The sequence below is a fragment of the Rhodococcus sp. APC 3903 genome, from assembly GCF_030407755.1.
GTDB classification, from domain to species: domain Bacteria; phylum Actinomycetota; class Actinomycetes; order Mycobacteriales; family Mycobacteriaceae; genus Rhodococcus_F; species Rhodococcus_F erythropolis.
In genome coordinates this window covers 1-57,671 of sequence record NZ_JASDCV010000023.1, presented here as the reverse complement: position 1 = coordinate 57,671, position 57,671 = coordinate 1, and the positions used below count along the sequence as shown (strand labels likewise).

Annotated in this window: 44 protein-coding genes (1 of these 44 running past the window's edge); 16 read left to right on the top strand and 28 right to left on the bottom strand. The window is 63.0% G+C overall.

All coding sequences use genetic code 11. The features are described 5' to 3' along the window. Together QMA15_RS26450 and QMA15_RS26445 are read right to left on the bottom strand one after the other, a co-directional pair. Window positions 1-11,048, bottom strand: partial view of a non-ribosomal peptide synthetase gene (locus QMA15_RS26450; protein WP_290287150.1) — the 5' portion only. 5,647 nt of this gene lie to the left of the window's left edge; only the first 11,048 of its 16,695 coding nucleotides appear in the window; its start codon is at window positions 11,046-11,048; its stop codon lies beyond the left edge, outside the window. A 101-nt stretch (window positions 11,049-11,149) separates the two neighbouring features. Beyond that, entirely contained in the window at window positions 11,150-11,734 is a 585-nt protein-coding gene (locus QMA15_RS26445) for a class I SAM-dependent methyltransferase (RefSeq protein ID WP_290287149.1), read from the bottom strand. A 161-nt stretch (window positions 11,735-11,895) separates the two neighbouring features. Here QMA15_RS26445 and QMA15_RS26440 point away from each other — a divergent pair, with 161 nt between their 5' ends. The 3 genes from QMA15_RS26440 to QMA15_RS26430 all read left to right on the top strand — a co-directional run bounded on the left by QMA15_RS26440 (window position 11,896) and on the right by QMA15_RS26430 (window position 14,946). Next, window positions 11,896-14,043 carry an MMPL family transporter gene (locus QMA15_RS26440; RefSeq protein WP_290287148.1) on the top strand — a complete coding sequence of 716 codons (2,148 nt, stop codon included), beginning with the start codon at window positions 11,896-11,898 and terminating at the stop codon, window positions 14,041-14,043. A 132-nt stretch (window positions 14,044-14,175) separates the two neighbouring features. Further along, window positions 14,176-14,586, top strand: coding sequence for a DUF302 domain-containing protein (locus tag QMA15_RS26435; protein ID WP_020968512.1), 411 nt, complete (start codon window positions 14,176-14,178; stop codon window positions 14,584-14,586). Window positions 14,587-14,676: 90 nt separating this feature from the next. Further along, complete coding sequence (locus QMA15_RS26430) at window positions 14,677-14,946, top strand: metal-sensitive transcriptional regulator (RefSeq protein WP_007734349.1); 270 nt, start codon at window positions 14,677-14,679, stop codon at window positions 14,944-14,946. A 59-nt stretch (window positions 14,947-15,005) separates the two neighbouring features. Here QMA15_RS26430 and QMA15_RS26425 read toward each other — a convergent pair whose 3' ends face one another. Then, entirely contained in the window at window positions 15,006-15,809 is an 804-nt protein-coding gene (locus QMA15_RS26425; protein WP_020906324.1) for an alpha/beta hydrolase, read from the bottom strand. A 110-nt stretch (window positions 15,810-15,919) separates the two neighbouring features. Between QMA15_RS26425 and QMA15_RS26420 the strand changes: the two genes are divergently transcribed. Then, window positions 15,920-16,855, top strand: a complete 936-nt coding sequence (locus QMA15_RS26420) for a methionyl-tRNA formyltransferase (protein ID WP_020906323.1) — start codon at window positions 15,920-15,922, stop codon at window positions 16,853-16,855. Window positions 16,856-16,899: 44 nt separating this feature from the next. Here the strand turns inward: QMA15_RS26420 and QMA15_RS26415 are convergent, their stop codons facing one another. Together QMA15_RS26415 and QMA15_RS26410 are read right to left on the bottom strand one after the other, a co-directional pair. Beyond that, window positions 16,900-18,675, bottom strand: coding sequence for an ABC transporter ATP-binding protein (locus QMA15_RS26415; RefSeq protein WP_283567220.1), 1,776 nt, complete (start codon window positions 18,673-18,675; stop codon window positions 16,900-16,902). 23 nt (window positions 18,676-18,698) lie between these two features. Next, on the bottom strand, window positions 18,699-20,453 hold the full coding sequence (locus tag QMA15_RS26410; protein WP_020968509.1) for an ABC transporter ATP-binding protein: 1,755 nt from the start codon (window positions 20,451-20,453) through the stop codon (window positions 18,699-18,701). A 156-nt stretch (window positions 20,454-20,609) separates the two neighbouring features. On the opposite strand from QMA15_RS26410, the gene QMA15_RS26405 reads away from it, so the two are divergent. Beyond that, the gene (locus QMA15_RS26405) at window positions 20,610-20,783 is read left to right on the top strand and encodes a hypothetical protein (protein WP_020968508.1); all 174 of its coding nucleotides are present in this window, start codon (window positions 20,610-20,612) and stop codon (window positions 20,781-20,783) included. A 103-nt stretch (window positions 20,784-20,886) separates the two neighbouring features. Beyond that, window positions 20,887-22,350, top strand: a complete 1,464-nt coding sequence (locus QMA15_RS26400) for a trehalose-6-phosphate synthase (protein ID WP_020906320.1) — start codon at window positions 20,887-20,889, stop codon at window positions 22,348-22,350. A gap of 118 nt (window positions 22,351-22,468) precedes the next feature. Here the strand turns inward: QMA15_RS26400 and QMA15_RS26395 are convergent, their stop codons facing one another. The 12 genes from QMA15_RS26395 to QMA15_RS26340 form a co-directional block, all read right to left on the bottom strand. After that, window positions 22,469-23,002 carry a twin-arginine translocation pathway signal gene (locus QMA15_RS26395; protein WP_019747004.1) on the bottom strand — a complete coding sequence of 178 codons (534 nt, stop codon included), beginning with the start codon at window positions 23,000-23,002 and terminating at the stop codon, window positions 22,469-22,471. Beyond that, a complete protein-coding gene (locus QMA15_RS26390; protein ID WP_290287147.1) occupies window positions 22,999-23,802 on the bottom strand; it encodes a hypothetical protein in 804 nt (267 codons plus the stop codon). Before QMA15_RS26390 ends, QMA15_RS26395 begins: the two co-directional genes overlap by 4 nt. Then, window positions 23,802-25,196, bottom strand: a complete 1,395-nt coding sequence (locus tag QMA15_RS26385; protein ID WP_020906318.1) for an MlaD family protein — start codon at window positions 25,194-25,196, stop codon at window positions 23,802-23,804. Before QMA15_RS26385 ends, QMA15_RS26390 begins: the two co-directional genes overlap by 1 nt. Continuing rightward, window positions 25,193-26,440 (bottom strand): MCE family protein, encoded by a 1,248-nt coding sequence (locus QMA15_RS26380; RefSeq protein WP_007734342.1) that lies wholly within the window; start codon window positions 26,438-26,440, stop codon window positions 25,193-25,195. The genes QMA15_RS26385 and QMA15_RS26380 overlap by 4 nt, the downstream gene beginning before the upstream one ends. Further along, complete coding sequence (locus QMA15_RS26375; RefSeq protein WP_019747000.1) at window positions 26,440-27,744, bottom strand: MCE family protein; 1,305 nt, start codon at window positions 27,742-27,744, stop codon at window positions 26,440-26,442. Before QMA15_RS26375 ends, QMA15_RS26380 begins: the two co-directional genes overlap by 1 nt. Beyond that, window positions 27,741-28,799, bottom strand: coding sequence for an MCE family protein (locus QMA15_RS26370; protein ID WP_003945728.1), 1,059 nt, complete (start codon window positions 28,797-28,799; stop codon window positions 27,741-27,743). The genes QMA15_RS26375 and QMA15_RS26370 overlap by 4 nt, the downstream gene beginning before the upstream one ends. Then, a complete protein-coding gene (locus QMA15_RS26365) occupies window positions 28,796-29,815 on the bottom strand; it encodes an MCE family protein (protein ID WP_019746999.1) in 1,020 nt (339 codons plus the stop codon). Before QMA15_RS26365 ends, QMA15_RS26370 begins: the two co-directional genes overlap by 4 nt. Continuing rightward, the gene (locus QMA15_RS26360) at window positions 29,815-30,999 is read right to left on the bottom strand and encodes an MCE family protein (RefSeq protein ID WP_290287146.1); all 1,185 of its coding nucleotides are present in this window, start codon (window positions 30,997-30,999) and stop codon (window positions 29,815-29,817) included. Before QMA15_RS26360 ends, QMA15_RS26365 begins: the two co-directional genes overlap by 1 nt. Before the next feature lie 11 nt (window positions 31,000-31,010). Continuing rightward, window positions 31,011-31,862: an ABC transporter permease gene (locus QMA15_RS26355; RefSeq protein ID WP_003945759.1), complete on the bottom strand. Its 852-nt coding sequence runs from the start codon at window positions 31,860-31,862 to the stop codon at window positions 31,011-31,013. A 64-nt stretch (window positions 31,863-31,926) separates the two neighbouring features. Continuing rightward, window positions 31,927-32,691, bottom strand: coding sequence for an ABC transporter permease (locus QMA15_RS26350; protein WP_003945687.1), 765 nt, complete (start codon window positions 32,689-32,691; stop codon window positions 31,927-31,929). A 502-nt stretch (window positions 32,692-33,193) separates the two neighbouring features. Then, window positions 33,194-34,111: a 3-oxoacyl-ACP reductase gene (locus QMA15_RS26345; RefSeq protein WP_007734334.1), complete on the bottom strand. Its 918-nt coding sequence runs from the start codon at window positions 34,109-34,111 to the stop codon at window positions 33,194-33,196. A 109-nt stretch (window positions 34,112-34,220) separates the two neighbouring features. After that, window positions 34,221-34,412: a ferredoxin gene (locus tag QMA15_RS26340; RefSeq protein WP_007734330.1), complete on the bottom strand. Its 192-nt coding sequence runs from the start codon at window positions 34,410-34,412 to the stop codon at window positions 34,221-34,223. A gap of 265 nt (window positions 34,413-34,677) precedes the next feature. On the opposite strand from QMA15_RS26340, the gene QMA15_RS26335 reads away from it, so the two are divergent. From QMA15_RS26335 to QMA15_RS26325, 3 genes are all read left to right on the top strand, one after another. Further along, window positions 34,678-35,859, top strand: coding sequence for an acyl-CoA dehydrogenase family protein (locus tag QMA15_RS26335; protein ID WP_003945878.1), 1,182 nt, complete (start codon window positions 34,678-34,680; stop codon window positions 35,857-35,859). Between the two features lie 12 nt (window positions 35,860-35,871). Further along, window positions 35,872-36,993: an acyl-CoA dehydrogenase family protein gene (locus tag QMA15_RS26330; RefSeq protein ID WP_020968503.1), complete on the top strand. Its 1,122-nt coding sequence runs from the start codon at window positions 35,872-35,874 to the stop codon at window positions 36,991-36,993. A 61-nt stretch (window positions 36,994-37,054) separates the two neighbouring features. Next, window positions 37,055-38,686 carry a long-chain-fatty-acid--CoA ligase gene (locus tag QMA15_RS26325; RefSeq protein WP_279163103.1) on the top strand — a complete coding sequence of 544 codons (1,632 nt, stop codon included), beginning with the start codon at window positions 37,055-37,057 and terminating at the stop codon, window positions 38,684-38,686. 9 nt (window positions 38,687-38,695) lie between these two features. Here the strand turns inward: QMA15_RS26325 and nagB are convergent, their stop codons facing one another. Genes nagB through QMA15_RS26280 form a run of 9 tightly spaced genes read right to left on the bottom strand, consistent with a single transcriptional unit; the run spans window position 38,696 to window position 47,073 of the window. Next, window positions 38,696-39,475, bottom strand: coding sequence for a glucosamine-6-phosphate deaminase (nagB, locus tag QMA15_RS26320; RefSeq protein WP_279163102.1), 780 nt, complete (start codon window positions 39,473-39,475; stop codon window positions 38,696-38,698). An 11-nt stretch (window positions 39,476-39,486) separates the two neighbouring features. After that, window positions 39,487-40,671, bottom strand: coding sequence for an amidohydrolase family protein (locus QMA15_RS26315; protein WP_279163101.1), 1,185 nt, complete (start codon window positions 40,669-40,671; stop codon window positions 39,487-39,489). Further along, entirely contained in the window at window positions 40,668-41,360 is a 693-nt protein-coding gene (locus QMA15_RS26310; RefSeq protein WP_020968499.1) for an SGNH/GDSL hydrolase family protein, read from the bottom strand. Before QMA15_RS26310 ends, QMA15_RS26315 begins: the two co-directional genes overlap by 4 nt. Next, window positions 41,357-42,064, bottom strand: a complete 708-nt coding sequence (locus QMA15_RS26305) for an N-acetylmannosamine-6-phosphate 2-epimerase (RefSeq protein ID WP_020968498.1) — start codon at window positions 42,062-42,064, stop codon at window positions 41,357-41,359. The genes QMA15_RS26310 and QMA15_RS26305 overlap by 4 nt, the downstream gene beginning before the upstream one ends. Beyond that, complete coding sequence (locus QMA15_RS26300) at window positions 42,061-42,990, bottom strand: ROK family protein (RefSeq protein WP_151531066.1); 930 nt, start codon at window positions 42,988-42,990, stop codon at window positions 42,061-42,063. Before QMA15_RS26300 ends, QMA15_RS26305 begins: the two co-directional genes overlap by 4 nt. A gap of 1 nt (window position 42,991) precedes the next feature. Further along, on the bottom strand, window positions 42,992-43,921 hold the full coding sequence (locus QMA15_RS26295; RefSeq protein ID WP_279163100.1) for a dihydrodipicolinate synthase family protein: 930 nt from the start codon (window positions 43,919-43,921) through the stop codon (window positions 42,992-42,994). A 46-nt stretch (window positions 43,922-43,967) separates the two neighbouring features. Then, on the bottom strand, window positions 43,968-45,026 hold the full coding sequence (locus QMA15_RS26290; protein WP_279163099.1) for a Gfo/Idh/MocA family oxidoreductase: 1,059 nt from the start codon (window positions 45,024-45,026) through the stop codon (window positions 43,968-43,970). After that, on the bottom strand, window positions 45,023-46,018 hold the full coding sequence (locus QMA15_RS26285) for a Gfo/Idh/MocA family oxidoreductase (RefSeq protein WP_113682151.1): 996 nt from the start codon (window positions 46,016-46,018) through the stop codon (window positions 45,023-45,025). Before QMA15_RS26285 ends, QMA15_RS26290 begins: the two co-directional genes overlap by 4 nt. Then, window positions 46,015-47,073: a Gfo/Idh/MocA family oxidoreductase gene (locus QMA15_RS26280; RefSeq protein ID WP_029254516.1), complete on the bottom strand. Its 1,059-nt coding sequence runs from the start codon at window positions 47,071-47,073 to the stop codon at window positions 46,015-46,017. The genes QMA15_RS26285 and QMA15_RS26280 overlap by 4 nt, the downstream gene beginning before the upstream one ends. Before the next feature lie 274 nt (window positions 47,074-47,347). Here QMA15_RS26280 and QMA15_RS26275 point away from each other — a divergent pair, with 274 nt between their 5' ends. The 6 genes from QMA15_RS26275 (at window position 47,348) to QMA15_RS26250 (ending at window position 53,890) form a co-directional block, all read left to right on the top strand. Then, on the top strand, window positions 47,348-48,973 hold the full coding sequence (locus QMA15_RS26275; RefSeq protein ID WP_030534712.1) for an ABC transporter substrate-binding protein: 1,626 nt from the start codon (window positions 47,348-47,350) through the stop codon (window positions 48,971-48,973). Between the two features lie 43 nt (window positions 48,974-49,016). Beyond that, complete coding sequence (locus QMA15_RS26270; RefSeq protein ID WP_020906304.1) at window positions 49,017-49,976, top strand: ABC transporter permease; 960 nt, start codon at window positions 49,017-49,019, stop codon at window positions 49,974-49,976. Beyond that, a complete protein-coding gene (locus QMA15_RS26265) occupies window positions 49,976-52,054 on the top strand; it encodes a dipeptide/oligopeptide/nickel ABC transporter permease/ATP-binding protein (protein WP_021342926.1) in 2,079 nt (692 codons plus the stop codon). The genes QMA15_RS26270 and QMA15_RS26265 overlap by 1 nt, the downstream gene beginning before the upstream one ends. Then, window positions 52,051-52,869, top strand: a complete 819-nt coding sequence (locus QMA15_RS26260) for an ATP-binding cassette domain-containing protein (RefSeq protein WP_020906302.1) — start codon at window positions 52,051-52,053, stop codon at window positions 52,867-52,869. The genes QMA15_RS26265 and QMA15_RS26260 overlap by 4 nt, the downstream gene beginning before the upstream one ends. 60 nt (window positions 52,870-52,929) lie before the next feature. Next, window positions 52,930-53,667: an FCD domain-containing protein gene (locus QMA15_RS26255; RefSeq protein ID WP_024487763.1), complete on the top strand. Its 738-nt coding sequence runs from the start codon at window positions 52,930-52,932 to the stop codon at window positions 53,665-53,667. 67 nt (window positions 53,668-53,734) lie between these two features. After that, window positions 53,735-53,890, top strand: a complete 156-nt coding sequence (locus QMA15_RS26250; RefSeq protein WP_019746984.1) for a hypothetical protein — start codon at window positions 53,735-53,737, stop codon at window positions 53,888-53,890. A gap of 55 nt (window positions 53,891-53,945) precedes the next feature. On the opposite strand, the gene QMA15_RS26245 is transcribed toward QMA15_RS26250, so the two are convergent. Next, a complete protein-coding gene (locus QMA15_RS26245) occupies window positions 53,946-55,061 on the bottom strand; it encodes a nitronate monooxygenase (RefSeq protein ID WP_003945863.1) in 1,116 nt (371 codons plus the stop codon). Then, window positions 55,061-56,734 carry an acyl-CoA synthetase gene (locus tag QMA15_RS26240; protein ID WP_020906300.1) on the bottom strand — a complete coding sequence of 558 codons (1,674 nt, stop codon included), beginning with the start codon at window positions 56,732-56,734 and terminating at the stop codon, window positions 55,061-55,063. The genes QMA15_RS26245 and QMA15_RS26240 overlap by 1 nt, the downstream gene beginning before the upstream one ends. A gap of 79 nt (window positions 56,735-56,813) precedes the next feature. Here QMA15_RS26240 and QMA15_RS26235 point away from each other — a divergent pair, with 79 nt between their 5' ends. Continuing rightward, complete coding sequence (locus tag QMA15_RS26235) at window positions 56,814-57,638, top strand: crotonase/enoyl-CoA hydratase family protein (protein WP_007734275.1); 825 nt, start codon at window positions 56,814-56,816, stop codon at window positions 57,636-57,638. Window positions 57,639-57,671: the final 33 nt, after the last annotated feature.

The following is a 57,671-nucleotide window of genomic DNA, read 5'->3' as shown; positions in this document are numbered from 1 at the left end:
CGGCCCGTCGCGGCGATCACCGGTTCGAAGATCGCCTCGCGGTGGTTGAACTGCATGTTCGTCAAGCCGCGGTAACCGGTGACCACGCCCTTGGGCTTGCCGGTCGAACCGGAGGTGTAGATGACGTACGCGGGGTGGTCGAGCCGATGCGGTGCTCCCGGGGCGAATGCTCCGAGTTCCGCCGCGGAGAGTGCCCGCGCCGAGATCGTCAGTCGCCTTGCCGCAGTGTCCGGCTCGTCGAGCACGATGGTCCGAATGTCCGCGGTGCGGACGTCCGCGCCTTCGAATTTCGGTGCGGCGGCGAGTGTCGTCAGCAACACGACCGGATCTGCGTCGTCGATCATCACGGCCAACCGTTCGGCCGGATGGTCGAGTTCGAGGGGTAGGTAGGCAGCGCCCGTGCGCAGTACCGCGAAGAGCGCGACGACCATGTCCACCGAGCGCGGTAGGCCAAGAGCCACGATCTTTTCCGGCCCGGCGCCGTAGTTGATCAGCAACCGCGCCATCCGATTGATCTCGCCGTCGAGATCGGCGTAGGTCATCCGACGCTTCCCGAACACGAGTGCCGTGTCGTTCGGTTGCGTCGACGCCACCTCTTCGAACAGGTCGGCAATGGTGCGCTCCGGCAAATCCCGGATCTGTGTCAGCCGCCCTACTGCGGGAACCGGAGATGCGACAACCGATCCCGTCATGTCGTGCGACCAACTCTGCAGCAGATCGACGAAGTGACCCAGTAGGTCCTCGGCTCGGCGCGCGGTCACCAGGTGCGGATGGAACTCGAACTTGACGGTGACGGTGGCACCCGGGGTGACCACGACGGTCAGCGGATAGTGCGTGTGATCGATACTGTCGCTGCCGCTCACGTCGTGTGCGGCATTGAGTGCGTCGACTTGCTTCTCGTCCACGAAGTTCTGCAGGACCATCAGCACGTCGAACAGTTGACGATGCTCGGAAACACGCTGGATCGAGGCCAATCCGAGATAGTCGAACGGCATCAGCGAAAGTCGATCCGCCTGAGTGCGACGAAGAAGTTCCTCGACGCTCTCGTTCGGATCCAGTTGCAGCCGAACGGGAACGGTGTTGAGGAACATGCCCACCACGGTGTCGATTCCCGGTACCTCCGGCGGCCTTCCGGCAACCGTGGAGCCGAAGACGACGTCCTGTCGACCGGTGGCCGACGCCAGCACCAGAGCCAGCGCTGCGTTCAGTACCGTGTTGAACGTGACGCCGGACGCGGCAGCGCGCTCACGCAATGCACGCGAAAGCGATTCCGACAGAACCGCATCGCGGCGATCCGGAAGCTGAGGTTCGACGCCGGGCGTCGGCTCGGCAACAAGCGTCGGCTCCTCGAGTCCTGCGAGCGCTCCGCGCCACCCCGCGTCGGCGGCTGCACCGTCGCGGTCGGCCAACCAGGCGAGGTAGGCCTCGAACGACCCCTCGGGTTCGCCGAATGCGCTGTCGTCCCCGCCGGTGTCGTACAGCGCCAGAAGCTGGCTGACGACAAGGCCGTTGGACCAGCCGTCCCACAACAGGAACTGCCGGTTGATCACCAGTCGATCATGTCCGCCGGGCAGATGCAGCACGCTCATCCGCCACAGCGGCGGCGCGGTCAGGTCGAATGGAGTCACTCTGTCTTGGGCGGCGACGGCCTCGGCGCGCTCACGAGCAGCCGAGTCGTCGAGTTGACGGAGATCGTGGACGGCGACGGGAACATCGAGTCCCACACTGAAGAACTGCACGGGCTCGTTCAGTCCTTCGCTCACGAATCCCGCTCGCAACGTGGGATTTCGTCGTTGAAGTGTCCGGGCGGCCGCAGCCAACTTGTCGACATCGAGGGTGTGCCCGAAGTCCATCGAGAACTGTGCCGTGTAGATGTCTCCACCACTGCGGCTGTCGCTGCTGCCTGCGTAGCCGGCTTGGAAGTACAGGCCTTCCTGCAACGGTGAGAGTGGGAGGATGCTGCTGACACCCGCCGGGCTCGCATCGGATATCGCGTCGATCTCGGCCTGACTCAGGTCGAGCAACGGCACATCGGACGGGGTCAGGATGGGAGGCCCGTCATGCTCCGCGGCCGCAGCCGCCAGATCGCCGAGCGCCGAAACCCAGCCGTCGGAGAGTGACTGCGCATCCTCCTCGGACAAATCTTCACTTGCCCAAGCGAAGTCGGCACGGAGTTCCGAATCCACGCTGACGACATTCACGATCAGCCGATACGGACCTCCCATGTCTGCGTCGGGATCGGTGGACATGGCTTCGGATTCCGCTGCCAGGGACCATGCTGTCGATCCAGCTGTCGTCGTACGTCCGAGATAATTGAACAGGATCTGAGATTCGGAGCGCCCCGCCAATCTCGATGCCGTACGTGCATTCACGTACCGCAACATCCCGTAGCCGATACCGCCGTCCGGAGCCGCCCGCAGGCTCTCCTTCACTTCGCGCAGCGTGTCCACCGGGTCGGTTCCGCCGAGCAGTCGCATCGGGGCAATCGTGGTGAACCAGCCGACTGTTCGCGACAGATCGGTCCCGGGTACCAATTCCTCGCGGCCATGCCTTTCGAGATCGACCAGCAGTTCGCGCTCACTGCGACCGGTGGAACGACGCCAGCGATCGACCGACATCGCCAACGCAGCCAACAGAACATCCGTTCCCTCAGCACCCAGCATGGCCGCAACCGTTCCGAGTGCCGCCTCGGAGATTGCTCCGTCCACCGTGACCGTGCGCCTCGAGCCTCCGGATACAACGGCATAGCTCGCGGTACCGGGGATCAACTCCGCGCCCGGAGCGGTCACGGTCAGCCAGTGATCGAGTTCGGCAAATCGATGAGCACTGCTTGCGTGTTCGGCCACCGTGCGGGAGAAGGTACGCAGCGAAGTTCCGACGGCGTCCAATGCTGCGGGCTCTCCGGCCTCGACGGCCACCCAGGCCATCGCGAGATCCTCGAGCAGGGTTCCCCACGAAACCCCGTCCACGACCAGGTGGTGCGCGACTATCGCGAGTCGGCCCAGATTCTCAGCGCCGCAATCGAACCAGACCACCGAGACCATCCGTCCTGCAGACGGATCCAATCGACTGGTCGCCCACTCGGAACGTTCGGTGATGAGCGTCCGCAACTCGGCGTCATCCAGTCCCCGAGCATCAACGCGTACGACAAGGTTCGCTGCCCGGATACTGCCGGGTTCCTCGATCCGCGCCGACCACATTCCGCGGTCATGCCGGATCAAGGTTTGGCGAAGTCCGTCGTGGTGATCGAGCACGGCCTGCAATGCACCGGTGATCGAATCGAGAGGTGTTGCCGGAGAGTGGATCAGAACTGCCTGGTTGAAGCGATCGGTACCACCCGTCCATTCGGACAAGCGGTGCACCACCGGCAGCGGAACCAGCTCACCCACGCCGATGTCGGCTGTGACGGTGGCAACCGACGTGGCGACATCACCCACCGCTGCGGCGATCGCAGCGGGAGTGCGCAATTCGAAGATCTGACGCGGGGTCAGTACTACCGAATCACGACGAGCCAGGTTGACCAGTCGGATCGCCAGGATACTGTCGCCGCCGAGAGTGAAGAAGTCGTCGCGTGCCCCGACGCGTGGCAGGCCGAGAACCGTCGCGAAATGCCTGGCGAGGAGGTCGGCAACGCCCGAGGAAACTACTCCCGTCGTTTCGCCCACCTGTGCCGCGAAATCCGGTGCCGGTAGGGCTTTTCGGTCGAGCTTGCCACTCGGGCTCAGCGGCAGCGACTCGAGCCGCACGAACGCGCTTGGCACCATGAACCCCGGTAGCACGGACAACAACTGCCCTCGAACCGCAGCGTCATCAGCATCTCCGACCAGATAGGCGACCACCTGTGCGCGGTTACTCGGACCGTCGGTTCGGACGATCACGGCACTTGCCGAGACTCCGGGGCACAATGCCAACTGCGCTTCGATTTCACCGAGCTCGATGCGGAATCCACGAACCTTCACCTGCTCGTCGACACGGCCGAGGTACTCGAGAACGCCGTCGGCATTCCACCGCACGATGTCACCGGTCCGGTACATCCGCGAGCCGCCGTCGCTGTACGGATTCGCCACAAATCTTTCGGAAGTCAATCCCCCACGTCCGTGGTAACCACGCGCCAGTTGTGGTCCAGCCAGATACAGCTCACCGGTGGCACCGGCCGGAACGTTCTGCAGATACGGATCGAGAACGAACAGGCCGGTATTGACGGCGGGTGCGCCGATCGGGACACTGACCGCGTCTGCCGGAGTTTCCTGCACCGACGGCTGCCAACTGACGTCGACGGCGGCCTCGGTGGGGCCGTAGAGGTTGTCCACCAGAACGTTCGGCAGGATCTCGGCAACCTTGCGTGCAACGTGAACGGGCAGTGCCTCACCGCTGCAGTTGACGATCTCGAGGGAAGAGCACAGTGCTGCTTTCGGCTCCGCAAGAAAAACTTCCAGCATCGACGGAACAAAATGCACTCGGGTCACGGAATGTTCGACGATGACGTCGGCCAGATAGCCCGGATCCTTGTGCCCGTCCGGCTCGGCCATCACCAGAGTTGCCCCCACCAGGAACGGCCAGAAGAATTCGGGGACGGAGACGTCAAAACTCGACGGGGTCTTCTGCAGCATCCGGTCGGAGAAGTCCAGCGGACGTATCTGCTGTGCCCAGAGCAATCGGTTGACCACACCCTCGTTGGTGACCACAACGCCTTTGGGACGACCGGTCGAACCCGAGGTGTAGATCATGTACGCGGCATCGGCGGGCGATCCTGGGACACTCAGCGGTTCGGCTGGGAACTGCGCGGACTCCGATACCGTCACCCGCGGAACCGAACCCGAATCGAGTGAAGAATCTTCCGACACCACGACGCACACCGGATCGGCGTCGTCGAGCATGTACGTCAGCCGCTCCGCCGGATAGCCGGTGTCGAGCGGAACGTATGCTCCCCCGGCCTTCCCGATGCCGAGTATCGCAACCATCAGATCGACCGAGCGCGGCAAGCCAACCGCTACCAACGATTCGCGTCCGACGCCACGTTCGTGCAGCAGATGCGCAAAACGATCAGCGCGAGAGTGAAGTTCGGCGTAGGTCAACGACTCTTCACGGAAGATCACTGCGGTGGCTTCGGGCGTACGCCCGGCTTGATCCTGCAGCAACTCGGTCAGCGTTGCGCGCGGCCGATCCAAGGCCGTGCCGATGCTACCCGGCTGTGCGGGTGCCAGCGCGATCCGGCCGATGACCTGGTCGAGATCGCGAGAGAGCTCGGTGAGTGCGACTGCGAGAGCTTCGGCCAGCGACGCAGCGGCATCGCCGTCCACCTGAGCAGCGTCGTACTTCAATTCCAACGCCAATTGATCGCCGGGGACGACGATCAGGGTCAGCGGGTAGGCCGGTCGCTCGTCGAATCGAATTCCCGTCAGTCGCACCGAGTTCGTCGGATCAGCGATTGCCGTGTCACCGAGTGGATAGTTCTCGAACACGACCAGTGATTCGAAGTTCTGCTCCAGTCCGCCGGTCCGCCGCAGTTCCGGTAGCCCCAGGTACTGATGGTCGAGTAGTTCCGATTGTTCCCTCTGCCAACGAGAAAGTGCTTGCGCAGCTGTCTCTGCCGGGTCGAACCGCAACCGCGCCGGCACAGTGTTGATGAACAAGCCCACCATGGACTCGATGCCGGGCAGGTCTCCACCGCGTCCCGATACGGTTGATCCGAACAGCACGTCTGTTCGGCCGGTCATTCGGCCGAGCACCAGTCCCCAGGCGCCGTGCACGAGCGTGCTCAGCGTCAAACCATGGGAGCGTCCGGTGGTCGACAGCGCGCGAGTATCACTGGCGGACAGCCCGACTCGGGTAGCATGGACACCGCTGCTGCCCGCGCTCGGCGCGGGAAGTTCGACCGCGGGCCCGGGAGAGTTCAGTGCTTTTCTCCACACCGCTGCCGAAGCCTCGTGATCGTGGCCGGCCAACCATTCGAGGTAGCTGCGGTACGGCGCCGGACCCGGAAGCACCACGCCGGAATCGCCAACGGTGTACGACGCCATCAGCTCCCGCAGCATCACCGGGACCGACCATCCGTCTGCAACCGCATGGTGAATCGACTGCAGCAGAAGGTACTTCTCCGAAGAGGCACGGAGCAGTGTGTAACGGACGAGCGGCGGCTGCGCGAGGTCGAACCCGCGCGCGCGGTCGGCGGAAAGCAGTTCATCCACGTCGGCGCCGGCATCCGTGACTACTGCCATCTCCACGACGACGCTCGGGTGCACCACCTGCACGACCCGGCCGTCGCCCAGGACCGAGAATCCGGTGCGCAGCGCCTCGTGTCGATCCACGACGGATTGCAGCGCACGGCGCAGAGCCGCGCTGTCCACGGCGCCGGTCAGCTCCACGACCTGTTGCACGACATACTGATCAGCCCCCGGATCGGCAAAAGCCGAATGGAAGTAGATCCCTTCCTGCAACGGAGTGAGCGGGAGAATCTCTTCTGCCTTCGGCAACCCGTCCACATCGGCCTGAGTGAGCGCCACCAGAGGGTAGTCGGACGGTGTCGCGCCGCCGAAGGCTGCGAGCCCGGACACGGCCTTGAGCGAGTCCAGCCACAACCGCGCAAACCTGTCGATATCGCTACGCAGGAAGATATTCGACGCCCAGGTCAGAGTGGCCCTCAGTCGTGGCCCACCGGCCGCCTCCTCGGCTACGACGTCGACAGACAACGCGTGACCCAACGGCATGGACGGATCGGCAGCGCCGTCCATCGACACCGGGAACCAGTCCCCCTCTGCAACTGCAGTGCGCCCCAGATAGTTGAGCACCACCTCGGGTGCTGCGACGCTGCGCAACTGATCCGAGCTGCCGAGGTATCGCAATGCGCCGTACCCGAAGCCTGCGTTCGGGACGCGTCGAAGTTGCTCCTTGACGCTCTTGAGAACCACCGCCAACTCACCGCTCGCTTCGAGATCCGGAGCGGCTGTATCGATTTCGAGTGCAACCGGGAATACCGTGGTGAACCATCCGACAGTACGTGTCAGGTCGACGTGCGCAGCGCCGTCACCGCGAACGATGTCTTCGTCGCGTCCGTGCCCTTCCAAGTCGATCGTCACCGATGCGGCACCGCTCCACTTGCTCAGCGCAACGGCCAATGCGGTGATCAGCACTTCGCTCACGTCGGCCCCGAATGCCCGTGGGACACTGCCCAACAACCGATCGGCGAATTCCGGAGGCAGGGTGATCGATCGCGCCGCGGCGGTGCGCGCGAGGTCAACTGTCGGGTCGAGTGCCCGACGGCCGAGAGGTGACTGTTGTGCGGAAGTCACCGAGTCCCAGAACTCGATCTCCGAGTCCAGTCGCCCGGCTCCGACCGCCTCCGAAACGAGTTCGGCGTACCTTCTCACCGACGTGCCGACCGGAGCGAGTGAGGGTTCGTCGCCCTGTATCGCTGCGATACCCGCGCGCGCAAGGTCTTCGAGGATGATGCGCCAGGAGACACCGTCGACGACCGCGTGGTGGATGACAAGCAACAGTCTTCCGGGACCGGTCGCAGTGGTGAAAAGAACAGCACTGACCATCGTGCCGTCTGCCGGGTTCAGACGCCTGACGGCTCGCTCGGTCTCGGCGACGATCAGCGGTCCGCATTCTTCGAGCGGCACCGGTAGCGCACGGGTCTCGAAGACCACAGCCAATTCGTTGGTGACCGGAACAAGCAGCGTTCCTTCGGAAGTCAACTTCGCACGAAGTGCATCGTGGCGTGCCACCAGGGCATCGAGCGCCGCCTCGACATGCTCGGACGTCAAAGCTGACGGAGTCTGAATCAGCGCTCGCTGATGGAAGGTTCGTGCTGCGTCCGGCGTCCCGAGGGCCCTGGCAGCGATGGGCGTCGTGGCTACGTGGCCGATCGGTTCGTCCGCATGATCGACGATCTCAGCCGTTCGGCCGGACTGGGCGCGCGCCATCGCCTCGGCGGTGCGCAGCTGAAACACCTCGCGTGGACTGATCGACAAACCGGCTGCACGAGCCGCGGTCACGAGCGAGATCGCGACGATGCTGTCACCGCCCAGTGCAAAGAAATCGTCGGTCACGCCAACCGATTCGAGACCTACCGCCGACGCGATCAACGTGCAGAATTGTTGTTCGACTTCGTTTCTCGCGGCGACGTGTGCACTCAGTTCGGCGAGATCGGGCTCAGGAAGCGCTCGACGGTCGAGCTTGCCGTTGGCCGTGAGCGGAAACTCGTCGAGGACAGTGACGGTGGTCGGGACCATGTAGTCGGGCAGCTTGCTCGCCGCCCACTCGCGAATGTCCTGTGAGTCGACCGCAAGGTTCGTCCCCGACGCTGCACTCACGTACGCGGCGAGATACTTTGCACCTGTGGGTGCTTGACGCACCAGAACTGCCACGTGGCGCACTCCGGGGTGTGAGATCACGGCGGCTTCGACGTCTTCGAGTTCTAGGCGCATGCCACGAATCTTCACCTGATTGTCCGTGCGCCCCAGGAAGTCGAGGGTGCCGTCGGCGGTCCATCGAGCCAAGTCACCGGTGCGATACATCCGGGATCCGGCCAAATCACCGGAAACAAAGGGATCTGCAAGAAAACGAGACGCGGTCAACGCCGACGCGCCCACATATCCGCGCCCCAGTAAGAAGCCCGCTGCGTAGAGTTCGCCGCCGGTGCCGACCGGAACCGGCTGCAGGTCACCGTCCAACACGTACAAACGAGTGTTGGGGTTCGGTCGGCCGATGGATGTGGCGATTCGTTCCGCGTCCTCGCGGTAGATCACATGGGAGACACCGATGGTCGCTTCGGCGGGCCCGTATCCGTGATACAGCGTCGTAGACAGTTGGGCACGGAACCGATCGAAGAGTTCAGGCGTGAGAACCTCACCGCCGCACCACACGTGCTTCAACGAATCGAGCTGATCGGTCTCGTTCGCCAGGTCCAGAAGGATGTCGAGCATGGACGAGACCAGGTAGACGAAGGTGACCGATTCTCCGGCGATCAGGTCGAGCAGGTATTGCGGGTCGCGTTCCCCCTCTGGCTTCGCGATCACTAATCGACCGCCGGAGACGAGCGGGAGCAGGATCTCGTTGATCGAGATGTCGAACGAGAGTGGGGCTTTGAACAGAGAGGCATCGCCGGACCCGAACCCGAGAATCCGCTCCCGCTGCCACAGCAACCTTGCGCAGATTGCCTCGTGGCGGATCATGGCGCCCTTCGGACGTCCGGTCGAGCCGGACGTGAAAATGACATATGCGAGTTGGGCACCGTGAATACGAATGCCGGAGGTCATTATCTCGGACAGGTCCGAAGGCCCGTCCTCGTACGCCCACGCGGAGAGATCGACCAATACGGAGTCGTCTACGCCGTCCGAGGTGAGCACCAATGTGGCACCGGCATCGGTGAGTACCGATTCGCGGCGCTCTGCGGGCCAGGACGGATCCAGTGGCACGAAGGCGCCGCCGGCGCACATGACGGCCAACAACCCCACCACCATCTCGGCGGATCTCGGAAGGCCGATCGCCACAACGGTTTCGGGTGCGACACCGCGAGAGATCAAGTGCGCGGCGAGCTGCGATACCCGACTTTCGAGCTCGCCGTAGGTCAGCCGAACATTGCCGTCGACCACGGCGACAGCGCCCCGATCGGCCGAGAAGCTGCTGCGCAACAAATCCGGCACCGTCGTCACGGGCTGCGGTTCTGCGGTGTCGTTCCACCCATGGAGAACGAGTTCACGCTCCGCGGGCGACATGGGGTCGAGTGCCGAGATCGGAAGCTGCGGCTCGGCCACGAATCGATCGAGGAACTGTTCGATTCTGGCGGTGTGATCGGCCAACTCCCTGTCGAATCCGGCCGGGGCGCGGACGTCGATCTCGATCGGTTCCCCGTCCTGACCACCGCGCACGCTCAGATCCAGGTCACTGACCCGACCGGTCACCGAATTACGCACGCGCACCGGGCAGCCGCCGAAGGTGAGTGTGTGTTCGAACATCATCGAGTTGATGCCGGGACCGAAGACCTGGCGGTCGGGATCGATTGCTCGCACGTCGCGTGCGAGATCCTCTCCCCGGTACCGCCCGTGCTTGAGTATCGAGATCAAGGCGGTATCGAGACGAGTTGCCAACTGGCCGATGGTTTCCGAGCGTTCGACCCGAATACCGAGCGGCAGAATCGTCGACGCCATCGAGGGAGTGCGCCGCATGTCGCGACCCACCCGAGCGGCCATCGGCACCGAGACGACAACGTCGTGCTGTCCGGTGGTTCGTGCAATGTACGCGATCAGCGCAGCCATGGGCAGGCGAGTTCGCCGAATCCCGGCGTCGGCGGCATAGCGATAGAGCTGCGCTGCACGATCGACGTCGAGCGTGAGCATCGCCGCGATCGGCGGCAGCGAATCATCCACCTGCCCATGCAGAATCCGCGTTGCTTCCGGTCCTGATTCAACTCGTTCGACCCAGTACTGACGGTCGAGCTGGAACCGCGGAGAGTTCCGGTATTCCAGATCGGCCGCCACCACCGCATCGAGCGACCACACCGGCGCCGCAGTCTCGAGGTTCGGATCGTCGTACCGCTCGGCGACGTCGGCGACGATGAGCGAGATGCCGTACCCGTCGACCACGCTGTGGTGATAGCGCTGATACCAGATGACTCGGTCGTCAGCAGTTCGCAGAAGCACCTGGCGGAACAGCAGATCGTCCGCACCGAAGACCCGAGCCATATCGGTGTCCATCCACGACTGCGCAGTCGAATCGGGATCCGCCTCGGCGCGAAGGTCGAGAATTTCCACGTCCCAGCGCGCATCCGGAATCGGCACCTGGATCAGCTGGTTGTCAGCATCCACCCGAAAGTGCACGAACAGCGCTTCGACGCGCCCGACTGTGGCCTTGATCGCCGCTGCCGCGCGCTCGACGTCGATCGTCCCGTCGACCTCGACGACAAGTCCGATGTTGTAGACCGGACTGCTCGGATCGACGTTCTGAGCAACCCACACCTCACGCTGAGCGGCCGTCGCCGGGAGCGTTGCGTCCAGATCGCCACCGCCCGATACAGACGGGTGAGCTACCTGAGAGTGGTCAGACATCGAGAAATCCGATCATCGTCGTTCATGCTCATCGAACGACGAACACCCTCGCAAGTTTAGGGTAGGCTACCCAGGAACGTGAAGGTGCGCTCCCGCCCTGGTCAGACCTGTTCCCACGGACCGAATTCGAGCAAAACGTCGATTGCCGTCTTACCGTCCTGCGGCCGAACGACATGTTCGAGGGCGTAGACCCTCGATCCCTCCGCGGCGCGAGCGAGATCGGAAATACCGGGCAGAATGGTCGGTTCGGGTGGGCCGCCCACACCACGGTGGAAGTTCTCGATCGAATGCCCCAAATAGAGGACGCGCCCGCCTGGCGTCAGCCACTCCCCGACGCGTTTGAGCGTGTCGGCCAGCTCGTCGACCTCGAGGTGAAGAAAGCTGACCAACACCAGGTCGACTACCCCTTCCGGTTGCCACGTAGTCGCGTCGCCGATCTGCCAGTCGACAGCCTTGTCCAAGTCACTCGCCCGTGCCAGATCGATCGCCACCGACGAGTAGTCGACGGCAGTCACCGACCACCCTTGCCCGGCCATCCACCGCGCGTGACGGCCGTCGCCGCCGGCCAGATCGATCGCAGTGCCCGGCTTCAGGCCGGCAATTCGTGTTGCGACGGTTCCCGCCGGGTCGATTCCCCACGGCTCCGTCACCGCTCGGTATCGCTCGTCCCAGTCGTGTGCGTCCATGATCACTGCTCCTCGTGGTTCGTTTCACCGCGGTTAGTTTCACTGTCTCCGATCAGACGGTGCAACGAGCAGCATAGAGAACCCTCGAATGTGACAGACGGATACCCCTAGGGGTATACAGGTGACGGTTAGGAATACCCCCACCCGTATCAGGAGCGAAGATGCCAGCGACCAGAACAGTCACCGCGGACCCACCCGCCCAATCCGACGGCATACTCGCGCGCCTCGGTCGATCGATGGCGGCGCACACCCGCCTCGTCATCGGCGTCTGGTTGATCGCATTGGTCGCACTCGGCGCCGCAGCACCCAGCGTCTTCACCTCCCTGGCCGGCGCAGGTTGGCAGGCAAACGGATCCGAATCAGTGCAGGTTCGCGAGTTGGCCGAGCAGCATTTCGGTGGAAACTCTTCCGCTGCAGTGCAGGTGGTCGTTCACTCGGATTCTGTGCCCATCACCGATCCGTCGATGCAGCAAACGCTGGCGGCGGCAACGGAAATCTTTTCCGCGGACCCTCGTTTCGGCGAAGTGGTCGCCCCGCAGACCGGCATGACCATCAGCCCGGACGGACATACCGGCATCATGATCGCGGGCGCCAACGCAAGTACCGACGAGATGGTCAGTGCGGTAGACGAACTCGGCAAGGAACTCACTGCATTGTCCACGGACACCATCGAGGTGTACCCCACCGGCGCGTCGGCTTTGTGGAGCGATTTCAACAAGGCCAATCACGAAGCGATGATCAAGGCCGAAATGATGTCGTGGCCCGTCACTCTCGCGATCATGGTGTTGGCCTTCGGCTCCCTGGTTGCCGCAGGACTCCCACTGCTTCTGACACTCGCAGGTCTGGTCGCCTCGGCGGGCGGGCTTGTGATCCTCAACGAGATCACGCCGATTTCCGTGTGGGCCATGAACTTCGCGATGATGTTCGCTCTCGCACTCGGCATCGACTACGCACTCTTCCTCGTCGCCAGGTTCCGGGAAGCACTGCGAACCGATCCGGATCCGCGGGCCGCCGTGGCTCAAACGATGGACACCGCCGGCAAAGCTGTTGTCCTCTCCGGCCTCACAGTTCTGGTCAGTTTGTCTGCGGTGCTCATCGTTCCAGCCCCGGCCGTACGCACGATGGCTGTCGGAATCATGCTCGCTGTGATCTTCGTTCTCGCCGCAACACTCACCCTGCTACCTGCCGTGCTCGGCCGGATCGGCGCCAAGGTCAACGGCGGTTCACTACCGTATGCAAAGCGCCAGCAGCACCGCTCCCCGATGTTCGCAGCTTGGGCATCCCTGCTGCACAAGCACCCGTGGCCTTTCGGCATCGGCGCATTGATCGTCCTTATCGCTCTCGTTGTTCCGGTGTTCGGCCTGAAGGTTGCAATGCCCTCCATCGCCGTGGTTCCCGAGGACGCCCCGATTCGGCAGGGTTATGAACTGGTACAGCAGCAGTTCGGTGACGGCGCTCCCGGAATGCTGCAGATCGTCACGTCCGCCGACGATGCAGCCGACACCTCGCGTCTTGCCATGAGCGTGGATGGCGTGGCCATGGTCACGCCAGCGCAACAAGCGGGCGACGGATCCGATCTGGTTATGCTGCAAGCAGTTCCCACCGTCGACCCGTCAGATCCTGCGATGGAAACCATCCTTGCCGACCTTCGGTCGCAACTGCCGGAATCGGCGCTCGTCGGCGGCGCTCCGGCTGAAAATCTCGACCTTCAGAAGGCGCTCGACGACTACCTTCCCTTCGTGGTGGTCGTGATTCTGACGCTCGGATTCCTGTTGCTGCTGATCGCCCTCCAGGCACCTTTGATCGCCTTGATCGGCACGCTGGTCAGCCTGCTGTCCACTGGGGCCGCATTCGGAATCGCGAAGTTGATTTTCCAGGACGGCCACGGAGCAGGCCTGCTCGGCTTCGATCCCCAGGGGTTTCTCAACGGGTGGGGTCCGGTCTTCTTCTTCGCCATGATCTTTGCCATCGCGATGGACTACACCGTGTTCCTGCTCTCGAGCGCCAAGGAGCACTACGAACGCACAGGTGACCCCGAGACCGCACACATCGACGGCCTCGCACATTCGGGTCGGGTCATTGCGGCGGCAGCAGCGGTGATGGTTGCGGTCTTCTTCACTTTTGCGCTCGCAGATCCCTTGCCACCCAAGGAAATGGGCATCATTCTCGGTGTAGCTGTCCTCCTGGACGCAGTGCTCGTCCGCTTGGTGCTGCTGCCCGTTCTCCTGCGCCTCAGCGGCCGGGCAGCCTGGTGGGCGCCGGCATGGTTACTACGCGTCCTGCCGAACATCAGCTTCTCGCATGGCTGACCGTGTACCCGACATCACTGTCTTCTTGATACCCCCAGGGGTATGATGGAGACAAGAGAAATCGAAGCCAACGACATCGAAGCCAATGGCACCGAAGCCGACGACATCGCAGCCAACGACAAGGAGCGGGCAATGACAACACCCACAGAACCGATAGCGATCGCAACCAAGGTCACCGGAACTTTCGACGACGTCGTCACCCGAACTCGTGCTGCTCTCGCCGAGCAGGGCTTCGGCATCCTGACCGAGATCGACATGCAGGCGACACTCAAGGCGAAGCTGGACGAGGACATGGAAAAGTACCTGATCCTGGGTGCCTGTAACCCGCCGTTGGCCCATCGGGCAGTTTCGGTGGATCGTCAGATCGGCCTCCTGCTGCCGTGCAACGTTGTCGTCCGCGAAGATACGACTACCGAGAATTCGTTCTTCGTCGAAGCGATGAATCCCGCTCTCATGGTTCAGGTTTCCGGCGAACCAGGCCTGGAGTCCGTGGCGGCCGACGCCGCCGTCAAGTTGCGGGCAGCCGTCGACTCGTTGATCTGACACCGCAGCCGGATCAAACACTGAATCAAGCAGTGACATGCCCCCAGGGGTACCCTCGGTCGCAGCACGAACACTCGAGAAGGGGCCACCATGACCGGCGACGAAGAGAGCATTGCGCTCGTACTGAACAGACTGCGGCGTGCCCACGGCCAACTTGCCGGGGTCATCTCGATGATCGAGAACGGCCGCGACTGCAAGGACGTCGTGACGCAGCTCGCAGCCGTGTCGAAGGCGCTGGACCGAGCAGGGTTCAAGATCGTCGCTTCCGGGCTGCGTGAATGCCTGAGCGGTGACAGCGCGGAAGGTCAGGAACCGATGACCGAGGCCGAACTCGAGAAGCTGTTCCTGGCACTGGCCTGAAACATGAGAAGGGCCTGACCTGCAGTCAGCAGGTCAGGCCCTTTCTCGCATGCGGAAAACTACTTCGCCAGGAAGTCGATCAGCACCTTGTTCACGGCCTCCGGACGCTCGAGGTACCCGTAGTGTCCGGCGTCGGGAATCTCTTCGAACGACGCCGTCGCGATGCAGTCCGCCACCTCGCGGGAGAGGTAGGGCGGGATCATGCGGTCGTCGGCGAAAGCGACGGACAGGCAGGGGCGCATGATCGACTTGTACGCGCCCCGTCGATCGAAGGCGCGGTCCATACCGAGCTGCGCGCGAACACCCGGTGACGTTGCGCCGCCGGTGAACTCGAAGATATCCATCCAGTCGCGCGCGGAGTGATCGTCTGCCAGCGTGGCCGGCGAAAGGTTCATCACCGCGGTCACTGCGGCACGGTATTTGGCCGGCAGAGCGACGCCACTGTCGAACAACTGGCGCTCACCCTCGGTCAGGACCTGCTGGAAATGATCCATCCGGGCGTGGCCGGCGAGGAACACTGCTTTGCGAACCAGATCGGGCCTGGCGAGCGTCAGTTCCTGCGCCACCCGCGCGCCCATCGAGGTTCCGATGACATGGGCGGGGCCGCCACCGAGGTGCTCGATCAGTCCGGCGGTGTCCGCAACCATGTCGGGCATCGTGATGCCGCCGAGGCTCTCGCCGGACGGTGCGATTCCGCGGTTGTCGAAGGTGCAGACTCGGTAGCCGGCGGCCACCAGCGCCGGGGTCTGGTGCAGATCCCAGACGCGGCCGGGGCTGCCGGTCCCCATGATGAGCACCACCAGATCTCCATCACCCTTGACCTGGTAATTGATGGGGATTCCGTTGATTGTGGCGACCGTCATGTCAGCCTTCCTCCTCGTACGTGTGATCAACAATTTTGGTTGGATAGCCTAAGCTGATGGGCGGTCGTGTGACCGCAACCCCAGCCCATGCTCGTCCAGGAGGACCCCCGTTGAGAGTCGCTACGCTCGGATACCAAACCTGGGGCCACCGTACCCTGCAGGCCTTGATCGACTCCGATCACGAGGTCGTGCTGGCAATCACACACCCGAAGAGTGAGCACGTCTACGAACAGATGTGGGCGGACTCGGTTGCAGATCTGGCGGCCGAGAACGGTGTACCCGTTCACGTGGCGAACAAGCCTGACGACGCCTTCAAAGCCGCGCTGGCCGAAGCAGCTCCCGACATCATCGTCGCCAACAACTGGCGTACCTGGCTGCCGGCGGAGGTCTTCGACGCACCTAAGTACGGCACCCTCAACATCCACGATTCGCTGCTACCCAAGTACACGGGATTCTCCCCGCTCATCTGGGCTCTGATCAACGGCGAAGAAGAAGTCGGCCTCACGGCGCACCTGATGGACGAGGAACTCGATGCGGGCGACATCGTGCTGCAGCGTTCGACGACGGTCGGCCCGACCGACACCGTCACCGATCTGTTCCACCGCACGATCGACATGATCGGCCCCATCACACTCGACGCCCTGGATCTGATCGCGTCCGGGCGGACCGACTGGACGCCGCAGGACCGATCGCAGGCCACGTTCTTCCACAAGCGTGCACCACAGGACAGCCACGTCGACTGGTCCTGGCCGGCCGAGGTCATCGAGCGTTTCGTCCGGGCACAGTCCGATCCGTACCCCAACGCTTTCGCGGAGTTCAAGGGCCGGCGCATCCGCATCCTGAAGGCGTCCGTCTCACGCGGGCACTACGGAGGAACCCCCGGCCGAGTGTTCATTCAAGAAGATGACGGCATGGTGATCGTCGCGGGCCCCGACGCATGGTCGGGCAAGAACAAGGGACTGCGGATCGAGCGCGTCCGACTCGACGACGGCAGCGAGTACACCGCCGCCGAGTTCTTCCCCCACGGCGGCGGGTACCTCACCTGATCGTCTGACCAGACCCCCTCAGTACAAACCCCAGTACAAACCCCTCAGTCGCGACCTTCCCAGGCCGCCCACAGTTGTGCGTAACGCCCGCCCGCGGACACCAGTTCGCGGTGCGGGCCTTCTTCTACGATCTGTCCGTGTTCGAGCACGATCACTCGGTCGGCGCCCGCAGCCTGTGTAAGCCGGTGTGCGACAACCAGAGTGGTGCGGCCCTCCGTAGCGGCGTCGGCAGTCGCTTCCAGTTCCCGTGCTCCGGCGCTGCCCGCCTCCGCTGTTGCTTCGTCCAGTACCGCGACGGCCGGGTCGGCCAACACCAGTCGCGCCAAAGCCAACTGCTGCGCCTGTGCCGCCGTCATCTCGTGCCCGCCTTCGCCCACGACGGTCAGCATTCCCTCGTCGAGAGCCTCCACCCACTCGTACGCGCCGACCGTCCGCAGTGCCGCGGCTACGTCCTCGTCCGAGGATTCGGGCGCGGCCAACCTCAGATCCTCGATCAGGTGCCCGGCAAAAACATGGACCTCCTGACTCACGATCGCGATGTGGCGTCGTAGGTCGTCGAGGTCGGCAAGCGGGACACCACCGATCGACACCCGCCCCGACGTCGGAGTGATCGAACCGGCAGCGATCGCCGCAAGCGTCGTTTTTCCGGCTCCGGTCGAACCGACGAGCGCCACGCGCTCCCCCGCTCGCAGGGTGAGGCTCACTCCGTGGAGAACCTCATGGCCACCGTCGTAACTGTGCCGAATGTCGTCCAGACGCAGCGAACCGTCGGCCGGAACGGAACCTGCATCCGTCGAAGGCTCCGTTTCCTCGATCTCGACGACGCCGACCAGTCGCGCGAGGCTGGCGCCGGCCGACTGCACTTCGTCGAAGGTGTAAAGCAGCGAGCCGATCGGGTTGAACAGGCGATGGAACAGCAGAGCAGCAGTCGTCGTCTGGCCTACTGTCACGACGTCCTCACGGACCAGCAGGAATCCGACGACGAGAATCATGGACAAGCCCACGAATTCGGCGCGGTTACCGCGACCGGCGAACCTCGTGAACAGGCCGAACACGCCGACGGCCAGATCACGCGCTTTTGCCGACGCCGCATCTATCTGACCGAGGTGTTCCTTCTCGAGGCTGTACGCGCGGACCGTCTTGGCACCCTGGAGGCTGCTGATGAGCGCTTGTGAACGAGCGCCCATCGCTACCCGCTCGGCAGCGTAAATGGGAGCCGATCGTGGCAGGTACCACTTGAGCGCCAACGCGTACATCGGCAGCGCGACCATTCCGGCGAGGCCGAGGCGCCAGTCGAGTCCGAGCATGGTCACCATGCTCAGAGCCACGAGCAGAACTGCTGCGATCATGCCGGGAACCACGTCGGACACGGCCTTGGCGATCACCGACACGTCGTCGCCGACTCGTGAGAGCAGATCGCCCTTGCCGACCTTCTCGACGGTCTGGATCGGGAGGCGCAGTGCCCGGTCCACGGTTCGCTCGCGCAGGTCCGCCAGAATCGTCTCGCCGAGTCGCTTGATCAGATAGGCGGCCACACCGGTGAACACACCGCCCACGATTGCGGCGGCGGCGATGATCACGACCACCCCGACGATCGTCGACGTGGGCGCGTTGTCCCGGACCCGGTCGACCAGGACACCGAATACGTAAATCGGCACCAAGGCCATCGCCGACGCCGAAGCCGCGACGATCAGGACCAACAGGCTCTGCATCCGGTGTTCGGCCAGCGCTGCCCGCAACCACTTCCAGGTCTGTCGACCACCCGCGATCGGCAACAGCTCGCGCTCGGTCACCTTCTCCGCGTTCTCCCCGGCCGGCATATCGGTAGTCATGTCCGTGGCCGTCACCGCAGCACCGCTCCTCGGTAGTTCGCGTCGCCGCGAGAGAGTTCGGAATGTGTGCCGATCGAGGCAATCACTCCGTCGTTCAAGACGATCACTCGATCCGTCACAGCCAGCAAAGCGGGGCTGCTGGTGATCAATACCGTCGTGTGGATGCCACCGGCACCCTCGTGCCGCAGTTCTGCGATTCCTTCGGCGATAGACGCCTCGGTCACCGCGTCCACTGCCGTAGTCGGATCGTGCAGGACCATCACGGGTGCCTGTGCCACCAAGGCGCGCGCGAGGGCGACGCGTTGTCGCTGACCTCCCGACAAACTGGCGCCTCGATCGGTCACTTCGAGGTCGAGACCGTCCGGATGTGCGTCGACGACATCCGCCGCTGCCGACGCTGCCAGAGCGCTCTGGATGTCGAGAGCAGCGGCGTCACCGGCGCCCGCAGTGACGTTCGAGGCGAGGGACCCGGAGAACAGATCGGTGATGTGCGGCTCCACCAAGACCGTCCGACGCGCCAATCGCAAGTCCATGTCGGACAGGCTGATTCCGCCAACCCTCACCACTCCGCGATACGCGTCCTGCGCCAGCTGACCGGACAGGACCGCGACAAGAGCGTCGGCGTCCTGCGGCTGGTAAGCCACGACGCCCAGCAGTTCTCCGGCAGGCAGGTGCAGGTCGATGCCCTTGAGCGACTTGTACTCGACGCCGTCGAGGGTCAGGTCGGTGCCTTCGAGTTCGGTCTGCGACCCCGCGCCCCGCAGTGGCTCTGCGTCCAAGACCAATGCGAGTCGATCCGACGACGCCCGCGCCACCGCGAAGTATCCGGGAATGGACGCAAGCAATCCGAGCGGTTCGATGATGAACTGCGCAAGCCCCACCACGGTGATCAGTTCACCGACCGTGATCCGGCCCTGCAAAGCGAAGTATCCGGCGAAGCCCGCAACACCGACTGCGAGCAACGCACTGACGGTCGCGGCAACGCCGGTGTAGATACCGGTCGCCTTGGCCGTGCCGATCGTCGACGCAAGCGCCTGACGGCTGACTGTGCGATAACGTGCCGACGCGGTCTTCTCACCGCCGATACCGCGCAGTGGACGCAATCCGCTGACCAGATCGGTAGCCATCGCGGACGCCCGCGCGATCGACGCTTGCTGACCGGTGGCCCTCGACGTGATGAGCGGCGCCGCCAACTGCAGCAGACCGAGAATGACCGGCGTTCCGATCAGAACGGCCAATCCCAGCCAGAGGTCGATCCACACCAACGCCACGGCCGACGCGACCGCAGCCGTCAGGGCCGCAGCCGCGCGCGGGACGATGTCCGCGATCCACGAAGTCTGCTCGGCGTCCGATGTCGAAACAGTCAGCAGTTCACCTGAACGCAGATCGGTTCGCACCCCACGCGGATCGAGGACGCGGTGCGCCACCTCGAGCCGGAGGCGATGAGCCTCCTGCTGCATCGCGGTGACGATGAAGCGTGCACCGAAGCGCCACGCGGCCGTCAGAACGAGAAACAGAGCCGCGAGACCGACGATGGAGACGATCAGGGCCGTGGTGTCCGAAGTCTCCACGGCACGGTCGATGATCACACCGATGGAGATCGGCACCGCCGTCTCGGTCAGTTGGTGCAGACAGACCAGAACCGTGCCGATAGCGAGCGGGCGACGGTTGCGGACGAGGACGCGTCGCAAAATCGCAGCACCACTGTGATTGCCACTATCGGGCTCGTCCGAGTCGACGGTCACACTCGAGGGGGTCGAACTCATGGAACTCCAAGCATCGGTGGAAGCGATAAAGTTGAGTACAGAGATAAGTAAGTCGACCCTAATACATGAGCAACTAGCGTCGACACGCCCAGTTCTCATAGAGTCGCGAGTAAGAAACATTGCTTGCGCCGTGCAGGCAAGCACGAGAGGAACATGATGGCTGAGAACACGACCGTCGAAACCGAGATCGCGGACGAGGAAATCGAGACCGTCGCCGAGGAAACAGCGCGCATGGCGCAGCACGTTGTCGCTGCATACGCGGAGGATGCCGACGAGTGCAGGATGCTGCTCTCGATGCTCGGTATCTCTCCCGCCGCCAAGCTCGACTGAATCTTTCCCTCACCGACCGAGAAGGAACCACGTGCCTGTCAGTCCGGATTCGACCAGTTCAACCCTTTCTGACAGCGCACTTGCTTCTTCGACCGGTGACACCGTGTCCGGGCAGGCTGAGTTCGTCGTCGTAGCGAACCGCCTGCCCGTCGACTTGGAACGGCTTCCCGACGGCACCACCCGCTGGAAGCGAAGCCCCGGTGGACTGGTCACCGCTCTCGAGCCGATCCTGCGCAGCAATCAGGGCGCGTGGGTGGGCTGGGCGGGCGTGCCCGACGCCGATCTCGACCCCATCGTCGAAGACGGACTCGAGCTCTACCCCGTGCCGCTGAGCGCCGAGGAGATCAACGAGTACTACGAGGGGTTCTCCAACGCCACCCTCTGGCCGCTCTATCACGACGTCATCGTCAAACCCGAGTACCACCGCGAATGGTGGAACGCCTACGTCGAGGTGAATCGGCGGTTCGCCGAAGCCACTTCCAAGGCAGCGGCTCAGGGCGCAACCGTCTGGATCCAGGACTACCAGCTGCAGTTGGTACCGAAGATGCTGCGGATGCTGCGCCCCGACCTCACCATCGGATTCTTCCTGCACATTCCGTTTCCCCCGGTCGAGCTGTTCATGCAGATGCCGTGGCGCACCGAGATCGTCGAAGGCCTCCTCGGCGCCGACCTCATCGGCTTCCACCTTCCGGGTGGCGCACAGAACTTCCTCTATCTGGCCAGACGCCTTGCCGGACAGCAGACTTCACGCGGAACCGTCGGCGTCCGCTCCAAACTCGGTGTGGTGCAAGTAGGTTTCCGTAGCGTCCGCGTCGGCGCATTCCCCATCTCCATCGACTCCGGCAAGCTCGACGAGCTATCACGCACCAAGGCAATTCGAGACCGCGCCAAGCAGATTCGCAAAGAACTCGGAAACCCCAAGCACATCATGCTGGGCGTGGACCGCCTCGACTACACCAAGGGCATCGACGTCAGGCTCGCCGCACTCCACGAACTTCTCATGGAGAAGCGCATCGATCCCGCCGACACGGTCATGGTGCAGTTGGCGACCCCGAGCCGCGAACGCGTCGAAAGCTACGTACAGATGCGCGGAGACATCGAGCAGAAGGTCTCCCGGATCAACGGCGAGTTCAGCGAAGTCGGTCGCCCCGTCGTCCACTACATCCATCGGCCGATTCCACGCGACGAACTGGTCGCGTTCTTCGTCGCTGCCGACCTCATGCTGGTCACACCGCTGCGTGACGGTATGAACCTCGTCGCCAAGGAGTACGTCGCCTGCCGCAGTGACCTGGGCGGCGCATTGCTGCTCAGCGAATTCACCGGCGCTGCAGCAGAACTCCGCCAGGCTTTCCTGTGCAATCCCCACGACCTCGACGACGTCAAGGATTCGATGGAGAAGGCCCTCAATCAACCGCGAGAGGACGGCCGACGCCACATGCGTGCGCTACGTCGTCAGGTCCTGACCCACGACGTCGACCGCTGGGCACGCTCGTTCCTCGACGCGCTCGCGCACGGCGGTGCCGCAGGTCCGGCGCTGATCGCCCCGGCCGAAGCACAAGACCACTGAGGACAGTGCACAAAAGGCTGGGGCCGCGGAGAGTGAATCTCCGCGGCCCCAGCCTGTTTCAGGTGATCGACCCCAGCCTGTTTCAGGTGATCGACCCCAGCCTGTTTCAGGTGATCGATCAGAAGGGTTGGACGTTGTTCACGAGCCAACGCCCGTCCTGCTTCTCCAGACTCATCTTGACGCGACTACCACTGGCGACGGCTTCGGGTGATTCCGAAGACGTGGTGATCTGATTGAGGAACAGCATCGTCGTCGCGCTGTCCGCCTCGGCGTCGAGAACCGCGGCGCCCTGGACGACTACCTGAACGGTCAGCGACTTTTCCTTGGCTCCCGGAATGATCACCGATTCGATCAGGTTGGTGAACGTGCCCTGGAAATCGCCCGTCAAACCGTCTGTGGCCGCGTGCAACTGCTGGTCGACGTTGTTGTAGTCGTACTGGAACATCGCAACCGCCTGATCGGAAGAGGCCTGTGCCACTTCGTCTCTGGTCTGATCGATCGCCGCGATGTCACGCGTTCCACCCGGACCGAAGTAGAGATACGCCGACACTGCCGCCAACGCGATGGCCACTGCACTGATGACGCACAGAACGATGGCGAGCGGTGAGACGCGCTTGGGCTTGGACGTCTCGGGGATTACTTCTGGGGTCATGGCACAAACTCCACATTCGAGGCAAGCAACTGCCCGTCGACGTCGCACATGGTGATTCGGAGTCGGTAGTTGCGTTCAGCGGGCGCTTCGTCGCCGTTCTTCTGCATCGCACGCACCGCGACCAATGAAGTCCCGCAATCGCCGTCGGACTTCTCGAACCCGGCTTCGAGTACCTCGCCGTCGGTCTGAACTCCGGCCTGCCCGAGGACGTTGACAAACGAATCCTTGCGTCCGTCGAACTGCGACTTGAACTCGTCGGTGGTGCCGGCGAGGAACTTGTCGAGGTCGGCAGCCGCTGTATCCGCGTGCAGTGTCGTCAGATTCAGTGCGGTGGTCCGGGCACCGGCCACGTAGCGGGCTCGGTCCTCGTCGGCATTGGACGCCTTGTTCCGGTCGACGAGAAGAAACACCGTCAGGGCCGCAAGAGCAACAGCGATCACCGAAGCAACGGCGATCCCGACTACCAACCCGGCCTTGGGCTTCGAACGAACAGGGGTGTCCACAGCAGTTTCTGCGGGGGTTTCGGCGGTGCCGGCCTGCTCAGCCTTGGTCGCGACCTGATCACCGCTGACGACCTTCTCAGGTGGAGTATCGGGCTTGCCCAAAGCAACTGGCGCCGCCGCCTTCTGCTCAGCCACCCTCTGCTCAGTCGCCTTCTGCTCGGCTGGCTTCTGTTCGGCCGACTTCTTTTCGGTGGGCACTACTACCGCGGCAGCGTCTGCATCCGCACCCGTGGGTCCGGCGCTGCGGGACGCGCGACGGCGCACCCGCTGCCCGGCCTGTGGATCTTCGTCTGTCATCAACCCTGCTGACCCTTCATGAACTGTTCGAGACTGACGTCGCCGCCACCGAGGTTCGGTTGCGAGTACGTCCTTCCGTCCGGCCCGATGTACGTGCCTGTAATCGGATCGTACCGACGAGCCGAGACCGAAGGCGTCGACGTGTACGAGCTCGGGGTCGCGGTAATCGGTTCCGGAGGCCCGGATTGCGGGTTCGTGCCCATCGGTACGTAGCCGGAACGGCACTGTTCGACCGTCGGCGCACGACGTCCCGGATACTCCTCGCAGGGAAGGTTTCTCGCGCCGCGCACGGCGATCGGCGAATCCTGGGCAACCTGGCAGAAGAGATCCGACGGCGTCTCGATCGGTGATTCGTCCTTCGGACTGCGCCACTGCTCTGCGGGCAGGAATCCTGTAGTGCACGGCGGCGGGTCGTTGACCTCCATGTGGAAGTCCACCAGTGCACCATCCGCAGCCGGGCCGGAGCCTGCCACCGTGACCAGCGCTGCGGCCAGCGGCGGGTAGATGACCAGAATCTGCTCGATCGCGTTGTTGTAGATCACGCCGACCTGTCCGACGGACACGAGGTTCGCCAGAAGAATCGGCAATGTCGGCTGCATGTCTTGCAGAAGAGCATTCGCCTCCGCCGCTGCGGCCGGCCCCTTCTGGATGACGGCACGCAGATCAGGGTCGCTGGCTCGGAGCTGGTCGGTGAACGTCACCAGATTGCTTGTCCAGGAACGGATGGCGTCGCTGCTGACCACCTGAGTGTCCAGGAGTGGACCGGCCTGCTCGATCAGCGTCTTGGTCGCGTCGGAGTTGTTGTTCGCCTCCTCGACGAACAGCCGAGCCGAGTCGATCAGCTTCTGCAGATCCGGGCCGGCACCGTTGAACGCCTTGAAGGATTCGTCGATGACGGTCTTGAGCTTGGTGTCGGAAATGCTCTGCAGCAACAGATCTGCCTGATCGAGCATCGCGCCGACATCCTGCGGAATGCTGGTTCGGTCTTCGGGAATCACCGATCCGTTTTCCAGATGTCCGTCGACCACGATCGCTCCGGAGCTGTCGGTGTGCGGAATCAGATCGACGAACTGCTCGCCGATCGCCGACACACTCTTGACCGCAGCATCGACGTCCGACGGAACCTTGACGCCACTCTCGAGAGACAGTCGCGCATTTACACCCGTCTCCGAGAGCTCCACCGCGTTCACGACACCGATGGTCTGACCGCGGTAGGTGACGTTCGAGTTCTTGTACAGCCCGCCGGTGGCGGGCAATTCGACAGTGACGTCGTAACGGCCGATACCGACCATCGCCGGAACACGCACGTACTGAGTGGCCATCACGATCAAACCGACAACCGTCAAGACGGCGAAGATGATGAGCTGGATACGGACGAACTTTGTGAGCATCATGGTGCCGGTGCCCCCTGAGGAAGTCCTGGAATGTTGATCGGCGGAAGTCCCGGAATCTGAATGGTATTCGGATCCGCTGCCGGGGCCTGCGCAGCGGGAGCCTGTCCGGCAGGAGCCTGGGCCGGCGGTGCGGCAGGCTTGAGCGGATCGCTCAACGGATTGCCAGTCTGCCCGGCGAGCCCGGCCTGCTTACCCAACACCCCCTCCGGTCCGGAGAGCGTTCCCGCCAACGGAGTTCCGGTGAGGAAGTTCGCGTCGAGTCGGGGCAGCGAGATGTCGATGGTCATCGCCAAGTTGGCGTAGTCACCGCGGATGACGTTGTCGATTCCGTTCTGTGGGAACGGGAACGTCAAGAGGACTCCGAGAACCTGAGTGAGAGCGTTACCCGAATCCGCCAAGGCCTTCAAAGTCGGCGAAAGGGCCCGAACGTTGGTCGCGAAATCGTCGCCGCTCTCCTGGATGACACGGCTCGCCACCTCGCTGAGACCACCGAGGGAGGTCAACGCGTTGGTGATGTCCTGACGCTGAGCGACAAGAATCTCGAGTGCCGGCGGAATACCTTCGAGCGCTTTGTTCAAGGTGTCGTGCTGTGCCTGGACGGTCGAGGACAGTCGATCGAGTCCTTCCATCGCCGAAACGATGTCGCCTCGTTGCTTGTCCAGACTTCCGACCAGCTGATCGAGCTGAGGTAGGAGGTCTCGAACGGAATCTTCACGCCCACCGAGAGCGGCGTTGAGTTCCTTCGTGATGTCCTGAACCTGAGCGAGACCGCCGCCGTTGAGAACAACGGACAGCGACGACAGCGTCTGTTCCGTCGTCGGGTAAGCGCCCGCCCGCTCGATCGGAATCAGGTCACCGGCTTCGAGTCGGCCCTCGGGCTCTTCTCCAACCGGCGGCGCCAACTCGATGTGCTGAGAGCCGAGCAAGCTGGTCTGGCCGATTTTTGCCGTCGCATTGGCAGGCAACTGAACCTCGGGATTCAGCGACACCGTCACCAGAGCGTGCCAACCCTGAACCTCGATGTTCGAAACGCTTCCCACTGCAACGTCATCCACCCGGACGGGCGAATTCTGCGACAGCGTAGTCACGTTCGGCATCTCGATCTGGACCTCGTATGCGCCTTCGCCCCGGCCCTGAGTTCCTGGCATCGGCACAGAGTTGAGACCGTTCCATTCACAACCGCTGGCGCCGAGTGCCACTGCCGTGGCCAACACGGCAACCGTGGTCTTGCGAGCTACCCGCATCAGTTCCCTCCGCCCATGTTGAAGAGTTCGGCGAGATCCTTGGGAACACTCGTCATGGGAGCACCTGACATCGGTCCTGCGACGGTTTCCGGCTGATTCTGACTTGCCGCTTCCAATCCCGGTTCGGTGTAGACGATCTGATCCGGGAAAGCCTGCACGCCCGCGACCGGGTTGAACAGGAATCCGGGGTAGTTGCCGATCATCGTGCTGAGCACCGGCCCGAGGTACTGCTTACACAGGTCGGCACTGTTCTGGGAGTTACCACTGTCGATGCCTTCGATGGAACCACAGATCCACTGGATTGGATTCTTGAAGTTACTCAGTGCAATTGCGCCGGTCATGCTGCCCTGAGCCGGTTTGTAGATCTGATAGAAGTTGGCAAGCGACGTCGGTCCGGAGTGCAGAACCTGCTCGATCTCCGGGCGCTTGTCAGTCAGTACCTGGGTGGCATCGGCCAGACGCGCGACCGATTCGCTCAGTCCCTCGCTGTTGTCCTTGACGAACCGCTGAACGTCGCCCACCGCCAGGTCGAGATCGCTGAGGGCGGTGCCCAACTCGTCGGAGCTGCTTGCGAGAACGCTTGTCACCGAAGCGAGGTGACCGCTGAACTGCACGATCTGCTCGTTGCTCGAGGACAAGGCAGTGACAAACGCCTGCAGGTTCCGAATGGTGGAGAACAAATCGGTCCGGCCTTCGGACAGCGTGTGCATCGTGGCCGAGAGTTCGCGCAGCGTCGACCGAATGGACTCACCGTTACCGTCGAGGTTCGTTCCGACGGTGTCGATGAATCGGCCGAGGGAACCCTGATCGTCCAGACCCTCCGGTCCGAGGGCGTCCGACAGTTTGGTCAGTTCGGTCTTGATCTCGTCCCACTCCACCGGAACGGCGGTGCGCTCGATCGGGATCTCGCCGCCGTTGGGCATCTGTTCCCCGCCGGAGTACACGGGGGTCAATTGCACGAAGCGTGCGGACACGAGGCTTTGAGCAACGATGAGCGCCTTGGCATCTGCCGGAACGTCGACGCTCGAGTCGATCTTCATCTCGACGTACGTGTCCCGATCACGCGGTTCGATCTTCGTCACCTTGCCGACGTTGACACCGAGCACTCGCACGACGTCGCCCTCGTAGAGACCTGTCGTCGAGACGAAGTGCGCGGAGATCTTGGTCTTGCCCAGGCCAGGGATGAAGAGGTAGGCCGCACCCGCCACGAGCAGCGCGACCAGCACTCCCGCTCCGATCAGCACCCACTTCTTGCGTGGGTTGGTGGAGCCCTGTGAATCCTGTGAAGTCATGGTCTCGGTCATTCTCCCGGCCCCCTGATCGTCGGTGGAATGCCGGGGAAGAAGTCTTCCAGGTCGCCCGGAACCTGCTCGGGCGCGACGCTGGTGTCCACCAAGGTCTTCCACCAGTTACTCGGCAGAATGTTGATGATGAAGGCATCGAAGAACGGGCCGCTGGCCACGGTCTCGCCGAGCGCGGTGATGTACGGTCCGAGGCCGTCGAGCGCCCCGGCGATGTTGTCCTTGTTCTGCTGAAGAACCTCGGCGACCGAATTCAGCTTCTCGAGCGTCGGCCCCATCTGAGCCTCGTTCTCCTGCACAAGCGCTGACAGTTGACGTGAGACTGCGCCGGTGTTGACGATCAGTTCGCTGATCGCGTCACGCCGCAAGCTGAGTTCGGCAAACAGCTTGTTGCCGTCAACCAGCAACGAATCGATCTGACCACTTCTGTCGGAGAGGATCTTGGTGACATCTTCGGCCCGCGAGAGCAATTGGAGCAGGCTCTCGTCGCGTGAGTTGATGCTCTGCGAAAGCCGCGTCATTCCGTCCAACGCGGTGCGCAGTTCGGGCGGAGTATCGGCCAGCGTGTCCGAGATCGCGTTGAGCGAATCGTTGATCTGTTCCGTGTCGAGTTCGGACACCGTGGTACCGAGGTCACCCAGAGCGTCGTTGAGCGAGTACGGGGAGTTGGTGCGTTCCACCGGAATCGGCGTGTCCGTGCGCAGCAGTCCGGATCCTTCCGGCCGCACAGCCAACGACTTTCGGCCGAGAACCGTGTTGGTCTTGATGTCGGCCGCGGTCTGCTCGCCCAGGGCGACACCGTCTTGAACGGTGAAGGTGACCAGCACCTTCTGGTCGTCGAGTTCGACGTCGCTGACCTTGCCGACCTTCACGCCGGCCATGGTGACGTCGTCGCCTGTGACCAGGCCGCCGGCATCCTGGAAGTACGCCGAGTAGCGAATGCCGCCGTTGATGAACTGGAGTTGATCGTATTGAAGCGCGGCACCCACGGTTGCCACCGCCAGGACGAGACCGATGACACCGATCTGTACCGGATTGCGTTCACGGGTAGGGGTCATGAGACTTTTGCGCACCTTCCCGTGTCCTGCACTGCCGTGGGCAAGATGATCGTCGTTCCGTCAGGTCCGGAGAACTTGAAAGTGTTGGCGCACAGATAGAACTGGAAGAACGCTCCGTACGTGCCCACTCGGATCAGCTTCCGGTAGTCGGACGGCAGACGACCGAGAGCGGTGTTGATGTCGTCCTTGCCCAGGTCCAGCTGCGTCATCGTTCGGTTGGTCTCCCCGATCAGGGTCTGGATGTCCGGACGTGTCGCCTGCAGCAGCGATGCGAGATCTCCGGTGGCGCCGGCGATCTCGGTGATCGAATTACCGATCGGGCCACTGTCCTTCGCCAATCCACTGACCAACTGCTGGAGCTGATCGATCGTGGTGGAGAACTGATCACCCTTGTCGTTGATCGTGCCGAGTACGTCGTTGAGGTTGGTGATGACGTCCCCGATCAGCTGATCTCGGTCCGCCAACGTGCTGGTGAACGAACTGGTGTTTCCCAGAAGCGAAACCAATGTTCCACCCTGGCCCTGGAGCACCTGGAGCAGGGCCCCGGAGAGGTCGTTGACCTGCTGGGGGTCGAGAGAGCGAAGCAGCGGCTTGAATCCGCCGAGCAGCAGATCCAGATCGAGAGCGGGCGACGTCTGGTCGACTGGAATCGATCCACCTGACGAAAGCGTCTCGGTGGAACCTGCGCCCTCGAGAAGTTCCATGTAACGGTCGCCCACCAGGTTCTCGTAGCGCACAGTCGCTTTAGTGCTCTTCATCAGCGAGTACTTGGTATCGACGTCGAACTCGACCTCGGCCTGGTTGGAGTCACCGATGGACACTCCGGTGACCGACCCGACCGGAACACCGGCGATACGTACCTTGTCGCCGGACTTGAGTCCCGAGACGTCCGAGAAGGTGGCGTGAAATCCGTTGCTACTGCTGAAGCGCACCTGACTGAAGACGATCGCCAGTCCGGCGAAGATGACCGCCATGACGACGGTGAAAATCAGCAGCTTGACCGTGGTCGGTCTCATCACTTCCCGTCTTCCTGCTCGTAGGAGTCACCGAAGAGATACTGGAAAATGGTCGGCACGGTGACGCGCAGTTCGGTGTTGGGAACGAAAGGCACGTTGCCGGTGTTGGTGACTGCGAACGGGGCATGCCCGTCGACCTTCGGATCGAATTCGGGCAGACCATAACAATTGGGTCCACCGGAGGCCGCGACCTTGGGGAGAGATTGCGGGTTCTGGTACGCCTCGGCGCCGTACATGAAGCTCGCGCTCAGCATCAGTGCCGCTTTGTCCCCGGTGCCTGCCAGCGGCTCGAACTTGATCCGGCCGTCGTTCAACCCGACGATGAAGCACGTCAGACCCGACGAGTACTTGTCGAGCAGGGTCGTCGTCGCGGTCAGAGTGTCGAGGGCGGTGGTCAGGTTCTGCTCGTTGTCGGTCAACAACGCGTTGCCGGTGTCCGCGAGGCCGGTGACGTTGAGCAACAGCAAGTCGAGGTTTGCCTGCTCGGCCACGATCGATCCGCTTGTCGCGGTGGCATTGTCGAGGATGCGCATCAGATCCGGTGCCACATCGGCGTACAGGTTGGTGACATCGGCGGCGCCGACCAAGTCTTCCTGAAGCTGCGGCAGAACCGGATTCATCTTCTTCAGATAGGTGTCACCGAGCTCGAGAACCTCACCCAGCGACTCGCCGCGCCCGTTGAGCGCAGTGGAGATCGCGCCGAGTGTGGCGTTGAGCTTTTCCGGTTCGATCTTCGCGAGCACGTCCGAAAGATGTTCGAAGACACTGTTGAACTCGACGGTGACGCTGTCCGAGGCGATGACAGCACCCTCCTGGATCGGCTGGGTCGACGGATCGTCGGGAATCACGATGTTGACGTACTTCGCACCGAACACCGTGGTGGTCTTGATTTCCACCCGGGCGTTCGACGGAATCTTCGACATCTGGCCCGGATCCATCGCCAACTTCAGGTTTGCCTGGTCGCCGACGAGGGAGATCGATTCGACGCGGCCGACCTGCACTCCGCGCAGCTTCACCTTGGCGTTCGGTTCCATGACCAGGCCGGCACGCGCGGACGTCACGGTGATGGGCGTGCTCTTGGTGAACCCACCCGAGAACATGGTGAGAGCAACGGCGACGATCGCCACGAGTCCGAGGACCAGGCCGGCTGCGGCCAACTTCTTGTGCCATCTGGGTACGGTCATCGCTTGCCCGCCTATCCCGACAGGTTGAAGTTGCCGGACCCGCCGTAGATGGCGAGTGAGATGAGCAGGGTGACCGTGACGACCGCGATCAACGAGGCGCGCACTGCGTTACCCACCGCGACACCGACGCCGACCGGGCCACCGGTTGCGTTGAAGCCGTAGTAGGTGTGGATGAGCATGACGGCCAGCGCCATGACTATCGCCTGGGCGAACGACCACAGTATGTCCGTGGGTATCAGGAAGGTCGTGAAGTAGTGGTCGTACACGCCGCCGGACTGGTTGTAGAGGAACACCGTCGCAAAGCGGCTGGCGACGAACGACGCGATCACCGCCAGTGAGTACAGCGGGATGATCGCGATCATGCCGGCCATGACGCGGGTGCTGACCAGATACGGAATCGACGGGATCGCCATCGTCTCCAGGGCGTCGATCTCTTCGGAGACGCGCATCGCACCGAGCTGCGCGGTGGAGCCGGCGCCGATGGTCGCGGCGAGGCCGATTCCGGCGATGACCGGCGCTGCGATGCGAACGTTGATGAAGGCGGCGAAGAAGCCCGTGAGTGCTTCGACACCGATGTTGCCCAGCGAGCTGTAGCCCTGAACGGCGATGGTGCCACCGGTGAACAGCGTCAGGAATCCGACGATCACGACGGTGCCACCGATGACGGCGAGCGCACCGGTGCCCATGCTGATCTCGGCGATCAGTCGCAGAGTTTCACGCGGATAGCGCATCAGCGCCTTGGGAGCGTGACCGAGAGCCTTCGCGAAGAACAGCGCTTGATCACCGATGCTGTCGATACTGCGAGAGATCGAGCCGATCTGTCGACGTGTGCGCGGGAAGCGTCCCGCTGCGGCCAACGCCATCAGATCTCCTCCCGTCCGTCGTTCGTCGTTCTGTTCACTTCGATCTCTCCGACTGCCGTGTGCCTCATCCGGCCGTCAACTTGATACCGATGGTCGTGATGAGCACATTGACGACGAAGAGCGCCATGAACGCGAACACGACGGTCTGGTTGACCGCGTCACCGACGCTCTTGGCGCCGCCCTTGACGTTGAGTCCGAGGTAGGCCGCAACCAGGCCGGCGATCATGCCGAACAGTCCTGCTTTGACCATGGAGAGCATGAGCTCACCGAATCCGGTGAGCAGTGTGATGCCGTTGACGAAGGCGCCGGGATTCACGTCCTGGATGAACACGGAAAAGACGAAACCGCCGAGGATGCCGATGGTGCAGACCAGTCCGTTGAGGAGCAGCGCCACTCCCGTCGACGCGAGCACCCGGGGAACGACCAACCGGTGGATCGGATTGATACCGAGCACCTTCATGGCGTCGATCTCTTCGCGAATGGTTCTGGCCGAGAGGTCCGCGCAGATGGCGGTTGCGCCGGCGCCGGCGACGATCAGCACGGTGACGATGGGGCCGACCTGTGTGACGGTACCGAGCGCAGCTCCGGCACCACTGAGGTCGGCTGCACCGATCTCGCGCAAGAGAATGTTGATGGTGAAGCTGACCAGCACCGTGAACGGGATTGCGACCAGCACCGTCGGCACCATCGAGACTCGCGCCACGAACCAGGCCTGATCGATGAACTCTTGACGCTGGAAGGGGCGGGAGAAGACTGCCCTCAAGGTTTGGGCGGACATCTGAAAGAAGCCACCGACCGCTCGTAATGGCACCTCGACGAGGTCTACCATTCGCCCTCCTCGTCCTTGGTTGCCGCAGTACTGTCTGTTCTCATAGTCCAGCCCCCGACAGCTTGTGACTCAGGTCATATTAACTAGAACGTGTTCACCTGTCAAAAACAAGTGTCCAACTCTAAGAAGTAGCCTCACGGCGACGATCCGAAACCCGAAGGTTCGGGCCATGGGAAGCATCCCTTTTTGGTGCGAATTTCGCCGAAATATACTGGAAATTAATACTTTTGAATGATCAGCACTTATCGGCGCCGGATCGAGACCCTGCTACCGCGCCAGCCTTGACCGGCCACGTCGATCGAATATCGCATCGTTCACAGGAATGCAAAATTGGAACACAGTCTAGTTTTTTCGAGACCATTGGTCTCGTTGTGGAACGCAAGCAGAGTGCCGCGCCCACCGACTCGTGAACACGCTATTTCTACCAGGAAGTGGACACGTAGACCGTCTAAGTGTGAACAACGGTTCTACGTGTCGCGCACCTGAGAATCAGACCCGTCGATCAGCCCAACGCGCGCAGGGCCGCCGATGCCGAGAACATCTTTGCCGGGTCACGGTCAGCGAAGTAGTCACCCATCACCGCGGACAGCGTTTCCGGCGACCAGGAATCTCCCTCGGCGTCGAACCGCTGCTCGACGACGGGCGCCGCCATCAGCGCAACCATCGGTCCGTACACCACGAATACCTGACCGTTGACGGCGTCGGCCGCCGGTGACGCCAGGTACGAGACGAGCGATGCCACATGCTCGGGCGAGAGCGGATCGATGCCGTCGGCCGGCGCGTCACCGAACACACCTTCGGTCATCGACGTCCGTGCCCGCGGGCAGATCGCGTTGGCCCGAACGCCATAGCGCGAGAGCCCACGTGCGGCCGACAACGTCAGCGCCGTGATTCCGGCTTTTGCAGCGCCGTAGTTGGGCTGCCCTTCCGGTCCGAGAAGGCCCGCCTCCGAAGAAGTGTTGACGATGCGCCCGTACACCGGCGCCCCGGCTTCCTTGGATTTCGCCCGCCAGTAGGCAGCGGCGTTGCGGCACAGGAGGAAATGGCCGCGAAGATGAACTTCGAGGACCAGATCCCAGTCTTCGTCGGACATGTTGAACAGCATCCGGTCGCGTACGACGCCGGCATTGTTGACGACGATGTCGACGCTGCCGAACTGTCCCTGCGCTGCTTCCATCAGTGCGTCGGCGGTAGAACGCTCACCGACGTTGCCTGCCACGAATTCGACTTTGGCGCCGAGACCGCGGATCTCCTCGAGCGTTGCTTCGACGGCCTCGTTCGGGGCCAGATCGTTGACGACCAACGACGCACCGGCCTTCGCCAGACCGATGGCCTCGAACTTTCCGAGCCCCGATCCGGCACCGGTCACGATGGCGACCTTGCCTTCGAGACTGGTTTCTGGGCTGTTCACAGCATTCATCGAAGCGCTCTCCCGGTTCTCTGCGGTCGTGTGTCGAGTTACCCGGCTCGATTGCCGTGACCCACGAGTTCGCAACTTTAGAACGTGTTCTTGTTTTGGGCAACCATCGTCACGGATGTTCGGTCAGCGCCGCACGCGGGCACTGAGCGATTGCCGAACGGACATCTTCCCAGCGATCCTCCGGCGGACGCACGGAACTGATCACGAGCTCCTCGTTGTCATCGAGGTCGAAAATATCGGGGGCGATCCCCACGCACACACCGTTTGCCTCGCAACGGTCCAGATCAACCCTGACCTCCATGGCGATTCCTCTTCTCTACTCACTACTACTGGCACGAACACGGATACGAAACGAGTGCCGCAGGGCTGTGCCGCACACCGTTCCTGGCGATAACACTAGAACCTGTTTCAGTCGTGTGCAATGATTCGAAAAAGTACCGAGAACGGACGTCGAACGATCCGCCGGAGACGGCGAGAGCGTCCCTTGTCGCCGATGTACGCATCGATAGAACCTGTGTCAATCGAATGGTTGGCGCTTTGATTCGTATCTCTATGGAGAGGTAACCATGCACATCACCTACACCCCTGAGCAGCAACAGCTCCAGGAGGAGTTGCGTGCCTACTTCGCACAACTGATGACTCCCGAGCGGCGTGAAGCACTCGCTGCCACGACGGGTGAGTACGGCGAAGGCAATGTGTACCGCGAAGTCGTCGCGCAGATGGGCCAGGACGGCTGGCTCACGCTGGGTTGGCCGAAAGAGTACGGCGGACAGGAACGCTCCGCGATGGACCAGCTGATCTTCACCGACGAAGCTGCCATTGCCGGTGCGCCCGTGCCGTTCCTGACGATCAATTCCGTAGCGCCGACAATCATGCATTTCGGGACGGACGAGCAGAAGGCCTTCTTCCTGCCCAAGATCTCCCGCGGTGAGCTCCACTTCGCGATCGGTTACTCCGAGCCCGAGGCCGGCACCGACCTGGCGTCTCTGCGCACGTCGGCCGTCCGTGACGGTGACGATTACGTCATCAACGGGCAGAAGATGTGGACGAGCCTGATCCAGTACGCCGACTACGTGTGGTTGGCGTGCCGCACCGATCCGGAAGCCAAGAAGCACAAGGGAATCAGCATGCTGATCGTCCCGACCACCGCAGAAGGCTTCTCCTACACCCCGGTTCACACCATGGCCGGCCCCGACACCAGCGCCACTTACTACCAGGACGTACGGGTCCCGGCGTCGTCGATAGTCGGCCAGGAACACGGCGGCTGGGCACTGATCACCAATCAGCTCAACCACGAGCGTGTTGCCCTCACCTCGGCCGGACCGATTCTGACCGCGCAGCGTGAGGTCCGCGAGTGGGCACAGAACACCAAGCTGCCCGACGGCCGACGCATGATCGACCAGGAATGGGTGCAGATCAATCTGGCTCGCGTGCATGCCAAGGCCGAGTACCTGAAGTTGATGAACTGGGAAATCGCCTCCGCAACCGATCACGCTCCCGGTCCCGAAGCGGCGTCGGCCAACAAGGTGTTCGGTACCGAATTCGCCACCGAGGCTTACCGCTTGCTGATGGAGATCCTCGGATCCTCCGCCACGATCAGGCAGAACTCCCCCGGCGCTCTTCTACGTGGACGCATCGAACGCATGCATCGTTCTTCGCTGATCCTGACGTTCGGCGGCGGTACCAACGAAGTGCAACGCGACATCATCGGCATGACAGCTCTGCGGCTTCCCGCATCGAAGCGATAAGGACCAACGATCATGGAATTCACCCTTACCGAGGCCCAGCAGGACCTGTCCGGACTGACACGATCCGTCGTCACCGAACTGGTCACCAACGACCGCCTTCGTGAACTCGACGCCGCCGAAGACCGTTTCGACGCCCTCTTGTGGAACGCTCTGGCTTCGGCCGGCGTTCTCGGCGCGGCCCTTCCGGAATCGGTGGGCGGCGACGGATTCGGTGTCCTCGAGCAGTGCAGCATCCTGGCCGAACTCGGCCGCGGCGTCGCAGCTGTTCCGTTCCTGACGTCCATCGTCGGGTCCGCCGCAGCGATAGCCGAATTCGGCTCGGACAAGCAGCGCGACGACTGGGCAAGCGCTGCCGCTGCCGGTGAGAAGATACTCACCGCGGCCCTCGCCGAGGAATACAACGACGACCCGGCACACCCGATCACGCGTGCCGAGAAGACCGCCGATGGTTGGCGCATCGACGGAGCCAAGATCACCGTCGACAGTGCTCCGCTCGCAGATCTGTTCCTCGTCCCTGCCATCACCGAGGACGGTGTCGCGGTCTTCCTCGTCGAACCGTCGGACGCGGGCGTGAGCATTACCAGGCAATCGACCACGGATTTCTCGAGTGCGGCCCTGGTCGAGTTCGATTCGGTGCAGATCCCGGCCGATCGTGTACTCGGCTCGGTTGCCCAAGGATCCGACATCGCGGCGTGGATCGTCGAACGAATTCAGCTCGGTTCCAGCGCCTACCAGTACGGGGTGCTCGATCAAGCGCTGAAGCTGACCGCCGAATACGCCACCGAGCGTGTGCAGTTCGGCCGTCCGATCGGTAGTTTCCAGGCCGTGGCCCAGCGCCTCGCCGACGGCTACATCGACGTCAAGGGCGTGCGCCTGACTCTCTGGGCCGCAGCGTGGCGTCTGAGCGAAGGACTTCCGTCCGACGGGGCCGTGCAGACGGCCAAGTTCTGGGCTGCAGATGCGGGACACCGCGTCGGGCACACCGCTGTTCACGTTCACGGCGGTGTTGGTCTGGACGAGGACCATCCGGTTCACCGCTACTTCCTCGCGGCCAAGCATCACGAGTTCCTGCTCGGCAACGCAACAGATCAGCTTCGCGCACTGGGCAAGGAACTTGCCGCAGTTCCTGCCTGAGTGCGTCCCACCGAGTGGAAATCCATGACCTGGTCCGAGACGAATCGATGATGATGCAGCTATGAGTCAGAGCCCCACTGTTTCCGATCTACTCCTCGGAGTCAGCGAGATCGACGACCGCGGTATCCGTTTCGAGGACCAGGTCATCACCTGGCGCGAGCACATTCAAGGCTCGTTCGATCGAGCAGCGCTGCTGGACACGCTGCTCGATCGAACGCGCCCCCGGCATTTCGGTCTTCTGATGGAGAACGTCCCCGAATTCTCACTACTGCTCGGCGCAGCATCGTTCTCGGGTTCGGTTGCTGCCGGACTGAACACGACCAGGCGCGGCCCGGCATTGGCGCGAGACATCCAACTCTCCGACTGTCAGGTCATCTTCACCGAGAACAACCAGGCACATCTACTCGACGACGTCGATCTCGGTGACGTCCGGGTGATCAACGTGGATTCTCCGGCCTGGACGCAATTGTTGGCGCCCTTCGCCGATACGCCGGCCTACGCGTCGACGGCGCAGCCCGACGATCTGTTGATGCTCATTTTCACTTCCGGAACAAGCGGTGATCCCAAAGCGGTTCGGTGCACGCACCACAAGTTGGCCTCTCCCGGAGTCATGCTTGCCGATCGTTTCGGGCTCGGCGCCGACGACGTCGTCTACATGGCGATGCCCATGTTCCATTCCAACGCCATGATGGCGGCGTGGACGGTCGCGCTGCACGCTCGTGCGGGAATTGCCATGCGCCGCAAGTTCTCCGCTTCGGGCTTTCTGCCCGACGTTCACAAGTACGGAATCACGTACTCCAACTACGTCGGAAAGCCGTTGTCCTTCATCGCTTCCACCCCCGAGGTGCCGAACGAGCGGGACAACACCTTGAAGATCATGTACGGCAACGAGGGTTCGGCGCCCGCCGTCGCCACCTTCATCCGGCGCTTCGATGCCCGCGTCATCGACGGGTTCGGTTCCACCGAGGGCGGCATTTCGATTTCCGCGGCGCCGGTGCCGAGGACCGGCGCCCTCGGACTTCTCCCGGACGGAGTCAAGATCCTCGATCCCGAGACCGGAGCCCCATGCCCGCCTGCAGTCTTCGACGCTGACGGCCGGATCACCAATGCCGACGAGGCAACCGGTGAACTGGTCAACGTCACCGGCCCAGGCACATTCGCCGGGTACTACAAGAACCCGGAAGCCGACGCCGAGCGAATGCGCAACGGCCAGTACTGGAGCGGCGATCTGGCGTACACCGACGTCGACGGCTACGTCTACTTCGCGGGACGCAGTTCCGGTTGGCTACGAGTGGACGGCGAGAACATCGGCGCCGCACCCATCGAACGCTCGCTCGTCGGTTACCCGGGCTTCGCGCAGGTGTCCGTGTACGCAGTCCCCGACAGCGATGTCGGCGACCGCGTCATGGCGTCGGTGATTCCGGTCGGCGACGTCGACAACTTCGACCCGGCAGCCGTAGCCGAATACATCGATTCCCGGCCGGAACTCGGGCCGAAGCAGAAGCCGACCTTGATCCGCGTGTGCAGTGAGTTCCCTAGAACGGCGACGTTCAAGGTGGTCACTCGAACGCAGAGCGCCGAACGATGGAACACATCCGATCCGGTGTGGATCCGCCGGCGCGGAGAATCCGACTTCCAATTACTCACTCCCGAAATGGCACTCGGCCTCGAGAAGACGCGAGAGCCCGTCTAGTCCGATATCTCAGTAGCGCTGAGCAAGCGGTTTGTGCGCAGACACCGTTTTGTAGAACTCGGTGAGCCGAAGCTGTGATGCCGCTGCATCGTCGATCACCACCGTCGCATGTGGATGCAGTTGGAGGACCGATGCCGGGCACACCGCGGCCAGCGGCCCCTCGACGGCAGCGGCAATCGCAGCGGCCTTGTGCTCGCCGGTCGCGATCATCACCAGATGCTTTGCTTCGCAGATAGTTCCGAGGCCCTGGGTGATCACATGCCGTGGTACGTCGTCCGGACTCTCGAAGAATCGGGCGTTGTCGGTTCGAGTCTGTTCCGTCAGCGTCTTGACCCGGGTCCTCGAATTCAGCGAGGACGTCGGTTCGTTGAAACCGATGTGACCGTTGCCGCCGATGCCCAGTAGTTGTACGTCCACCGGACCATTCGACGCAATCGCCCGGTCGTAGGCTGCCGCGGCGGCAAATGGATCCGGCGCGGTGCCGTCGGGGCTGAATACCCTTGCCGCGTCCAGGTCCAGGTGATTCACCAGTTCGGTGCGGATCACCTGGGCATACGACTCCGGGTGGCCTTCCGGCAGGCCGACGTATTCGTCCAACAGGAACGCCTGCACGCCGGCAAAACTCAACCCGTCCTCGCGGTGACGGCGCGCGAGTTCGCGGTACACAGAGAGCGGTGAAGATCCTGTCGCCAGGCCCAAAGTCCGTGCACCTGAATGCACCGCGTGTTCGAAGATGTCGGCAACAACGGTGCCGGCCGCCTCCGCACTGTCGACAATGACAATTTCCATCGGTTGATTCCTCAGCTTTCGGTGTAGTTCATGAGCCAGTTCCCAGCGGCCATGACGGCGCGGGTTTCGAGTTCGGGACCGGTGACGATCAGATCGGCGCGGCAACCCGGCAAGAGGTCGCCGACCATTCCGGCCAGCCCCATCAGCGAAGCAGGCGTTGCCGTCGCCGCGATGACAGCCGAAAGCAGATCGACGCCGGCGTGATTGACCGCCCGGCGGACTATGTCCATCAACCGACTCGTCCCGCCGGCAATGGCCGTTTCCCCCTGGCCGGCCAATCGCGCCACGCCATCGACCACGTCGACGTCGAGAGGCCCGAGTGGGTAACGGCCGTCGGGCATTCCGGCGGCAGCCATCGCGTCGGAGACCAACGCGATCTGATGCGGACCGACAAGATCGAACACCATCGCTACCGTCTCGTCGGCCAGATGTACTCCGTCCCCGACCAACTCGACCACCATCTGTCCTTTCGCCGCCGCGGCAAGACATGCCGCCACTGCGCCGGGAGCACGGTGATGCATCGGAGCCATACCGTTGAACAGGTGAGTGGCACTGAGCGGTGCATGCGCCGAGTGTGCGATCGAACGTGTCGCAATCGGGTTGGACGCATCGGTGTGTCCGATACTCACGACGGCACCGTGACGCTCCAGCAATGAGGCAAGTTCGTCGAAGTGTGCTGTCTCCGGAGCGATCGTCATCGAGCGAATGTGCCCACGGCCGGCTTCGAGCAGCGACTCGAGCAGAGCCGGGTCGCCGTCGAGAATGCTGTCGGGATCCTGGGCGCCACAACGAAGTACCGAAAGGAATGGACCTTCCAGGTGAATTCCGGCCAGCGTGCCCTCGTCCACCAGTCCTGCCAGGAGCTCGATGCGACTGCGCAGGATCTGCGGCGGCGCGGAGACGAGCGAGCCGATCACCGAGGTCGTGCCGTTCGTCCGATGGTGATCGGCAGCCACGGTTGATCCGAACTCGTCTGCCTCGGGGAAACCGAATCCGCCGGCGCCGTGGCAGTGAACGTCCACCAAACCCGGAATGATCGTTGTTCCCGCAGCTGCCCGTTCGGGTAACGGGTCGGTTCGCTGCGACGCGGGTCCGGCCCACACCACACGATCACCGGCGATCTCGACAACCCCGTCCGACAGCAATCGACCACCGGTCACCAATTGTCCACGCAGAATTTGTCCACGAAGTATCACGACATCACCTGCGGTACAACGGGAACTTCGGTATCCGCGATCGACAACTCACGGAGCACGGCGTCCGCGAGCACGTAGTGCCCTTGTTCGTTCGGATGGAACGCGTCAGCCAGGAGAGCCGGCGGTGGGCCCTCGGGAGAATGGGCCGTCCACTGAGCGTAGTGGTCGACGAACACCACACGCGTCGAGGCGGCAACCTGTCGCACGACCTCGACGTACTGAAGCAATCCCGCTCTGGTGGGCGCATTCTCGACGTCGATCGGTGGCGGCGTCTGCAGGATCGGCACCGCACCGATCGCTCGCGTCCGGAAAATCATGTCCGAGAGGTCGTCTCGAAACCGCTCCAGTCCTTCTTCGCCATTCAATGCGTCATTCGTACCGAGCATGATCAACACCACCGAGGGTTCGAACACTTCGATGCGGTGTGCGAAACCTGCACGCACATCGGAGGATCGATTGCCGCTCACCCCGGTGTTGACAAGGACGTGGTTGAACAAGGAAAGTTCACCACGGACGCGCTCGGCGCAGTGTTCGACGTAACTTCGATGACCGTCGGTGTGCGTCAATCCCTGAGTGATGCTGTCGCCGGTGAAGACCCACCGGATCGGCGTCGACGAGTCTACGAGCAAAGTCTCCAGTCGAATCCGTTCAGCAGTCTTGGACTTCAAAGCCTTCGACGTCGGGGTCACACCCTCTGCCTTTCGGCGCCCGATACTGCGGCTGCAAATTTCGACGTGATGAACGCCGGATCCGTGATTGCGGTTCCCACAACCACCGAGTCCGCACCCAGGGCGATGGCGCGTGCCGCATCCTCCGGGCTGTGGTATCGCCCCTCGGCGATGAGGACTACATCTGGAAGTGCCTGCCGCAGTTCCGAGATCAGCTCCAGGTCCGGACCTGCCAGCTGTCGGCTGCTCTCCGTATATCCCGCCAGTGTGCTGGAGATGATGTCGGCGCCCGCCGCGGCGGCAGCGATGCCGTCCTCGAGGGTTCCGCAGTCGGCCATGACGAGGCCGCCGCGATCATGGACCGCGTCGACGGTGTCGGCAAAGGTCAGCCCGTCCGGACGAGGTCGCAGGGTGGCGTCGGCAGCCACGATCTGCGCACCCGAATCCACGACTTCGAGGGCTGATTCCCTTGTCGGCGTGATGAACACGCCCTCCGAGCCGATCTTCGTCAAACCGATCACCGGTACCTTCACTGCCGACACGACTGCGGCGACATCCGGGGTTCCGCCCACACCGCCGCAGCGGATCGCCACTGCACCGCCGTCGACCGCGGCGCGGGCCATCCTCTCGATGGTCCCGGTGTCGCGCAAGGCATGGCCGTGTCCGGCCTGACAGGACACGATCAGCTTCCCGCTGATGATCGTGAGCAGTTCTTCGACAGTCACGGTGTTACCTCGATTCGTGTTGCGGCGGCCAGGAGCGCAGCTCCGACGAGCGGCGCATCGGTGCCCAAACGGGCAGGAAGAATGGCGGTTTCGGCAATGGGACCCATCGCTTCCACCCGGAAAGCGGACGTCAGCGGCGACAAGAGGTCGGCTCCGATCTGGGCTGCGCCGCCGCCGATGACGATCACCTCGGGATCGAATGCGGTGGCGACGCCGGCCAGGACTCGGCCGAGCAGAGTACCGGCGTCGGTGACCACGGCACGGGCGATCGGATCGCCGGAGCGCATGAGTGCCACCACTTTCTGCAACGGTTGAGTGGGCACACCCGCCCGCGCTGCGTACTCGGCCGCCATCGCCGGGCCAGAGGCGACTGCCTCGAGGTGATCGGTTCTACCGCATCCGCAACCTATCGCCCCGGAGACCGGAACCAGCAGATGCGCGAGCTCGCCGGCTGTTCCGTGGGCGCCGTGATACAGCTGTCCGCCCACGGTCAACGCGCCACCGATTCCAGTACCGATCGAGACGAACAGTGCAGAGCTTCGACCGCGACCGGCGCCGATCATGTTCTCGCCGTGGGCCATCGCGCGCACGTCGTTGTCCACCGTCACCGGTAGACCCGAGTGCGCCTCGAGTTCTCCGCGAACCTCGGCGCCACTCCATCCGGACAGAATGTCGGAGGCGAAGACGACGCGGCCACGCACCCGATCGATGATTCCCGGTGCACCGACTCCGATTCCGGCTACCGGGTGATTCGCCCTCAGACGGTCGACCAACGCGGTGGCGGTCTCGAGAACAGCCTCCCTACCAGCCGTCGGTGTTGCCGCACGAACGGTGTCGATCACGTCTCCGTCGGACGTCACCACCGCGGCAGCCACTTTGGTGCCGCCGATGTCGATGCCGATCCATCGCTTCTGCCCAGATGTCATGTCAGAGGAGCCCCGCCTGTTCCAGAACGACCTTGATCGTTGCGGTCTCGGACTCGTCGAGCGAGAGCATCGGGGCGCACATCGTGTTGCCGGTGATGACGCCGCGCAGGGCCAGAGCCGTCTTGAATGCGCCCAGACCCGCGGCACCGGCACTGACGCGACCCGGTGTCGGTGCCTCGACGATGGAGAACAGATCGGTGAGTCGATCCTGCTCGGCCTTCGCCGCCGCCCAGTCTCCTGTCTGCGCAGCGCGCCACAGTCGCACGTAGCCGTGCGGGTCCACGTTCGCCAGGCCGGGCACAGCGCCCGAAGCACCCATCAGCAGGCATCCGTCGACGACTACCTCGTGCCCGGTGAAGGCGGCGAAGTTTTCGAGCCCGGCCGACTGACGGAGCAACATACGGAAACTGACGTCGTCGCCGCTCGAATCCTTCACGCCGGCGATGACTCCCTCGCGACCGAGCTCGACCAGCATTGCCGGGCTGAGCTTGCTGTGGACACGAACCGGGACGTCGTAGGCGAACAACGGAAGATCCACTGCGGCGTGGATGGAGCGGAAATGCGTTGCCGTCTCGGCTGCGTCGGTGATCGCGTAGAACGGCGCCGTCGCGACGATGGCATCCGCACCAGCCTCGCGCGCCTGCTCGGCGACGGCGATGACCCGGTTGGTGGTCATGTCGTTCACTCCGACGAGGACCGGTACCTGGCCGCCGACGTGACCGATGGCCGTCTGCACCACCTGGGCGCGCTGAGCGTCGGTGAGGTAACCGACCTCACCCGAGGAACCGAGGACGAACAAGCCGTCGACTCCGGCTTCGATCTGCAGTGAGAGCAGGCGTTCGAGCGACGTGGTGTCGACCTCGCCCTCGAGCGTCAGTGGTGTGACGATCGGCGGGACGATTCCGCTGAAGGTGGTGGTTTCCGTGCTCATGGGGTCTCCATATGTTGGTTGTCGGATTGAGTTGTGGGTGCGGCTATCAGGGAGAGACGGAGACCGGCTGACCGCTCGAGGCGGACAGATAGGCAGCATCGATCACGCGCATCGACGCGCGGGCGTCTGCCACGGTGTAGTCGGGTTCGGTCCGTGTGGGAAGTCGATCGAGCACGTGAGAGAGAAAGCTCGACACCGCGTTGTCCGAACCGAAGCCGCCGATGGGTAGTGCGGTCACGTCTCCCGAGGATGCGAAGTGGGTCACCGCGGGTTTGTCGTCGTCGGAACTCGCGTATCCGTGGGAGCCGAGGACCCGAACCGTCGCGGTATTCGCGCCGAAACCCGGTGCTGCGGGGATTCTTCCGACGGTCACCGTCGCGGTGACGCCGTTTTCCAGGGCGAGCGAGATCAACGCCGTGTCTTCGACTCCGAACTGCTGGTGGGCCCCACCGTAGAGTGTGCTCGTCTCGGCGTACACCTCGGTGACGTCCAGGCCGGTGAGGTATCTGAGGTAGTCGGCGGCGTAACCGGCGAAGTTCACTACTTCTCCCCCGCCGGAAAGCGCGGGATCCACCACCAGTTCGGGACGCTCGACGGACGTCGCGAAATGTGTTCCGCTTGCCAGGAACTCGATGTCCACGTGGCGCGGCAGTCCGAGGTTTCCGGCATCGATCCAGCGGCGCAGTCGCCGGAGCGCAGGTGAATGAGTGCGGTTCACCACCGTACAGATTCGCCGGTTCGACCGTGCCGCTTCCTCGACCGCCGCGGCCTCCGACTCGTCGATACCCACCGGCTTGTCCACCAGGACGTCGAGTCCCGCGTTCAGTGCGGCAATCGCAAGCCGTGCATGCCTGGTCGGCTCACTGCAGATGATCGCCAGGTCTATCCGTTCGGGGTCGAGCAGCTCGCCGAGTTCGTCGATCCACTCGATGTCTGCGGCCTTTGCCATCGCGATTCCGTCCTCACGAATCCAATCGGGGACCGAGGATTCGTCGGAGGCCCCGATCAAGCTCACTCGAGGATCGGAGCGCAACAGGTCCGCATAGGAGCCGGCATGCCTTACGCCGCTGACAAATCCGACGCGGATCGAACCGGTGCCGGTCATCGGTGTTCTCCGATCGAAATCGCGCGGCCGGTGTCGAGTGACTGTTGTGCAGCGATGGCAGTCGCGAGAGCTGCACGTACCTGCCAGTTCTCGACTATCGGGGTCGCGGAACCGTCGAGAGTGGCGATCCAGTGGCGCATCTGATGCGCCATCGCATCTTCGATCGACGACGGCGGCGCGTTTGTCGTATCCGTCATCAGGCCTGGGTCGTCGCCGGTGTCGTGCGCGAGCGTGCCGGACGTCCCCGACACCACGATCCGGCGCACCATCTTTCCCGATTGCGGCAGTGCGTAAGCCAATTCGATGAGCGCCAGCGATCCGTCCTCGAAGCGAACGGTCAGATGGAAGCTGTCGTGCACGGGCATCCCCGCCGCGAAGGTGGGGAAACTACGAGCGAACACACGGATCGGACGACGACCGATCAGCCACGTCACCAGATCGAGAGCGTGGGTTCCGTTGTGAACGGGGTGACCACCCGAGCGGTCCTTGTCGTGTTGCCAGCCTCGCCAGCCCCCTGGCCAGACGTGGCCGGTGTACCAACTGAGGTGGATCAGCCGGGGGTCGCCGATGGCGCCTTGTGCAACCGAGTTTCCGATCGAGGAGATCGACGGCTGGAATCGTACGGTCTGTCCGACCATCAGTGAGGCGCCGCCACCTTCGGTGGCCTCGACCATCGCGTCGAAGTCCGCGACTGTCAGCGCGGCCGGCTTCTCCACGTGCACATGCTTTCCCGCGCGGCCTGCGGCTATCGTCACGGGCGCGTGGTCCGGAGTGGCCCCCACGACGTTGACCGCGTGCACGCTCGGGTCTGCGAGAATCTTTGCCAGATCGGTACTGGCCTTCGCACCCGGCGCCAATGCCGCAACCGATGCGGCACGGTCCAAGTCACTGCCGAATACGTAGACGACTTCGACCGACGGGATGCGCGCCAAAGCGCTGACGTGGTCCCGCGCGATTGCGCCGCTGCCGATGACGGCTACACGCACGGTCACTTCGCACTTCCCGACAGCGCCGCCGGTTCTCCGCCACCGAGTCGCACCTGCTCGGCGACGACGAGTGCGCGTTCACGTGCGTATGTCAACGGTGAGCCGGAGTCAGCCTTGCCGTCGAGAACTGCTGCCATCTCGTCGATTTCGTGGCGAATCGCAGCCTGCATCCACAGCGGGGATCCTCCGTTCCCCGAGTTGTACTTCTGCGTCCTGCTCGCAGAGTCGATCAACGATTGGTTCTCGGCGTCGACGTCGAAGATCGGCCACGACTCTTCGACCCGTCCCCCGCGCAGTCGGCTGACCCGGCCGGTGTGGAAGTCCGCGTGGACCGAGCCTTCGGCGGCATCGACCGTCAGCTCCCACGAAGAAGTGTGTGAACGCGTCGAGATGGTGTGCCTGCCGATCGCGCCGCCGGCGAACGACACCACTGTGTTGCGGAAGCCGTCGTCCGCAGTGGCGATGCTCGACACGGCAGTCACCTCGCCGCCGAGCCAGCACATCAGGTCCAGTTCGTGAATCTCGTGAGTCAGTTCTCCACCCGTTCGGCTCTTGTCGAGCTTCCACCACTGTGGATCTGCGCCGTCGGTGTCGATCCAGCGTGAGCGAGACGTTTCGATCGCAGCGACCTCGCCGAGCTCCCCCGACGCCAGCAGGTCCGCCAGACGTCGTACACCCGGCATCATCCGCATGATGTGCCCGACCATCAACGGCGAACCGCTCGCGTCGGCGCTCGCGATCATGTTCTGCGCATCGACCAGTTCGACGGCGAGTGGCTTCTCGACAAAAACTGCCTTGCCGTGTTCGAGCGCCGCGATGGCAGGTTCGGCGTGCGCGTGATTGGGCGTCGCGACGACAACGAGGGCCAACTCCGGGTGAGCGGCCACCCCGTCGTGATCGTCTGTCGGGGTTGCCGAGAACTCTGCGGCGACGTCCTTGGCCCGCTCGAAGTCACGGTCGCACAGCATCGCCAGTTCGAAACGTGGATGGGCAGCCAGCTCGCGAGCGAGGGAACTACCGAAGAATCCGCAACCGACCACACCGACTTTGTATCGGGTCATGAAGTCTCCAAAGATTGGATGAGGGATGTCCTATGTTATACGGCCAGCGTCATCGGTCGTCAATTCGACGTCGGTAACACAGTCTTCATCTATGCAGGTGAGAGCACTATTTTTGGTTCGAAACCGACGAAACGTCGAAGTTCAACACCGCCAGTTCCAAAGATTCTCTAGACGCTTTCTGATCCACAATGTAAGTTACGCAACATCGGACGTCGAACATAGGACATCCCCTATCCACTCCCTTGATGTCCCGCTCCCCGCCTTGGAGGCCGCCTTGAAGAACGAACGACCGCTGAGCTCCGCGTTCACACGCCGAGACCTGTTCCGGTACACCGGGCTACTGGGAGCTGCAGCAGGTATCACCGCGACTCTCGCGGCCTGCGGCGGCGGCCCGTCGTCGACCTCGGTTGTCGGCGGTTCCGCGAGCACCGGCGATCTGACCACCGCCATCGGATACGGCAACGACCAGAGCTTCGACCCGATGCAGACTGCATCCGGTTTCCTCATGGCAGCGGTCAACCACGTCTACGAGGGACTGCTCGAAAACGATCCAGGCACCGGTGAGACGTATGCGGCGCTCGCACAGGCCGTCCCGACCGACGCCACCGCCTCGAGCTGGACCATGAAAATCCGCGAGGGAGCAACCTGGCACGACGGCACTCCGGTCACCTCGGACGACGTCGTCTTCACCTTCGATCGCATCCTCGATCCACAGCAGAACGTACTGATCCGCTCCTTCTTCTCCTCCTGGTTGCAGTCCGTCACCAAGGTCGACGACCAAACGGTGACCCTGAACTTCAACTACCCGTTCAGCGCTGCCGCACAGCGTCTCTCGATCGCCAAGATCATGCCCAAGCACGTCTTCGACGGCCACTGGGACGAGGCCAAGTCCGGAGCGCTGGTCGTCGGTTCCGGTCCGTACAAGCTCAAGAGCCACACCCCCAAGAGCAACACAGCTTTCGAGGCCTTCGAGGCGTACAACGGGCCGCGCCCGGCCAACTTCGCGACCATGAACTGGCTCTCCATCGTCGACACCTCCTCACGCATCGCGCGCGTCTCGGGCAACAATGCCGGTGCACAACTCGCCGACAACATCCCCGTCGCCAACGTCCCCACCCTCACCTCCGGTGGGCGCACCGTCGAGGGCAACCCGGGCATGAACCTCATGTACCTGCTCTTCGACACCACTCAGGCACCGTTCGACGACGTTCGTGTTCGCCAGGCGATGTTCTATGCGATCAACACCCCGAAGATGATCGAGATCGCCCTCGGCGGCAAGGCAGCACCGGCCACGAGCTACCTGTACGAGCGCAACCCCGACTACGCGCGAGCGTCCACTGTCTACTCGTACGATCCGGACAAGGCCCGCTCGCTCCTCACTGCCGCCGGTGTAAGTGGCCTCGACCTGACGCTGCTCTCCACCAACGTCAGCTGGTTGGCCGACTGCTTGCCGACCATCAAAGAGTCTTGGGACGCAGTCGGATTCAACACGACGCTCGAACCGCAGGACACCAGCGCCATGGTGAGCAAGCTCAACAGCGGCCAGAAGTTCCAGATCGCTGCGGGTACGTCCAACCCACAGGCGTTCGGCAGCGACGTCGACCTCCTCGTGCGCTACACGTACAGCAAGGGCGGCCTGTGGACGAAGACCTACGCCAAGTGGGACGACACCCCCGAGGCACAGAAGATCTACGCCACCATGGACGAGGCCACCCGCGAGACAGACCCGGCAAAGCGCAGCACCCTTGTGCAGTCGTACCTGAACCAGATCGCCGAAAACGCTGTCTACTATCCGGTTCTCCATCAGGAACTCCTGACTGCGTGGGATCCGAAGAAGATCGCCGACGTCACTCCGCTGCCGTACCCCGGCGTCAACCTGCTTCAGGCGAAGCCGGCCTGATACCCGCCCGCTCGGCCGTTTCCCACAACTGAGAGATTCCCCGATGGCAAGAGTCCTCCCCATGCTGATCAGGCGATTACTGATACTGATCCCCCTGATCCTCGGCATCATCGCGTTCGTCTTCATCGTGATGCAGTTCGCGCCCACCGATCCCGCAACGGCGGCGTTCAACGGCGGCAACCCGACTGCGGAACAGTTGCAGCAGTTCAAGGAAGAGAACGGACTGCTCGATCCGCTTCCGCTGCAATACGTTCACTTCGTGACCGATCTGGTCAGCGGCAATATGGGTGACAGTCTGATTTCCGGTACCCCGGTGTTGGACTCGATCTCCACCGCTCTGCCACTGACCATTCAGCTCACGGTTCTCGGACTGGTGATCGCCATCGTGCTCTCGCTGATCTTCGGTGTCACCAGCGCACTGTTCCGCGATCGTTGGCCGGATCAGGTCATCCGAGTGATCTCCCTCGGTGGTGTGGCAGCACCGTCATTCTGGTTGGCACTGCTGATGATTCAGTATCTGGCCGTCCAACTCGGATGGTTCCCCACCGGTGGCTACGTCAATCCGAGCGACTCCGTCACCGACTGGCTCTGGTACATGGCGCTCCCGGCGCTGTCCCTGTCACTGCCCGTCGCAGCACAACTCACGCGCATCATCCGCACGTCGATGGTCGAGGAGTTGGACAAGGACTACGTCCGTACCGCGATCGGCAGCGGCCTGCCCTATCACGTGGTGATCGGGCGAAATGTCTTGCGTAACGCACTGATCAACCCGCTCACCGTCCTGGGTCTACGGGTCGGATACCTCCTCGGTGGCGCTGTGGTCATCGAGCAGATCTTCGGTCTTCCCGGAATGGGTCAGCTCATGATCAACGGCGTCACCAACGGTGACCCCGCAGTAGTTCAGGGTGTTGTCATCGTGATCGCGGTCGGCTTCGTCGTCGTCAACCTCGCCGTCGACATCCTCTACCTGCTCGTCAATCCACGACTTCGGAGCGCAGCATGATGAGAAGAAAACTCACCGAGAAGCTTTCGCGACCCGGTATCACCTTTTCTCGCTTCCCCCTCTCGGCCTGGCTGTCGATGGCGGTTCTCGCGATCATCGTGCTCGCCTGCCTCTTCGCGCCGCTGATCACGCAGTACACCCCACTCGAACAGGCGGTCGGTACCGCGGGCCCCAGCGCCGAGCACTGGTTCGGTCAGGACAGTCTCGGCCGAGATCTGTTCAGCCGCTTGCTCTACGGCGGACGCTGGTCGTTGACCATCGGTCTCGGGTCCACCTTCCTCGCATTGTGCGCCGGTGCTCTCATCGGGTCGGTCGCCGCAACGAGCCGAAAAGGCGTCGACGAGACCATCATGCGAGTGCTCGACGTGGTCATGGCGTTCCCGGGCATCGCGCTCGCTGCCGTACTCGTCGCAGCCTTCGGTGGTTCGATTCCGGTTCTGATCGTCACCATCGCGTTCCTCTACACACCGATGGTCGCCCGCGTCGTTCGCGCGAATGTTCTCGCTCAGTACGGTGAGGACTACGTCGCGGCCGAAAAGGTCATCGGCGCAAGAACTTCACACATCGTCGTCAAGCACGTCGTAGCCAACTGTGCTGCGCCCGTTCTCGTCTTCTGCACTGTCATGGTCGCCGACGCCATCGTGCTGGAAGCCAGCCTGTCGTTCATCGGAGCAGGTGTCCGTCCCCCGGATCCGTCGTGGGGATCGGTGATCGCCGACGGCAAGAACATGGTCCTTCTCGGTGGTTGGTGGGCAACGGTGTTCCCCGGTCTGCTGATTCTTCTGACGGTGCTCTCCCTCAACGTGCTCGCCGAGGGCCTGACCGACGCGATGGCAGATCCGAGTCTGAAGAAAACCAAGAAGACGCCCTCCGCACTGGAAGCAGCGCAGACTGCCGCAGCGGAGGAGACCTCCAACGAGCTCATTCTGGAGGACGAAGCCGCATCGGTCGCCAACACTCCGGAGTTGATCGACGACTTCGCCGACCCGAGCGTCGTGAAAGATGTCCTGAAGCCGGCGGCCGAGCCAACTCCTCTCGAAACTCACCTGAAGATCCTGGCGGAAACCGAGCGGTCTCGGTCCGATCGTCTTGTGTACGAGGGCGATGCAGCGCCCCTCCTCGAGGTCCGCAATCTCACGATCCGGTTCCCCGAACGCTACGGAGACACGGCGATCGTCGACAACGTGAGCTTCACCGTCCGCCCGAACGAGACGATGGCACTGGTCGGCGAGTCCGGTTGCGGAAAGTCGCTCACTTCGCTGGCGATCATGGGTCTACTGCCCAAGACAGCAGTGGTGACCGGCGAGATCCTGTTCGACGGCGTCAACGTCCTCGAACTGAACAACCGGGAGCGAAACAAGCTGCGCGGACACGACATGGCGATGATCTACCAGGATGCGCTGAGTTCTTTGAACCCGGCGATGCTGATCCGCGCGCAGTTCAAGCAGCTCACCAAGCGCGGCGGTACCCGCACAGCCGAGGAACTGCTCGAACTCGTCGGACTCGATCCGGTGCGCACTCTCTCCAGCTACCCACACGAGCTTTCCGGTGGTCAGCGTCAGCGCGTTCTGATCGCCATGTCGCTCACCCGCAGTCCGCGGTTGATCGTCGCGGACGAGCCCACCACCGCTCTCGACGTCACCGTCCAGGCGCAGGTCGTGGACTTGCTCAACGATCTTCGGGAAAAGCTCGGCTTTGCCATGGTTTTCGTGAGCCACGATCTTGCACTCGTTGCTTCACTCGCTCACAAGATCACGGTGATGTACGCCGGTCAGGTCGTCGAGTCTGCGCCCACCAGCGATCTACTCGTCGATCCGCGTCACGAATACACTCAGGGCCTCCTCGGCGCCGTTCTCTCCATCGAGGACGAGGCTCCGCGGCTCCACCAGATCCAGGGAACCGTACCGTCGCCCGGCAGCTTCGCCACCGGTGACCGTTTTGCCGAACGTTCCCTGCGTCCGGATTCCGATCCAAACCGAAAGCCCGAGATGGTTCGGATCGGCGAGACCGAGCATTTCTTCGCGAACCAGTCCGCGACTCCCGCACACGCAGAATCGGAATTGGAGAGCGTGCGATGACTACAGCTGAAGCACCCATCCTGGAACTGAAGAACATTCACGTCGTCCACAAGACCCGTTCGGGATCACTGTTCAAACCCGGCACGGTTCACGCGGTCAACGATGTCAGTATCGCCGTACGACGAGGGGCGACGATCGGCATCGTGGGCGAGTCGGGTTGCGGCAAGTCCACTCTGGCCAAAGTCATGGTCGGATTGCAGAAACCGACGTCGGGCGACGTGGTATTTCGCGGCCGAAGCGCTCTGACCCGGTCGGCGGGCGTGCGCAAGGAGTTCGGGCGGGCGATCTCGATCGTCTTCCAGGACCCGGCTACCGCGCTCAATCCGCGAATGACGGTGGCCGACATCCTTACCGATCCGCTCGACGTCCACGGCATCGGCAACCGCGCGAGCCGAACCGCCCGAGTTCGCGAGCTGGTCGGTTTGGTCGGACTCCCCCAATCTGCGCTCGAAGTCATTCCGAGCCAGATCTCCGGCGGTCAGCGTCAACGTGTCGCGATCGCGCGTGCACTCGCGCTCGAGCCTGACGTCATCGTGGCCGACGAACCGACATCGGCTCTCGATGTCTCCGTGCGAGCGCAGATCCTGAACCTGCTCAGCGACATCAAGGCTCGGTTGGGGCTCGGCATGGTGTTCATCTCGCACGACATCCAGACGGTGCGGTACGTCTCCGACACGATCGTCGTCATGAACGCCGGGCGGATCGTCGAGCAGGGGACGGCCCAGGAAGTATTCGACAACCCGTCGGATGCGTACACGGCCAAACTGCTGGGCGCGGCGCCCAGTCTCCTGCAACGCACCGTTGACGTGGGTTGACCAATGGAGCGGATGACCGGACATAGGATGAAGGACGTTCGTATCAGAAAAGGGGAATCGATGTCTGTCCGGAGTGGCACACAGGGCGCTCGTTTCAGCGCGCAAAACCGCATGCGCGCACTTCAGACCGACATCATGAACTTGATCCTCGAACGCAGACTCTCCCCCGGCGACCCGATGCCCACCGAGGCCGAACTGTCCGAGGAATTGGGTATCGGCCGGAACACCCTCCGCGAGGCACTCAAGGTTCTGCAGGCCTTGGGCGTCGTCGAGATCCGTCACGGTTTCGGAATGTTCGTCGCCCCGAGCAACTTCGACGCTCTCGCCGACGGCCTGACCTTCCGTGGCCGGTTGTCGTTGCAGGGCACCGGGCACGAGGCGATGGAACTGGTCGACATTCGTCAGGCACTCGAGACCGGACTGATCGGTGCGGCGATGGCCGAGATGACGTCGGCCGACCACGCCGACCTCGACGAACTCGTCACCGGCATGGAGGTCCGTGCCGCCGCCGGGAAGAACTTCTCCGACATCGACGCGACCTTCCATTCCCGCCTGTACTCCCCGCTCGACAACCAGGTCCTCGCTCAGTTGATGGACGTCTTCTGGCAGGTGTACAGCGAGATCCAGCAGGCTATCGGGCATTCGGATACACCACTGATCGACATCGCGTCGAAGCATCGTGCGATTCTCGACGCGATCCGTACGGGTGATGCCGTCGAGGCGGCGCACACTCTCGATGTGCACTTCGGTGGCCTGCGCGAGCGGATCGCCGGCCTTCATGCTTCCGAAGCGCAGTAGTTTCGAAACGCGTGATTTTGCTCCGCTGTCTCACCATCGCGCCCGTTCTTCCGGCAAAATTACGGGTATGAAGAACCCGAACCTGACGCCTTCGCGCGTTCTCGCAGTTGTCCTCGCTGCCGCCCTGGTCATTTTCGTGATCGCACGTCGCCGCGACGACGGCGCCCTCAGCCGCGGAGAATGGTTGTCGGACAGCGTCGGACCGGACGACCTCGCCGGCTGAAACGACGTATGCCCTCGGCCGAAACTCGGCCGAGGGCATACGTACGTGTCATCTACTACTTCATCGAATCCAGTCGGGTTCGCGCGTCCTCGAACCCCGACACCAGCTCTGCCATGACCTCGGCGACCGGTCGGATCTCGTTCATCCGTCCCACGATCTGACCGACGGGCATTGCCACAACTTCCGGGTTCTCCGATGCAGCGATTCTCTGATGAGCGTCGCTGACCAGTAGGTTCTGCAGCGGCATCGGCAAGGGCGCCGGTGCTCCCGGGTTCGACCAGGCTTCCGTCCACTTGGTCTTGAGCAACCGAGCGGGCTTACCCGAGTAGATGCGCGAACGTACGGTGTCGGCCGACGTCGCGCCCAACAGTGCACGCTGAATAGCGGAAGGGCCTTCGCCCGACGCACTGCCGAGTTTGTATTCGGATGTGGTGAGCCAGTACGAGCCCATCCACACTCCGGACGCACCGAGTGCAAGTGCAGCAGCCACCTGACGGCCGCTGCCGATACCGCCGGCAGCCAGTACAGCAGCTGAATCGCCCAGTGCATCAACGATTTCCGGAACGAGAACCATCGAGGCAATTTCGCCGGTGTGACCGCCGGCCTCGTAGCCCTGCGCGATCACGATGTCGACACCGTTCTCGACGTGACGACGTGCGTGCTCGACGGCGCCGGCCAGTGCTGCTACCGGAACGCCTTTCTCGTGCGCTTGATCGATGACGTCCTTCGGCGGTGATCCCAGTGCATTCGCAATCAACGCGATCCGGTGTCCCAGAGCAACATCGACGTGAGATCGCGCCACCGAGTGAAGCCATCCCAGTACGCCGGTCGCATGCTCGACGTCGTCGGAAAGCGGCGGCACACCCAGTTCGTCGAGCGTGCGGTTGACGAAGGCGCGGTGCTCCTCCGGAATCAGCTTGTCGAGATCGACGGCGCCGCCCTCGGTCGGCACCTTTGCCGGCATGACGATGTCGACGCCGTACGGCTTACCGTCGGTGTTCTCGTCCATCCACGTCAGTGCGGCTTCGAGCTCTTCCGGATCGTTGAACCGGACGCAACCGAGCACGCCCAGACCGCCCGCGCGGCTGATCGCGGCCGCGACATGCTCGGAAGGAGTGAATCCGAAAATCGGGTATTCGATGCCGAACTTGTCGGCGAGATCCGAACGCATCAGGCTTCCACGCTTTCGTTTGCGGACGACACAGGAGCGCCGTTTCCGTTGTGATCATCGGCCTCGCGCGATTCCGTTTCGGCCTTCGCCCAGCGGTAGTCGGGCTTGCCGGCCGGATTGCGCTTGATCTGGTCGACGAACCACACACTGCGCGGAACCTTGTATCCGGCAATCTCTTTGCGCGCTGCGGTGGCGATGTCGTGCAACGTCGGCGACGTGCCTTCACGTACCTGAACCACTGCGGCAACCCGCTGACCGAAGCGCTCGTCGGGGATACCGACCACCAGCACGTCGAAGATGTCCGGGTGCGCCTTCAACGCGCCCTCGACCTCTTCCGGGTAAACCTTCTCACCGCCGCTGTTGATGGACACCGAACCGCGGCCGAGCATCGTGACCGTGCCGTCGGCTTCGACCTGAGCGTAGTCGCCGGGGATCGAGTAGCGAACGCCATTGATGGTGCGGAAGGTTTCGGCCGTCTTGACCTCGTCCTTGTAGTAGCCGAGCGGGATGTTGCCCTTGCGCGCGAGCATGCCGCGCTTGCCCGATCCGGGTTCGACCTCGTTGCCGTCGTCGTCGAGAACCGTTGTGGAGGCGTCGATCTTGACCGTCGGACCGCCAGTGTGCTTCTGGCCCTTGCTCAGCACGGCGAGTCCGCCGAAGCCGGTCTCGGATGCTCCGATGGAGTCGGTCAGCAGGCGGTTGGGCAACAGTTCGAGGAACTGCTCCTGGATGCTCGGCGAGAAGAGCGCAGCACTGCTGGCCATCACGTAGAGCGTCGAAAGATCGTACGGCTCACCCGTCTTCGGATTGCCGGCGATCAGTGCGTCGAGCATCGGACGGCCCATCGCGTCACCCGTGATGAAGATCAGGTTGACCTTGTGCTTGTCGATGTTCTGCCACACCTCGTGGGCGTCGAATTCCGGGTGCATCAAACAGGTTCCGCCGCCGAAGAGGCTGTGGAACACCGCAGACTGCGAACCACCGTGAATCATCGGGGGAATCGGGTAGCGGATCATGCTCGGGTTGGCTGCGCCGACCTTCGCCATCTCGTACTCGTCCTCGACCGGAACTCCGGTGACGAAGTTGATGCCGCCGCCGAGAACACGCCACCAGTCCTCGTGGCGCCACATGACGCCCTTGGGACTTCCGGTGGTGCCGCCGGTGTAGAGCATGAAGATGTCGTCGTTGCTGCGCTCTTCGAAATCACGCTCAGCCGAACTCTGCGCGAGTGCGTCCTCGTAGCCGATGCCGAAAGCACTGAAGTCCAGATCGGTGCCGTCCTCGACCACGATGACGGACTTGACCTTGGGAGTGTTCGGCAAGACGTTCGCGACCTTGTCCGAGTAGCGGCGCTCGTGAATGAGCGCAACCATGTCGGAGTTGTCGAAGATGTACTGCAACTCGTTCTCGACGTACCGGTAGTTGATGTTGACCATCACGGCCCGGATTTTGAAAACGGCGACCATGGCCTCGATCGCCTCGATGACGTTCCGGCAGTAGATGCCGACCTTGTCACCCGGTTGAACGCCATGTTCACGCAGGTAGTGACCGAGGCGGTTTGCTCGGTCCTCCAACTGCGCATAAGTCATCTCGCGGTTGTCCGAGACCAGCGCAACGCGGTCCGGAACGAGGTCGATTGCGTGCTCTACGAAGTCTGCGATGTTAAGGGCCACGAGTTCAAAGTAGAACGTGTTACCGTTTCTGGCAAGACCCAATTTGAGAGCCAGCTCACAGACCCGCCAGGAGCCATCAGTGTCCACTTCGACGACCGAAAAATCAGACATTTCGGAAACCGCGCCGCATTGCCTCGTGGAGAAGCGTGGCCACGTTCTCATCGTGACCATGAATCGCCCCGAGCGTAAGAACGCCATCACCGGCGAAATGATGGCGATCATGGTCGACGCCTGGGATCAGGTCGACAACGACCCCGAAATCCGCGTCGCGATCCTCACCGGAGCTGGCGGCGACTTCTGCGCCGGCGCCGACCTCAAGAACATGTCCGCCAAGCCTCCGGGAGATTCCTTCGCGGGCGGCGGCGTCGACATGTCCAAGATCGAAGGTCTACTCAAGGGTCGCCGGTTGACCAAGCCGCTGATCGCTGCGGTCGAGGGTGCAGCCATCGCCGGCGGAACCGAAATCCTGCAGGGCACCGACATCCGCGTCGCGGGCGAGAGCGCCAAGTTCGGCGTCTCCGAAGCCAAGTGGGGGCTCTTCCCGCTCGGCGGTTCCGCGGTGCGTCTCGTTCGACAGATTCCGTACACGATCGCAGCCGACATCCTGCTCACCGGTCGTCACATCAAGGCTCCGGAGGCCAAGGAGATCGGGCTCATCGGCCACGTCGTCCCGGACGGTCAGGCCCTCGACAAGGCGCTGGAGCTCGCGGACCTGATCAGTGCAAACGGCCCCCTCGCCGTGCAGGCGATTCTCAAGACCATCCGCGACACCGAGGGCATGCATGAGGAAGAGGCCTTCCAGATCGACGCGCAGCTGGGCATGAAGGTGTTCATGAGCGCCGACGCCAAGGAGGGTCCGCGAGCCTTCGGTGAGAAGCGGGCGCCCCAGTTCAAGGGTGTCTGAGTCAGGGGTGTCCGACCCACCCCTGCCTGAGCC

Bases quoted from the DNA above. Each gene is read 5' to 3' on its own strand.
- QMA15_RS26380 (WP_007734342.1), bottom strand. From the start codon at position 26,440: ATGCGGGTAGCTCGCAAGACCACGGTTGCCGTGTTGGCCACGGCAGTG.
- QMA15_RS26300 (WP_151531066.1), bottom strand. From the start codon at position 42,990: ATGACATCTGGGCAGAAGCGATGGATCGGCATCGACATCGGCGGCACC.
- QMA15_RS26250 (WP_019746984.1), top strand. From the start codon at position 53,735: ATGAAGAACCCGAACCTGACGCCTTCGCGCGTTCTCGCAGTTGTCCTC.
- QMA15_RS26295 (WP_279163100.1), bottom strand. From the start codon at position 43,921: ATGAGCACGGAAACCACCACCTTCAGCGGAATCGTCCCGCCGATCGTC.
- QMA15_RS26410 (WP_020968509.1), bottom strand. From the start codon at position 20,453: ATGAGTTCGACCCCCTCGAGTGTGACCGTCGACTCGGACGAGCCCGAT.
- QMA15_RS26375 (WP_019747000.1), bottom strand. From the start codon at position 27,744: ATGACCGAGACCATGACTTCACAGGATTCACAGGGCTCCACCAACCCA.
- QMA15_RS26260 (WP_020906302.1), top strand. From the start codon at position 52,051: ATGACTACAGCTGAAGCACCCATCCTGGAACTGAAGAACATTCACGTC.
- QMA15_RS26385 (WP_020906318.1), bottom strand. From the start codon at position 25,196: ATGATGCTCACAAAGTTCGTCCGTATCCAGCTCATCATCTTCGCCGTC.
- QMA15_RS26340 (WP_007734330.1), bottom strand. From the start codon at position 34,412: ATGGAGGTCAGGGTTGATCTGGACCGTTGCGAGGCAAACGGTGTGTGC.
- QMA15_RS26430 (WP_007734349.1), top strand. From the start codon at position 14,677: ATGACCGGCGACGAAGAGAGCATTGCGCTCGTACTGAACAGACTGCGG.
- nagB (WP_279163102.1), bottom strand. From the start codon at position 39,475: ATGGAAATTGTCATTGTCGACAGTGCGGAGGCGGCCGGCACCGTTGTT.
- QMA15_RS26290 (WP_279163099.1), bottom strand. From the start codon at position 45,026: ATGACCGGCACCGGTTCGATCCGCGTCGGATTTGTCAGCGGCGTAAGG.
- QMA15_RS26335 (WP_003945878.1), top strand. From the start codon at position 34,678: ATGCACATCACCTACACCCCTGAGCAGCAACAGCTCCAGGAGGAGTTG.
- QMA15_RS26390 (WP_290287147.1), bottom strand. From the start codon at position 23,802: ATGACAGACGAAGATCCACAGGCCGGGCAGCGGGTGCGCCGTCGCGCG.
- QMA15_RS26245 (WP_003945863.1), bottom strand. From the start codon at position 55,061: ATGCGTTCGGATCTCGCCGACAAGTTCGGCATCGAATACCCGATTTTC.
- QMA15_RS26345 (WP_007734334.1), bottom strand. From the start codon at position 34,111: ATGAATGCTGTGAACAGCCCAGAAACCAGTCTCGAAGGCAAGGTCGCC.
- QMA15_RS26435 (WP_020968512.1), top strand. From the start codon at position 14,176: ATGACAACACCCACAGAACCGATAGCGATCGCAACCAAGGTCACCGGA.
- QMA15_RS26350 (WP_003945687.1), bottom strand. From the start codon at position 32,691: ATGGTAGACCTCGTCGAGGTGCCATTACGAGCGGTCGGTGGCTTCTTT.
- QMA15_RS26395 (WP_019747004.1), bottom strand. From the start codon at position 23,002: ATGACCCCAGAAGTAATCCCCGAGACGTCCAAGCCCAAGCGCGTCTCA.
- QMA15_RS26280 (WP_029254516.1), bottom strand. From the start codon at position 47,073: ATGACCCGATACAAAGTCGGTGTGGTCGGTTGCGGATTCTTCGGTAGT.
- QMA15_RS26405 (WP_020968508.1), top strand. From the start codon at position 20,610: ATGGCTGAGAACACGACCGTCGAAACCGAGATCGCGGACGAGGAAATC.
- QMA15_RS26255 (WP_024487763.1), top strand. From the start codon at position 52,930: ATGTCTGTCCGGAGTGGCACACAGGGCGCTCGTTTCAGCGCGCAAAAC.
- QMA15_RS26440 (WP_290287148.1), top strand. From the start codon at position 11,896: ATGCCAGCGACCAGAACAGTCACCGCGGACCCACCCGCCCAATCCGAC.
- QMA15_RS26370 (WP_003945728.1), bottom strand. From the start codon at position 28,799: ATGACCCCTACCCGTGAACGCAATCCGGTACAGATCGGTGTCATCGGT.
- QMA15_RS26265 (WP_021342926.1), top strand. From the start codon at position 49,976: ATGAGAAGAAAACTCACCGAGAAGCTTTCGCGACCCGGTATCACCTTT.
- QMA15_RS26360 (WP_290287146.1), bottom strand. From the start codon at position 30,999: ATGACCGTACCCAGATGGCACAAGAAGTTGGCCGCAGCCGGCCTGGTC.
- QMA15_RS26425 (WP_020906324.1), bottom strand. From the start codon at position 15,809: ATGACGGTCGCCACAATCAACGGAATCCCCATCAATTACCAGGTCAAG.
- QMA15_RS26445 (WP_290287149.1), bottom strand. From the start codon at position 11,734: ATGGACGCACACGACTGGGACGAGCGATACCGAGCGGTGACGGAGCCG.
- QMA15_RS26330 (WP_020968503.1), top strand. From the start codon at position 35,872: ATGGAATTCACCCTTACCGAGGCCCAGCAGGACCTGTCCGGACTGACA.
- QMA15_RS26415 (WP_283567220.1), bottom strand. From the start codon at position 18,675: ATGCCGGCCGGGGAGAACGCGGAGAAGGTGACCGAGCGCGAGCTGTTG.
- QMA15_RS26325 (WP_279163103.1), top strand. From the start codon at position 37,055: ATGAGTCAGAGCCCCACTGTTTCCGATCTACTCCTCGGAGTCAGCGAG.
- QMA15_RS26365 (WP_019746999.1), bottom strand. From the start codon at position 29,815: ATGAGACCGACCACGGTCAAGCTGCTGATTTTCACCGTCGTCATGGCG.
- QMA15_RS26355 (WP_003945759.1), bottom strand. From the start codon at position 31,862: ATGGCGTTGGCCGCAGCGGGACGCTTCCCGCGCACACGTCGACAGATC.
- QMA15_RS26270 (WP_020906304.1), top strand. From the start codon at position 49,017: ATGGCAAGAGTCCTCCCCATGCTGATCAGGCGATTACTGATACTGATC.